This is a genomic window from Brevibacillus sp. DP1.3A, from assembly GCF_013284245.2.
GTDB lineage: Bacteria > Bacillota > Bacilli > Brevibacillales > Brevibacillaceae > Brevibacillus.
The window spans coordinates 82,672-140,342 of sequence record NZ_CP085876.1 but is presented as its reverse complement, the minus strand read 5'-3'; the positions used below and the strand labels follow the sequence as shown (position 1 = coordinate 140,342).

61 protein-coding genes and 1 other annotated feature (2 of these 62 only partly in view) are annotated in these 57,671 nt (G+C 48.3%); of the genes, 3 read left to right on the top strand and 58 right to left on the bottom strand.

Features of this window, described 5'->3' with window-relative positions:
- The 27 genes from HP399_RS00795 to glmU form a co-directional block, all read right to left on the bottom strand.
- On the bottom strand, positions 1-999 hold the start of the coding sequence (locus HP399_RS00795) for an AraC family transcriptional regulator (protein ID WP_173620733.1). Its footprint begins 1,077 nt before the window's first position; 999 of the gene's 2,076 nt are visible here — the first part of the coding sequence; the start codon lies at positions 997-999; the stop codon falls past the left edge of the window.
- A 4-nt stretch (positions 1,000-1,003) separates the two neighbouring features.
- Entirely contained in the window at positions 1,004-1,873 is an 870-nt protein-coding gene (locus tag HP399_RS00790) for an HAD family hydrolase (protein ID WP_173620734.1), read from the bottom strand.
- Positions 1,874-2,084: 211 nt separating this feature from the next.
- Entirely contained in the window at positions 2,085-4,055 is a 1,971-nt protein-coding gene (ftsH, locus tag HP399_RS00785) for an ATP-dependent zinc metalloprotease FtsH (protein ID WP_173620735.1), read from the bottom strand.
- A gap of 69 nt (positions 4,056-4,124) precedes the next feature.
- Positions 4,125-4,664: a hypoxanthine phosphoribosyltransferase gene (hpt, locus tag HP399_RS00780; protein ID WP_007729960.1), complete on the bottom strand. Its 540-nt coding sequence runs from the start codon at positions 4,662-4,664 to the stop codon at positions 4,125-4,127.
- Positions 4,661-6,088 (bottom strand): tRNA lysidine(34) synthetase TilS, encoded by a 1,428-nt coding sequence (gene tilS, locus HP399_RS00775; RefSeq protein ID WP_173620736.1) that lies wholly within the window; start codon positions 6,086-6,088, stop codon positions 4,661-4,663. The genes hpt and tilS overlap by 4 nt, the downstream gene beginning before the upstream one ends.
- On the bottom strand, positions 6,060-6,512 hold the full coding sequence (locus HP399_RS00770; protein ID WP_173620737.1) for a threonine/serine exporter family protein: 453 nt from the start codon (positions 6,510-6,512) through the stop codon (positions 6,060-6,062). Before HP399_RS00770 ends, tilS begins: the two co-directional genes overlap by 29 nt.
- Before the next feature lie 5 nt (positions 6,513-6,517).
- Positions 6,518-7,267 carry a threonine/serine exporter family protein gene (locus HP399_RS00765; RefSeq protein WP_173620738.1) on the bottom strand — a complete coding sequence of 250 codons (750 nt, stop codon included), beginning with the start codon at positions 7,265-7,267 and terminating at the stop codon, positions 6,518-6,520.
- A gap of 15 nt (positions 7,268-7,282) precedes the next feature.
- On the bottom strand, positions 7,283-8,218 hold the full coding sequence (locus HP399_RS00760; protein WP_228088428.1) for a serine/threonine protein kinase: 936 nt from the start codon (positions 8,216-8,218) through the stop codon (positions 7,283-7,285).
- Positions 8,208-8,969: a vWA domain-containing protein gene (locus HP399_RS00755; RefSeq protein ID WP_007726408.1), complete on the bottom strand. Its 762-nt coding sequence runs from the start codon at positions 8,967-8,969 to the stop codon at positions 8,208-8,210. Before HP399_RS00755 ends, HP399_RS00760 begins: the two co-directional genes overlap by 11 nt.
- Positions 8,970-9,090: 121 nt before the next feature.
- Complete coding sequence (gene spoIIE, locus HP399_RS00750; RefSeq protein ID WP_173620740.1) at positions 9,091-11,565, bottom strand: stage II sporulation protein E; 2,475 nt, start codon at positions 11,563-11,565, stop codon at positions 9,091-9,093.
- A 285-nt stretch (positions 11,566-11,850) separates the two neighbouring features.
- Positions 11,851-12,222, bottom strand: coding sequence for a S1 RNA-binding domain-containing protein (locus tag HP399_RS00745; protein ID WP_173620741.1), 372 nt, complete (start codon positions 12,220-12,222; stop codon positions 11,851-11,853).
- Positions 12,223-12,263: 41 nt separating this feature from the next.
- Complete coding sequence (locus HP399_RS00740; RefSeq protein ID WP_173620742.1) at positions 12,264-12,572, bottom strand: FtsB family cell division protein; 309 nt, start codon at positions 12,570-12,572, stop codon at positions 12,264-12,266.
- 18 nt (positions 12,573-12,590) lie between these two features.
- Positions 12,591-13,163, bottom strand: coding sequence for a spore cortex biosynthesis protein YabQ (gene yabQ / locus HP399_RS00735; protein ID WP_173620743.1), 573 nt, complete (start codon positions 13,161-13,163; stop codon positions 12,591-12,593).
- A complete protein-coding gene (yabP, locus tag HP399_RS00730) occupies positions 13,160-13,444 on the bottom strand; it encodes a sporulation protein YabP (RefSeq protein ID WP_007726414.1) in 285 nt (94 codons plus the stop codon). The genes yabQ and yabP overlap by 4 nt, the downstream gene beginning before the upstream one ends.
- Positions 13,445-13,628: 184 nt before the next feature.
- On the bottom strand, positions 13,629-15,662 hold the full coding sequence (locus HP399_RS00725) for a copper amine oxidase N-terminal domain-containing protein (protein ID WP_173620744.1): 2,034 nt from the start codon (positions 15,660-15,662) through the stop codon (positions 13,629-13,631).
- Between the two features lie 387 nt (positions 15,663-16,049).
- Positions 16,050-18,185, bottom strand: a complete 2,136-nt coding sequence (locus HP399_RS00720; RefSeq protein ID WP_173620745.1) for a GDYXXLXY domain-containing protein — start codon at positions 18,183-18,185, stop codon at positions 16,050-16,052.
- Between the two features lie 110 nt (positions 18,186-18,295).
- Positions 18,296-18,589 carry an RNA-binding S4 domain-containing protein gene (locus HP399_RS00715; protein ID WP_007726420.1) on the bottom strand — a complete coding sequence of 98 codons (294 nt, stop codon included), beginning with the start codon at positions 18,587-18,589 and terminating at the stop codon, positions 18,296-18,298.
- Positions 18,576-20,048, bottom strand: a complete 1,473-nt coding sequence (gene mazG, locus HP399_RS00710) for a bifunctional methyltransferase/pyrophosphohydrolase YabN (RefSeq protein ID WP_173620811.1) — start codon at positions 20,046-20,048, stop codon at positions 18,576-18,578. Before mazG ends, HP399_RS00715 begins: the two co-directional genes overlap by 14 nt.
- A gap of 9 nt (positions 20,049-20,057) precedes the next feature.
- Positions 20,058-21,722 carry a putative polysaccharide biosynthesis protein gene (locus HP399_RS00705; protein ID WP_173620746.1) on the bottom strand — a complete coding sequence of 555 codons (1,665 nt, stop codon included), beginning with the start codon at positions 21,720-21,722 and terminating at the stop codon, positions 20,058-20,060.
- 109 nt (positions 21,723-21,831) lie between these two features.
- The gene (gene spoVT / locus HP399_RS00700) at positions 21,832-22,374 is read right to left on the bottom strand and encodes a stage V sporulation protein T (protein WP_012683876.1); all 543 of its coding nucleotides are present in this window, start codon (positions 22,372-22,374) and stop codon (positions 21,832-21,834) included.
- A gap of 235 nt (positions 22,375-22,609) precedes the next feature.
- Positions 22,610-23,677: a peptidylprolyl isomerase gene (locus HP399_RS00695; RefSeq protein ID WP_173620747.1), complete on the bottom strand. Its 1,068-nt coding sequence runs from the start codon at positions 23,675-23,677 to the stop codon at positions 22,610-22,612.
- A gap of 40 nt (positions 23,678-23,717) precedes the next feature.
- Positions 23,718-27,266 carry a transcription-repair coupling factor gene (mfd, locus tag HP399_RS00690; protein WP_173620748.1) on the bottom strand — a complete coding sequence of 1,183 codons (3,549 nt, stop codon included), beginning with the start codon at positions 27,264-27,266 and terminating at the stop codon, positions 23,718-23,720.
- A 146-nt stretch (positions 27,267-27,412) separates the two neighbouring features.
- Positions 27,413-27,643: an anti-sigma-F factor Fin gene (locus tag HP399_RS00685; protein WP_007726431.1), complete on the bottom strand. Its 231-nt coding sequence runs from the start codon at positions 27,641-27,643 to the stop codon at positions 27,413-27,415.
- 61 nt (positions 27,644-27,704) lie between these two features.
- On the bottom strand, positions 27,705-28,274 hold the full coding sequence (gene pth / locus HP399_RS00680) for an aminoacyl-tRNA hydrolase (RefSeq protein ID WP_173620749.1): 570 nt from the start codon (positions 28,272-28,274) through the stop codon (positions 27,705-27,707).
- Positions 28,275-28,380: 106 nt separating this feature from the next.
- Positions 28,381-28,989 carry a 50S ribosomal protein L25 gene (locus HP399_RS00675; protein ID WP_173620750.1) on the bottom strand — a complete coding sequence of 203 codons (609 nt, stop codon included), beginning with the start codon at positions 28,987-28,989 and terminating at the stop codon, positions 28,381-28,383.
- 90 nt (positions 28,990-29,079) lie between these two features.
- Entirely contained in the window at positions 29,080-30,030 is a 951-nt protein-coding gene (locus tag HP399_RS00670) for a ribose-phosphate diphosphokinase (RefSeq protein ID WP_007726399.1), read from the bottom strand.
- Positions 30,031-30,052: 22 nt separating this feature from the next.
- Positions 30,053-31,438 (bottom strand): bifunctional UDP-N-acetylglucosamine diphosphorylase/glucosamine-1-phosphate N-acetyltransferase GlmU, encoded by a 1,386-nt coding sequence (gene glmU / locus HP399_RS00665; RefSeq protein ID WP_173620751.1) that lies wholly within the window; start codon positions 31,436-31,438, stop codon positions 30,053-30,055.
- Positions 31,439-31,633: 195 nt separating this feature from the next.
- Between glmU and HP399_RS00660 the strand changes: the two genes are divergently transcribed.
- Positions 31,634-32,650 (top strand): CobW family GTP-binding protein, encoded by a 1,017-nt coding sequence (locus HP399_RS00660; RefSeq protein ID WP_173620752.1) that lies wholly within the window; start codon positions 31,634-31,636, stop codon positions 32,648-32,650.
- A gap of 55 nt (positions 32,651-32,705) precedes the next feature.
- Here HP399_RS00660 and spoVG read toward each other — a convergent pair whose 3' ends face one another.
- The 11 genes from spoVG to metG form a co-directional block, all read right to left on the bottom strand.
- Entirely contained in the window at positions 32,706-32,993 is a 288-nt protein-coding gene (spoVG, locus tag HP399_RS00655) for a septation regulator SpoVG (RefSeq protein WP_007719936.1), read from the bottom strand.
- 190 nt (positions 32,994-33,183) lie between these two features.
- Positions 33,184-33,564 (bottom strand): RidA family protein, encoded by a 381-nt coding sequence (locus tag HP399_RS00650; protein WP_007719935.1) that lies wholly within the window; start codon positions 33,562-33,564, stop codon positions 33,184-33,186.
- Positions 33,565-33,570: 6 nt separating this feature from the next.
- A complete protein-coding gene (gene purR, locus HP399_RS00645) occupies positions 33,571-34,404 on the bottom strand; it encodes a pur operon repressor (RefSeq protein ID WP_007719934.1) in 834 nt (277 codons plus the stop codon).
- Between the two features lie 55 nt (positions 34,405-34,459).
- Entirely contained in the window at positions 34,460-35,338 is an 879-nt protein-coding gene (gene ispE / locus HP399_RS00640) for a 4-(cytidine 5'-diphospho)-2-C-methyl-D-erythritol kinase (RefSeq protein WP_048035565.1), read from the bottom strand.
- Between the two features lie 214 nt (positions 35,339-35,552).
- Positions 35,553-35,732 carry a small, acid-soluble spore protein, alpha/beta type gene (locus tag HP399_RS00635; RefSeq protein WP_173620753.1) on the bottom strand — a complete coding sequence of 60 codons (180 nt, stop codon included), beginning with the start codon at positions 35,730-35,732 and terminating at the stop codon, positions 35,553-35,555.
- Positions 35,733-35,849: 117 nt separating this feature from the next.
- A complete protein-coding gene (gene veg / locus HP399_RS00630) occupies positions 35,850-36,122 on the bottom strand; it encodes a biofilm formation stimulator Veg (RefSeq protein WP_005830485.1) in 273 nt (90 codons plus the stop codon).
- A 216-nt stretch (positions 36,123-36,338) separates the two neighbouring features.
- Positions 36,339-37,232, bottom strand: a complete 894-nt coding sequence (gene rsmA / locus HP399_RS00625) for a 16S rRNA (adenine(1518)-N(6)/adenine(1519)-N(6))-dimethyltransferase RsmA (RefSeq protein ID WP_173620754.1) — start codon at positions 37,230-37,232, stop codon at positions 36,339-36,341.
- A gap of 3 nt (positions 37,233-37,235) precedes the next feature.
- Positions 37,236-37,784: a ribonuclease M5 gene (gene rnmV / locus HP399_RS00620; protein WP_173620812.1), complete on the bottom strand. Its 549-nt coding sequence runs from the start codon at positions 37,782-37,784 to the stop codon at positions 37,236-37,238.
- Positions 37,785-37,955: 171 nt separating this feature from the next.
- Positions 37,956-39,053, bottom strand: coding sequence for a resuscitation-promoting factor (locus HP399_RS00615; RefSeq protein ID WP_173620755.1), 1,098 nt, complete (start codon positions 39,051-39,053; stop codon positions 37,956-37,958).
- A gap of 358 nt (positions 39,054-39,411) precedes the next feature.
- Positions 39,412-40,182 carry a TatD family hydrolase gene (locus HP399_RS00610; RefSeq protein ID WP_173620756.1) on the bottom strand — a complete coding sequence of 257 codons (771 nt, stop codon included), beginning with the start codon at positions 40,180-40,182 and terminating at the stop codon, positions 39,412-39,414.
- A 27-nt stretch (positions 40,183-40,209) separates the two neighbouring features.
- Positions 40,210-42,237 carry a methionine--tRNA ligase gene (metG, locus tag HP399_RS00605; RefSeq protein ID WP_173620757.1) on the bottom strand — a complete coding sequence of 676 codons (2,028 nt, stop codon included), beginning with the start codon at positions 42,235-42,237 and terminating at the stop codon, positions 40,210-40,212.
- A gap of 58 nt (positions 42,238-42,295) precedes the next feature.
- Positions 42,296-42,550, bottom strand: a binding site (T-box leader).
- A gap of 444 nt (positions 42,551-42,994) precedes the next feature.
- On the opposite strand from metG, the gene HP399_RS00600 reads away from it, so the two are divergent.
- Positions 42,995-43,243, top strand: coding sequence for an AbrB/MazE/SpoVT family DNA-binding domain-containing protein (locus HP399_RS00600; protein ID WP_007719913.1), 249 nt, complete (start codon positions 42,995-42,997; stop codon positions 43,241-43,243).
- A 60-nt stretch (positions 43,244-43,303) separates the two neighbouring features.
- Here HP399_RS00600 and HP399_RS00595 read toward each other — a convergent pair whose 3' ends face one another.
- From HP399_RS00595 to HP399_RS00535, 13 genes are all read right to left on the bottom strand, one after another.
- Positions 43,304-43,954 (bottom strand): class I SAM-dependent methyltransferase, encoded by a 651-nt coding sequence (locus HP399_RS00595; RefSeq protein ID WP_173620758.1) that lies wholly within the window; start codon positions 43,952-43,954, stop codon positions 43,304-43,306.
- A gap of 128 nt (positions 43,955-44,082) precedes the next feature.
- The gene (gene rsmI / locus HP399_RS00590; protein WP_173620759.1) at positions 44,083-44,955 is read right to left on the bottom strand and encodes a 16S rRNA (cytidine(1402)-2'-O)-methyltransferase; all 873 of its coding nucleotides are present in this window, start codon (positions 44,953-44,955) and stop codon (positions 44,083-44,085) included.
- On the bottom strand, positions 44,952-45,227 hold the full coding sequence (locus HP399_RS00585; protein ID WP_007719905.1) for a GIY-YIG nuclease family protein: 276 nt from the start codon (positions 45,225-45,227) through the stop codon (positions 44,952-44,954). The genes rsmI and HP399_RS00585 overlap by 4 nt, the downstream gene beginning before the upstream one ends.
- Positions 45,202-45,969 carry a tRNA1(Val) (adenine(37)-N6)-methyltransferase gene (locus HP399_RS00580; RefSeq protein ID WP_173620760.1) on the bottom strand — a complete coding sequence of 256 codons (768 nt, stop codon included), beginning with the start codon at positions 45,967-45,969 and terminating at the stop codon, positions 45,202-45,204. The genes HP399_RS00585 and HP399_RS00580 overlap by 26 nt, the downstream gene beginning before the upstream one ends.
- Positions 45,970-46,077: 108 nt before the next feature.
- Entirely contained in the window at positions 46,078-46,449 is a 372-nt protein-coding gene (gene yabA, locus HP399_RS00575; protein WP_007719903.1) for a DNA replication initiation control protein YabA, read from the bottom strand.
- Positions 46,450-46,477: 28 nt separating this feature from the next.
- Positions 46,478-47,293, bottom strand: a complete 816-nt coding sequence (locus HP399_RS00570; protein WP_012683857.1) for a PSP1 domain-containing protein — start codon at positions 47,291-47,293, stop codon at positions 46,478-46,480.
- Between the two features lie 3 nt (positions 47,294-47,296).
- Entirely contained in the window at positions 47,297-48,277 is a 981-nt protein-coding gene (gene holB / locus HP399_RS00565) for a DNA polymerase III subunit delta' (RefSeq protein WP_047074446.1), read from the bottom strand.
- A 16-nt stretch (positions 48,278-48,293) separates the two neighbouring features.
- Positions 48,294-48,740 carry a YaaR family protein gene (locus HP399_RS00560; protein ID WP_007719898.1) on the bottom strand — a complete coding sequence of 149 codons (447 nt, stop codon included), beginning with the start codon at positions 48,738-48,740 and terminating at the stop codon, positions 48,294-48,296.
- 92 nt (positions 48,741-48,832) lie between these two features.
- Positions 48,833-49,162 (bottom strand): cyclic-di-AMP receptor, encoded by a 330-nt coding sequence (locus HP399_RS00555; protein WP_007719896.1) that lies wholly within the window; start codon positions 49,160-49,162, stop codon positions 48,833-48,835.
- A gap of 133 nt (positions 49,163-49,295) precedes the next feature.
- Positions 49,296-49,937 (bottom strand): dTMP kinase, encoded by a 642-nt coding sequence (gene tmk / locus HP399_RS00550; RefSeq protein ID WP_017246923.1) that lies wholly within the window; start codon positions 49,935-49,937, stop codon positions 49,296-49,298.
- Between the two features lie 39 nt (positions 49,938-49,976).
- Positions 49,977-51,449 (bottom strand): aminotransferase class I/II-fold pyridoxal phosphate-dependent enzyme, encoded by a 1,473-nt coding sequence (locus HP399_RS00545; protein WP_173620761.1) that lies wholly within the window; start codon positions 51,447-51,449, stop codon positions 49,977-49,979.
- A gap of 104 nt (positions 51,450-51,553) precedes the next feature.
- Positions 51,554-51,736: a sigma factor G inhibitor Gin gene (locus tag HP399_RS00540; RefSeq protein ID WP_007719893.1), complete on the bottom strand. Its 183-nt coding sequence runs from the start codon at positions 51,734-51,736 to the stop codon at positions 51,554-51,556.
- Between the two features lie 60 nt (positions 51,737-51,796).
- Positions 51,797-52,786 (bottom strand): hypothetical protein, encoded by a 990-nt coding sequence (locus HP399_RS00535; protein WP_173620762.1) that lies wholly within the window; start codon positions 52,784-52,786, stop codon positions 51,797-51,799.
- Positions 52,787-52,994: 208 nt separating this feature from the next.
- Here HP399_RS00535 and HP399_RS00530 point away from each other — a divergent pair, with 208 nt between their 5' ends.
- The gene (locus tag HP399_RS00530) at positions 52,995-53,522 is read left to right on the top strand and encodes a hypothetical protein (RefSeq protein ID WP_173620763.1); all 528 of its coding nucleotides are present in this window, start codon (positions 52,995-52,997) and stop codon (positions 53,520-53,522) included.
- Between the two features lie 16 nt (positions 53,523-53,538).
- On the opposite strand, the gene HP399_RS00525 is transcribed toward HP399_RS00530, so the two are convergent.
- The 7 genes from HP399_RS00525 to dnaX form a co-directional block, all read right to left on the bottom strand.
- Complete coding sequence (locus HP399_RS00525) at positions 53,539-53,805, bottom strand: pro-sigmaK processing inhibitor BofA family protein (protein ID WP_007719887.1); 267 nt, start codon at positions 53,803-53,805, stop codon at positions 53,539-53,541.
- A gap of 12 nt (positions 53,806-53,817) precedes the next feature.
- Positions 53,818-54,048, bottom strand: a complete 231-nt coding sequence (locus HP399_RS00520) for a DUF2508 family protein (RefSeq protein WP_173620764.1) — start codon at positions 54,046-54,048, stop codon at positions 53,818-53,820.
- A gap of 15 nt (positions 54,049-54,063) precedes the next feature.
- Positions 54,064-55,041, bottom strand: coding sequence for a CPBP family intramembrane glutamic endopeptidase (locus HP399_RS00515; RefSeq protein WP_173620765.1), 978 nt, complete (start codon positions 55,039-55,041; stop codon positions 54,064-54,066).
- Positions 55,042-55,100: 59 nt separating this feature from the next.
- Positions 55,101-55,574 (bottom strand): SRPBCC family protein, encoded by a 474-nt coding sequence (locus HP399_RS00510; RefSeq protein ID WP_173620766.1) that lies wholly within the window; start codon positions 55,572-55,574, stop codon positions 55,101-55,103.
- Between the two features lie 169 nt (positions 55,575-55,743).
- Positions 55,744-56,340 carry a recombination mediator RecR gene (recR, locus tag HP399_RS00505; protein ID WP_012683846.1) on the bottom strand — a complete coding sequence of 199 codons (597 nt, stop codon included), beginning with the start codon at positions 56,338-56,340 and terminating at the stop codon, positions 55,744-55,746.
- A gap of 28 nt (positions 56,341-56,368) precedes the next feature.
- Positions 56,369-56,680, bottom strand: a complete 312-nt coding sequence (locus tag HP399_RS00500; RefSeq protein ID WP_041749751.1) for a YbaB/EbfC family nucleoid-associated protein — start codon at positions 56,678-56,680, stop codon at positions 56,369-56,371.
- A gap of 45 nt (positions 56,681-56,725) precedes the next feature.
- On the bottom strand, positions 56,726-57,671 hold the 3' portion of the coding sequence (dnaX, locus tag HP399_RS00495; protein ID WP_173620767.1) for a DNA polymerase III subunit gamma/tau. It continues 761 nt past the right edge of the window; only the last 946 of its 1,707 coding nucleotides appear in the window; the start codon falls outside the window, past its right edge; it ends in the stop codon at positions 56,726-56,728.

Here is a 57,671-nt window from a genome sequence, read left to right as displayed (position 1 = left end):
TCTTAGCCTTTTCATAGGATATTCTGAGCCTTCACCAACGTACAATGCTTGCTCCTTGAATTGTCCTGGGGTCAGACCCGTATGTTTTTTGAAGGCTCTGATGAAATAGGAGAAATCCGTATACCCGACACCTTCCGCCACTTCCTGAAGCGTGGCATCCGTACGAACCAACAAGTCCTTTGCCTTTTCGAGTCGCACACCAATCAAATAATCGATCGGACTATGACCCGTCTGACGCTTGAACTGCTTCGACAAGTATGGAATGCTGTAATTCAACGTCTGAGCGATTGCCTCCAGCGTGATCGGTTCCGCATAGTGTTTATGAATGTATTGCTTCGCAAGGAAAACGAGATCATGTTGGGTAATCCCCGCTTCTTGCTCATCCATCTGATCAAGTAGCTCGCAAACAAACAGATGGAACCATCCTTTGGCCCGCAATTGTCTCAAATCATCTTCATCCCCGTTGTTCCAAACAGACCGTAGATGATCCAGCTTGTCCAACAGAGTGATAGGCTGCTGCGGCACAATAGAATAGGGAGACAAAAACCAGTTGCGAGATTCCAGGAGATTCATGATTTCCTGACGATTTGGCAACGGTATCATTGCTTTATAGAAAATAATGTAGGATTCCCATTCGTTATCCGTAACGCTTACATTGAGAGTCAGCCCTTTGCCCCCATGTATCACATGAAAAGTATGGACCGGGTACATCACATCATTGAGCTGCACGACTGCTCGTCCTCGAACCGTAAACAAAAATACGCTGGCCGGGAGCTGATAAGCCGTTATTTTTTCTCCTGGCTGCACGATTTGATGACGTACATCCAATACTTTCACGGATGCATGGTTCCACAAAATCATGAGCTCTTTGCGCATCATCGTTGCCATCACTCCCCACTTGCCAATATGTATACGGTCATTATAATTGATAATAATTCTCAATAACAATGAGAAAAAAGCAGAAACCGGCTTGTACATACGCAGTTTCTGCTGTTTCATTCTCTTACTCGCCTTTTTCCCCGAGAACACGCTCCCGAATAAAGCGGGCTACGCCTTCCTCATTATGGTGCGGGGCGATATATTTAGCCACCTGCTTGATTTCGTCAGAAGCGTTTTCCATCGCGACGGAATATCCTGCGCCTGTTAATGCCTCACGATCATTTTCTGCATCGCCAAATGCCATTACTTTCTCTGGGGAGATTCCCCATTTCTCACGGAAGTATTGAAGCCCTTCCCATTTGGAAACCCCTTGAGGAATCACCTCGACGTTCTGCTTTCCGGATGAAGTGATGGTCACTTGCTCGCTCCATGGCTTCAACTGCTCTTTCACCCACTCCAGACGATCCGGGTCATGATGCCAGATGAAGAATTTGACGATTTCTACTTCCCCGGACTCCACTTTTTCCAACATCTCTGCCAATGGCACTACATGAGCGAGCCTGTAGTAAGGAAAATTCAAGATCGAGAACCCTTCCACTGATGCGTCCTCACTCAAGGTCGCTTCCAAACGTTCACGGTCTTCTTTGATCATCCAGCGATTGCTGTTAGTATCATGAAGCTCATAATAAATCGTTTCTTGCCTCAGTGCATGGATCGCACCAATTACCATCTCAGTAGGAAGGAGCGATCGACGGACCAGCGTACCATCCCCTTCGAAAACAGCGGCCCCATTGCTACAGACATACCCGTCAAAAGGAAAGGAATCGATCGGAATTTGAGCGGAGCCATACATCCTGCCCGTAGACAAAACGAGTTTGCAGCCTTCCTGTTGCAATTGGCGAAGTGCTTCTTTCGTTCCTTCTGTCAGCTTTGATTCGTGAGTCAGTAAGGTTCCATCCATGTCAAATGCAGCCATGCCTGGTGTAAGCAACATATCCAATCCCTCTCATTCGCTTTGGAGTTGAGTCACTATAGTGGAGGAGAAGAAAAAGCACAGTTTTCTTCGACTCTGACACGCCAGCAGGGGGATTCACTGGCCATCTCCGTGCTTTTTCTTCTCACTAGCTTTATTAGTTCATCGTTACCTTTTAAACACTTAACCTAATACTTTCCGATATTGCAAAAAAGGGCACCTGAGGCGCCCCTTATTGTTTCGGTTCTTCGTTTGTATCTTCTTGCTTTGGTTCTTCTTTTACTTCTTCTTTTACTTCTTCTTTTACTTCTTCTAGCTTCGGTTGAATGTTCACGACCACATCTTTATTTGCATCTGTATCGTTATCCATTTTACCTGTTTCGATCAATTGCTTGATCTGCTCAGCATCGAGAGTCTCTACACGGAGCAGCGTGTTCGCAATCAGATCGAGCTGATCACGGTGCGTCGTCAGCAATTCGGTACACTTCGAGTAGCACTCGTTGATAATATTTTGCATTTCCTGATCGATCTCGTACGCAATCTGATCGGAGTAGTTACGCTCATTGCCATAGTCGCGGCCCAGGAATACCTGTCCTTGACTCTTACCGAACTGCATAGGACCGAGCTTGCTCATTCCGTATTCGGTAATCATGCTGCGAGCGATAGCAGTCGCACGTTGGAAGTCATTATGTGCGCCGGTACTAATGTCCCCAAGCACTATTTCCTCCGCAACACGTCCACCCAACAGACCGACGATTTTGTCGAGCAAGTCTGTTTTGGTAGCAAAGAAACGGTCTTCTTTCGGCAGCATCACTGTGTATCCGCCAGCTTGGCCACGCGGAATGATTGTTACCTTATGTACCATTTCTGCATTTCTCAGGTGGTATCCGATGATCGTATGACCAGCTTCGTGGAAGGCAACCAGACGGCGTTCGTCTTCGCTCACTACGCGAGACTTCTTCGCTGGACCTGCAATCACGCGGTCAATCGCTTCATCTACTTCCGTCATGTTGATTTGCTTTTTGTTTCTGCGGGCAGTCAAGAGAGCCGCTTCGTTCAGCAAGTTCTCCAAATCTGCGCCAGTGAAGCCCGATGTACCACGAGCAATCACTTCCAGCTTCACGTCTTCACCAATCGGCTTGTTGCGGGCATGAACCTTGAGCACCGCTTCACGACCTTTGATATCAGGACGGTCAACTGTAATTTGACGGTCAAAACGTCCCGGACGCAAGAGAGCTGGGTCGAGAATGTCAGGTCGGTTGGTCGCAGCAATCATGATGATACCTTCGTTTCCACCAAAACCGTCCATCTCTACGAGTAACTGGTTGAGAGTTTGCTCGCGTTCGTCGTGGCCGCCGCCGAGTCCAGCTCCGCGTTGACGACCCACGGCGTCAATCTCGTCAATAAAGATAATGCAAGGAGCATTTTTCTTTGCATTTTCAAACAGGTCACGTACGCGGGATGCACCCACCCCAACGAACATTTCCACGAAGTCAGAACCGGAGATACTGAAGAACGGTACACCAGCTTCGCCTGCAACAGCGCGAGCGAGCAAGGTTTTACCTGTACCCGGAGGTCCTACGAGCAGTACCCCTTTTGGAATACGAGCGCCAACCGCATTGAACTTACGGTTGTCTTTCAGGAAATCAACGACTTCCTCCAGCTCCGCCTTTTCTTCGTCTGCTCCTGCTACATCGTCAAATGTAACGCGTTTCTTCTCTTCGTTGTAAAGCTTCGCGCGGCTTTTACCGAAGTTCATTACTCGGCTTCCGCCACCTTGCGCGTTGTTCAGAAGAAAGAAAAACAGGATGAAGATGATGACAAAAGGAATGATAGAGGTCAAGAACGTGAGCCAAATGCTATTGCCCTCCGCAGGATTGAACGCTACATTCTTCATCTTTTGCGCATCGATTTTCTCTTCGACTAGCTTAACAACATCTGAGTCATACAAAGGAACATTGGTAAAAAATTTGTTGCTTTCCTGTCCCGGAATAGCTTTTGCCAACGTACCCTCGACCCTGTAAGTACCATTCTCTGGTCGAAGCGCCAACTCAGTGACGTTGTCAGCTTTTAGCTGTACCCGGAATTCCTGATATGTAAGTTTCCCAACCTTATCAGTACCGGAGAGGATGAAATTCACGATCCCGACCGTGACAAGAAAAATCAGTAGGTAGAACCCGGTATTACGAAAAAAGCGATTCATTCCTTACCTCCTCTCACGAACAGACACTTTTCACATTTTATCATAGAAAGCACGGTCTCCACAACAAACCTACTTTGTGTAGACCTCAGGTTTCAATACGCCGATATAAGGTAAGTTACGATAATGCTCGGAGTAATCCAAGCCGTATCCCACAACGAATTCGTCTGGAACATCGTATCCCTTATAGTCCGGTGAAATATCCACCTTGCGACGCTCTGGTTTGTTCAAGAGAGTCACCACTTTTACGGAAGCAGCTTCCCGATGGCGCAACAGCTCTACCAAGCGGCTCAGCGTCAGACCGCTGTCCATGATGTCTTCTACAACCAGCACGTGTCTGTTTTGCACAGATGTATCGAGATCCTTCAAGATTTTCACCATGCCAGAGGACTCTGTTCCACTTCCGTAGCTGGAAACAGCCATGAAATCCATTTCGCACGGAATATCCATGTGACGGATCAGATCAGCCATGAAAACGACTGCGCCTTTCAGCACGCAGATGACCAACGGATTTTTATCCTTGTATTCTGCAGCCAGCGTCTTGCCTAATTCTTGAACTTTTACCGCAATATCCTCTTCTGATAGCAAAATCTTCTCGATGTCTTGATTCATGAAAAAACCTCCCGCCAATCTTCTCCAAACTCTACCCGCACGTGTAGAAAACGCCTGGTCTGTCCATTGACAGGCGCTACGGCGGAACGGCGCACACCTGGTACCAAAATCACCTCATCGCCCGCCGTCAAAAGCGGAAGTTTGTCACGCCATGCTCGCGGAAATTTGGCATCAATCAATAAATCCTTCAGCTTCTTTCCATCTCCTGAGCCAAACAGGGTGATGCGGTCTCCAGGTTTTCGGTTACGCAAATACAGCGATCCTAGCAACTGATCGGCATCAAAAACCGCTTCATTCGCCGGGAGTCGCTCCCAATCCATGGGACCTTCCAGGTAAGTAATATGTACCGTGGCCTTGCTCTCGTCGATCCAGGTTACACCAGGAACGGCGAGCTCGTAACTATACGTATGTATGCGATCCTGTCGCTTCCTACGACGAAAATTGATTCGCTCGTACACCCGGTCGACTACCAGGTCATTCGGCAAATGCAATTCCGCAGAAGGGCGACTTCCCCCTAGCATGTGCAAAACGGTCTCCACATGTTGCGAAGACCATTCGGTATGTTTTGAGAGATAACTTAATATTAGAGTAATCATTCTCCTTTGTAAAGCAACGTCACAAGTTTGAAACTTGTCATTGTCCATCAAAAATGCTTCTGTTTTTTTCTCAATGGTTACCTCTTTCAACTGCTCCCGTGCCAACCTCATTAAAAGCGCTTCGTCCTGACGGATTGCCTCCGCAGTAGCCAAGATATGCTCTCGATACTTGTCATTCACTTTTTCCAATAAGGGTATGACATCCAGACGCAGCAAATTGCGCGTATACTTGCGCGATTGGTTGCTGCTATCCTCACGGGGGACGAGTTGATGTTCCCGACAGTAGCCTTCCAGTTCTTGACGCGTTTTATGCAAGAGCGGACGCACGAGCTCAATCGGGCAATCCGCAAGCATTCTTCGCTTCGGCATCCCTGTCAATCCATGCAACCTGCTACCTCGCACAAAACGAAAGAGAATCGTTTCTACCTGATCGTCAGCATGATGGGCCAATGCCAGCTTGGTCGCGCCTTTCGCCAGACCTACCTCTCGATACAGCCGATAGCGAATGTCGCGACTTGCTTCTTGCCCGCCCAGTCCCGTTTTCTCCATATAAGCGGGAACGTCATACTCAAACAGGTGGAAAGCCACGCCGAGTTCACGACACAGCTCTTCTGCATAGAGCGCGTCCTGCCTTGCTTCTTCCCCACGAAAGCCGTGGTTCAGATGGACAGCATGCAGCTTCCAATTATACTGGTATTGTTTATTGAGAGAAGCCAATATATGCAACAGTGCGGTAGAATCGTTGCCGCCGGAAATTCCGACAACAATGGTCTCACCTGGAAGCAAAAGCCCCTCGGACTCAATCTCGTTGCGCACGATTGCCAGCATAGCGGGCTCCTTTCCAAATCGTCAGAACCGAAATTCCAAATATAAGTCCAGAAGCAATCGCGCCGGCTACCATCAATGTTTTGGTCGCCTGAGTAATCCCTCCGACATAATCATTATTCACGAAGGCAAGCATGGCTTTGTAAGCCAACGATCCCGGTACCAGTGGAATAATGCCCGCGACGCTAAAATTCGTAGAAGGAACTCGCAGTATAATAGATAAGAGCTGACTGAGCAAAGAGACAGCAGCAGCTGAAACAAACGTCGACAACAATACCTCAGCACCGTAGATAGGAAGAATCGAGTAAACGAGAAAACCGACCATTCCAGCGAAACCACCCGCTACGATTGTTCGAACCGGCACATTGAACAGCACACACCACGCTACTGAAGAGGCGAAGCTAAGCGCCAATCCTTGTAACAACATCGTACTCACCTCGTAAACGAAAGAATAATGGCTGTGGCTACCGCTACGGAGACAGCCGTCAGCATGGCTTCTACTCCGCGTGAAACACCTGCAACCAAATCACCAGCCATCAAATCCCGAAGCGAGTTGGTGATGGCGATCCCCGGGAACAACGGAAGCATCGCACCAATAATGATGATGCTCAAATGCAGCTGCGGAAATATCGTCACGCTCAACAAGGCGAAAAGCCCCCCTAGTAAAGCGGCGGAGAACTCCGTAAAAAACTTCATCCGGACAAACTGTTCTAAATATTCCTGGCTCAGGTTCACAATCAATCCGGCCATCGCAGAAGGAATCAGACTGCCCCAATCTCCCCCTGCAAGCATAGAAAAGGAGCCACTGGCTGTAGCCGCTGCTAAATGCTGCAACCATTTCGGATAGATCTGCTTTTTCTGATCGATCTCACGCAGCGTCCGATAGGCTTGCTCCAAATTAATTTTCCCACTGACAAACTGTCGGGAAACATCATTCACGAGCGTAATTTTATTGAGGTTGGTCGTACGTTTGGGGGTACGAACCATTCTTGTATGATCCAGTCCACTACAACGAAAGGACAGGATGATGCTCGTAGGCGTAGCCGAGCTGTTGACGTCATCCATCCCCGCAGCCTTCGCAATCAATGCCATTGTCTCTTCCGTCCGGTATGTCTCTCCACCGTTTTTCAATATTATCGAGCCTGCCAACAAGCAAGTATCCATCACCAAATCTGAGGACACGAACCGTCACATCCTTCACATAAACCATGCGTAATACAAAGTGCCAGCCAATAAGAGTAACGAGGCGACAAAAAGACCGCTAATGCCCGCCCCTGCGTTCCCTTTCGTCCGTGGTTTCTTTTGCGGCTTTTGCGGTTTGGCAACCATGCTATCTCGCAAGACTGCCAACAGCTCCGCTCGCATTTCTTTCGCGGTCGCAAACTTACCGTGAAACGCCTTCAATAAAGGCTCCCGGTAAGGATACAGGCTGTCACTTTTTCGTATTATATCACAGAGTAATATCGTGTGACGTGGGTCACCAAGGCTGTTTTTCCACGTTTCCGGTCCAACCGTCAGACGCACCATCATCACGGCTGTCGAGAACAGGTCATAACTTACTTCAGCCCGTCTATCACCTGCGTGCCAAAAAGCTCGATCGTACTCTTCTGTAAACTGCCGAACGGCGTTGCCCAGCTTGGTCACTCCACCGAAATCAATCAAGCGTACCTGCTTGTCCGTTTGAGTAACCATCACATTCTGCGGTTTCAAATCCCCAAAAATATAGCCATGCTGGTGCAAAACATCGAGACGAGCCAGTAATTGAACCATCATCACGGCCACCCAGTCTATACCCTCTTGCTTAATATATTCATCCAATTGCAAGCCTTGAAGATACTCCATGGCATAAAACGTACAGGCCTTCCCGTTTACAACGAGATCGTCCACGTCGCACAGGAGCGGTCCCACTTTGGAATCCCGCCCCTGCTGTGTGCTTTTCAACACATTCACTTCCATTAAAATGTCTATGCCTTCCACACCAACCTTAACCGCGCGCTGTACGCCACCCTGGGATACCAAGTACACGGTCCCGTTTGCACCACGCCCCAACTCCCGTAAGACGTGGTACGATTTTTTGTTCCATTTGCCTGTAAATTGCTTGGGCAGGTCGGGGGTGGCTGCCTTAAAAGACATGGTCACGCAGCATTCCGTTCGAGTCGTCCTCTTCGTCTTGGTCGATGTAACGCTCTTGCAGCGTGCGTGGGAGCTTGTCCTGCTCAAACAGGGCAATTGCCTCTACGATGGCGGGTCCTGTAGGAGTAATTCCGCTCATCGCCAAATCACTCGTAATTTGATGGGCCTGCTCGACCTTTTCTGTCCACGGAATGCGGATATCGAGATGCTTTTGTTTCCCCGGAAATGAACCGACCGCCATTCTGCTTTGTCCACTCCGCGAATGCAGACTAATACTGAAATCGTGTATCGCTTGCTGAACAGCCGACAGCTTTGGCTTCATACTTCCCGAGGTATCGACCAGCATCACGACGTTCAAGCTGCTTTTTTCACCTAACTCGTCAACCATTCCGGCAACCTGCACTCTTTTATCGGGTGCCAGCTCCTCTATTCCGGAATCGCCCAAAATCTCTTTTAATTCTTTATTAACCACTTGATGAATGGTGCGTGTCATTGCTTTTCGCGTCAGCATTTGTACCGTTTGCGCAAGCTGTTGGGGGTACACGATGTCGCAGAGTCCACCACCTGCTTCCGCAATATCCCTAATTTCCTTCTCCCCTTTCTCACCCAGCTCACTCTTGTCGATTACACCAATCACATTGACCGTAATTCCTTGCTCCCGTGCCAGTGCCGCCGCAGCAACGGGGCTCATCCCAGAGTTGGAGCAACCGTCTGTCACTACCAGTATTTGACGAAGTGTCGCTTCTTTCACAATAATCTCCCCATTCGATCTGTTTTGTCAGTCCCAGCTCCGTGTAAGCGATCGTTCATCCACTTCACTTCGCAGGGTATTTTTAGCAACAGTATCGACGGGTAATAGAGAAAACATACTTCTAACTCACAATCCGTGGACGCTCGAGCTTCTCCATCCCATGCACCGCGATGGCAGCCCACTGTGGTACAAAGCGGTCAATTCGCGCCACCAACACAGTCATGTCATCAACAATTTGTCCGGAATGCTGGCGAATGACTTTTTCCAACAGTAAATCAGCGACCTCCTGTGGATCATTCGTCTCCAGTTCACTGATGATTCGCTTCATCCACGCTTGCCTATTCTCAATATGGCGCGGCGCCTCATAGATGCCATCGGACATCATGACGAGCAAATCACCTGGCTTGAGCATACGAGATACGACATCCACCTCGATTTCTTCCAAAATCCCCACTGGCAGGTTGTTGGCGGTGATCGTGATGACATCTTTATTTCTTTTGACAAAGCTCGGGGTGGAGCCGATTTTTACAAAACGCGTATGAGCTGTTTGTAAATCGATCAGAGCCAAGTCCACCGTCGCGAACATTTCCTCCTTGGAGCGCAGGGCGAGCACGGAGTTAACGGTTTTGATCGAAATTTTTTCGTCCATACCAGAACGCAGAAGCTGCTGGAGCATATCGAGGGCGGACTGACTCTCTATGGATGCCCGCTCGCCATTTCCCATTCCATCGCTGATCGCCAGCGCCATTTTTCCATTACCCAAATCCATCGTGCGGAAGCTGTCACCAGATAATAGCTTGCCGTCCTTGGCTGCACCTGCGACCCCGATATCGATCTCATATGTTTTGGCGGAAGCAAGGCACATCGTGCATGAACCGTCTTTTTGCGCTTCACAATGCCGCTCGCGAACCACAATGTTTTCTCCCAAAATCTCCGTGAGCATGGGAGCCACGATCTTCGCGCATTCATCGCGGCCATAGCAAGTCGGCTGACTGATTTCGATATCGACCTTCCCTTCTTCCAAGCTGTGTATTTCTACGCGGCGTACCGACAGACCCAAGCCCTCCAATGCTTGTGAGACCTGCTTTTCCTGAAAGCTCAGCTCCATGCCCTCCCGTTGTATTTCCCGGGCAAAATCACTCATGACACGCGAGACTCCCGATAGCTGGTCAGCTACGAGCATTCGGCTTTCCTTTACCTGCTTTTTCAGTTGGTCAAACGATTGCTGGCGATCGTATTCCTGCTCCATTACAGTCATGACCTTTTCAGTTTTGACGCACTTGCGCTCCCAATCACGCGGCGGTGTAACGCCAGCCAAGGTACCGTGCTCGTACACTTTTTCCATTAAGAAGCGCATTCCCTCATAGGTCGATTGCGTATCTTTTTCCCAGCATTGTTCTTTTTTCCAGCATTTCTGGCAGGTGAATTCAGATACGCGGCTAAGAAAGGCATCGGCCTGTTCTTCTATTTCTTCAGGATCGGCTGTCTGGGCAAAGCTATGGGAGAGTTGCGTAAACAAATCGGAGAATTGCTGGATCTTGCCCGCTGTCACATCGCGGACTCTGCGCATGTATTCTTGATGGGATTGTAGATTCTCGGGAGTCCCGGGGATAAATCGCGCTACTTTTTTCCAAAGAGCAGCAGGGGTCAGAATGAAGAGCACAATGGCCAGAGAGGTTTCAATCAAGGAGTAGTAGAGTGTCTCTTCTGCTCCACCGTAAATCGCAAGAATAGCCGTACCGATCAACAAGCCTGCGGATACGCCCACTTTGCCGCCTTCCTTCAGCAAGCCTGCCAGAAGACCGGAAAAAGCGAGCAGATTGATTTGTAAAAGAGCACTCACATTAGCCAGACTGAGGATGAGACCTGTGACCACACCAACAGCCGCACCGATCGTGCCACCACCGACAAAAGCAAAGACGAGCAGCAAATAGCGTGTAAGTACATGCTCCATTGAAATGCCTTCGACCATCCAATCCACAGTACCCGTCATCAGGGAAGCCAGCAAAATGACTAACGAAACGATCTCTTCATTTTTGAGAGGTTCGTAAGGCTTCGCCAAATGAATGATCGATAAAGACTGGATGAAGATGAGAGTCAGTACAAAGCCAAGAATCGCTTCCACTGCTACCATCACAAGCTCATAGGTCGTTACCTGATTGGTCAGAACCGCATACAACAGACGGCTGATGAAAATCGTCCCGACGACCAGCAAAGGCGTCCGTGAAAAATCTTTGTTGCGCATTTTATTCATCAGTTTGCAGGCAAACAAGGCAAGTATCACGCTCAAGGCGGTTTCCAGTCCTACAGGCACTGACTGGGTAAAAGCGCCGATAATAAGAGCCATCCCCGTGACAAGCAAACAATCTCGACGAATATAAAACATGACAATGAAATACGGTATAGCAAAGGGGGTTAGCTCTTCCACGATTAGAGCTCGTCCTAATAAGAAGCCCATGAGGATGGGGAGAACATTCCACTTCTCTATGAAATCTGCTACTTTTTCTCCCCACGTCTGCGCAGTGGTACCCATTCGATCGGACACTTGCCGCGTCCAAGCCTGTCCGGCTTGTGTTACGTTTTTGTTCGCAATCATTTCGCTCCACCCCGTTCTTGGTCAATGTGTTTCTCCATTATACGGAGGGGGGATTGTAAAATTTGTCAAAAATCCAATGAATATTCACAGAATCGTGCGACAAATTCATTAACGCAAACGGACAAAAAAAACCGACGTTATGGCGGATAACGTCGGCTGACAGGTGATTCGCGCTTTGCGAAACGGGCTTAGGATACTCTATTCGTCAAGACTTTGAAATGACCTTCCTATTTTTACAGTCAAAATGCGCTTTTCACAAAGAAAGAAAAGTCATAATTTTCCGAATTAAAAAGACCGACCGCGGCCCTTCTTCTCTACGCTTTTCTTCAAGGAGGACTGCCTGTCTTCACTTTCTTTCAAAAAGCGATTCAGCTTTTCTTCAAAGCCTTCACTTCGCTCCCGCTGATAGCGGGGTGGCCGTTCCTTTACCATTGTTTTTTTGATAGAAAGCCCGATCTTGCCCTCACGGAGGCTGAGGACTTTTACCTTTACCGTGTCTCCTATTTTTAAAAATTGATGGATGTCCCGGACGTAGACGTCAGCAATTTCACTAATATGCACCAGTCCGGTCACATCGCCCGGCAGTTGAACAAACGCTCCGAATTTGGTGATACCCGTGACTTTCCCTTCCAGTATGCTCCCGACCTCGATCTCCATGACGTGGAATGCCTCCCTCTCGTTGAAGATCAGCTGTATACTCAATCCGGAATGATATAAATGCTTTCGCCCTGCTTGGTAAATAAAATTCGCTTACGTACCAGCTCCGCCAAGTACTCCTGATCGTTTAGCCGGCTTGCTTCATAGGTCAGATCCTCTTGTTTGTGCTGCAAGACCGCTGATTCTTGCTTCAGGACTTCCAGCTCTGTCTCTTTCTTGGACAACTCGCCACTTTGCAAAAACAAGGTATAGCTAGTCCAGACGAAAAAGCACAGGATCACAAAGAAAAAGAGACGCATTCTCCTTCTTTGTCCTTTTCGGTTAATGGAAGAGGTTCTTGCTTCCTTCATCAGTACGCCACCTCGAATCTACTCCCGCTTTCTCTTTGATTGAAACCAATTCTTCCAATTGGTCCAAAATCCTGTTGTTTTTCCGTACATTTTTTTCCCCAAATGTTGACCCCATCTGGCAAAAGGAGAGGTGACAAAACGCGTCACTTTCCACAAAAAGCCGAGGATCGCGAGCAACACGGAATACAAAAATGTCAGCACCATGATGATCACGCGGAAAAGAAAGAGCACAGGACGTACAAGCAGGATGTCTATAATTTTTACGACCGTACGGTAAAACCACTGACAGAATTTTATCACGCGGTGCAAGAAAAGGATATACTTCTTACTACCTAATAAGAAGTACAGCCACGCGCCAAATAGCATTCCAAAAAATATCGGAAACCGAATAATCCCGTCGTTCACTTTCACCAAAATCAAGAAGACAGCGCCCATACTGCCCACCCAAAACAGGATGTCAAAGAAAAAGACCAACCAGAGTGGCAGTCTGGCCTTGCCTTTAAATACATGGTACGTATCGAATCCCATACCCATCAGTGCACCACACGTCGACATGGCCAATACCGTCTGTAACTGGATGGCGATGTTCACTTGAATAACTTGCCGAAGAATCCTCTCGACCGATCCCCGGCCTGCCCTTGCTCCAGATAGGCCATCTCGTGAACGAGCCCCTCGATCGCTACTTCTCCGGTTTCCAGACTCAAATTTTTCATATGCAGGTTTTGGCCTCGTATGGTTAAAAAGCCGCCGTCCGTCTCCAAGAGGAATTCTTCGCTGTCAAAGCTTTCGACGTTTTTTACTCCCGATATCGCTAAGCTGCGACGATTAATCATCACGACTTCATGACGTGGCCGTCTCGTGTGATCGTTCATGATTACTCCCTCCTCACGTACCCTTCTTGTACTATCGTATGGGGAGGGATGTCCTTCTAGAACAAAAACGGTCAACAGCGTTTTTGTTGACCGCAAGCGGTCGCATTACCTCTAATGAAAAACATCGAGATGATTTTCACAAAAGAAAACCCCGTATAAATACGGGGTTTTCGTCTAATTGTCCTTACTTGTATACGGTGTAGTTCCCGTTCACATAGATGATTTTGTAACCGGTACGCTCCGTGATGGTTTTAAGAGGCAGGGTAGGAACGTTGTTTTTCAGCTGAACCGCTGCAGGCAGCGTTACATTTTGGCCATTGATGGTCGCTACGTTTGAACCGACCTTGAATTGCATAACCGTGTTGCCGCTCACTACTTTGGCAGTCGTTTTGGTGTAGCTGATCGAAAACCCGAGGGCATCACGGAAAAACGTAGTTGGCATCAGCGTGTTGCCATTTACAGTATACGGTGCCACTGCGAGTCCGGTTGTTTTACCAGCCTTCGTAAAAGAAGCAACGCTCTGCTTGAAGCTCACACCATTCAGAGTCACGATGGTCGCCGGACGAGAGAAGAGCAAGCCTCTCTCCTCAGAGTTGTAGACTCCGATGCTGTACACACCTGGCGTAGCAGGATTCACAATGCCAGCCGTCTCGGCGATATTGACCTGAGCTGCTGTTTTTGCCGGAATATCCTGGGCAGGAATAATAATCAGATTTTGTCCGCGCACACCAACAAAGCTAGCGGCCACACCGTTCACCGTTACTGTGTTCGCTGGCAGGTAGGCTGGAACACGGAAGCCAACTGGGAGTACGACTTCAATGAAGCCTTGATTGCGAACAATCGGAGCACCCATCGCCTTGATGCCGATTGAAATACCAGCAGGAGTAGAGGCAGTCGCTCTCGTCAGCCCAACCGTTGCCAATGTGTTATCCACCGCGACTGGTGGAGTCACTCCAGTAACTTGAAACTCCTTCGACTTATAGGTCTTGTTGTCGATTTTAGCCGTCACGGTATATGTTCCCGCTGTTCTCGGAGTGGTCAAGTAGCCTTCGAATGCAAACTTGATGGTCGCGCGATTCGTGCTAGTGAATCCGTAAGGCGTGCGGAAATAAACCTTATTCCCCAACACACTTACATTCGTCACTTGAGCATTATTGACGGTGACGCTGTTGCTGGTAAGAATCGGTGGAATGGTTACCCCACTTGGGAATTCGACCTCGATTTCTGCGTTCGATCCCAGCTTGGTGGAGAGATCCACATCAAACGTATAGCTCGTACGCGCTCCCGCTGAACTGTCCGACAAAGAAACGGTGAATGGCGTATTGCTTGTGTTTGTAATCTCTACATCTTTTGACTTGTATTCCTTGCTGTCATATTCCACTTCATACGAATAGTACTTGTCTGGTTTGGATGGGTTTACAATCCCTGCTGAAGAGGTAAACTCCAGCTTTATGTAGCTATCTCCGTCTGCACCACTCGGAATCTCAATTCGAATCGAGTCGTTATCGAGAATCGAGACGTAATCCGGTTTGTACCCGTTTACCTTCACATCAGATTTGTTGATGCTCTTTGGCAGCATGTCCTTGGAGGGGAAATTCACATAAATGTATTTGCCCTCTTTCAGCTTGCTTTTCGAGGTGAGATTAAATTTTCCGAGCGTTAAAGAGATGGTGTCCTCGGCATTCTTACTGCTGTGGGAAGCCTCGAAGTCGCCCTTGCTGCTGCTACTGCTGCTGCTTGAAGACTTGGTGATCGTAATCTTATCTCCCTTGTAGCTGGTCTCCGCGCTTGTTTTTACTTCAATTTCGTAGCTGCCCTTGTCTTCTGGGTTGGTGATATTATCAATAGTCAGTATGAGTACAGTACCTTTTTTGATCTTTTCATCAACTTCGACCTCAACCACATTTTTGCTTACGTATACGTTGTCGATTGAAATCTTGTTTTTATCGTCATCTTTTAGCGTGACATCCGATGTTTTCAATTTTTTATCCACCGAATATTCGGATGGGAATCTAACGAAAATACTGTCACCCGATGATAGGTCCTTATTGATTTCAAACTCAATCGTATATTCTGTTTCCTCATCCACACCTGTATCGTCTGCAGAGACATCCTCAATAGAGAGAGCATAAGCCGCCTTTGGCTCGAGCATCAGTGGACTTGCCAATACCGCGGTGGCCAGCAGCACCGAGATCCCTTTGTTTACGCTTTTGTTCATCGGTAACGCCTCCTTCTCTATAATTCCCTACTATGATAGGTAATCTTCGGCAGGAAAGGGTTACAGACTGGTAACGAATGATTTTACCCACAGCTTGGAAAAGTCGACCCATCCAAACGAATCGACCGCAATTCCTTGCAAGGCGGGATGGTAGTGATCGAATCGCTTCGCATGGTACAGGAAAAGCCTGTCCCTACAATTGCAGACTCCGAAAACAGCACATCATACGGCAAGATCGACATCCCAATGCAAGATACCAAATGCAAGAAAAAACCGTTTGGCTTCCGTAGATGAAAAGTAATGGCTCCGTTGAATTCCAAAGAACGTATACTTCCTCACGCAAAAGAAGCTGCCCGATGACACAGGCAGCTTCTTCTTTTGGAATATCTACTGGTTCGATAGGCTCTCCAGGATGGCATCGCCTCTCTCACCAATTTTCACGATAGCGTACTTGGCATTCCGCTCCACTTCAAGTCCAGTTCCTTCTGGGACAAAATAGCTTTCTATGCCGTATTCCACCCGATTGATACCGATCGTGCTCCCATTAATCACCACATCCGATGCCTGAGGCTCGTAGGTACGATTCCATTGACCATCAATCTCATAATAGCCACTGTAGCTGTGCAAGCCATTTGCTTGTTGACGCAGTACGACTCGAATCTTATCCCCTGAGTCAACCTGTTCCTGATCCAGTGTAGATATGGTGTAGTCAAGCCTGACGTAATCACCTTGCAGTAACGAACGCGGATCGATTGGAACCAGCTCTAGCTTCACTGTTTTTCCGTTGGCCAGGATTGTCTCACTGCTCCATACTTGATAGCCAACCAAAACAAATTGCAGCAAAATGACAGGAAGCAACATAAGCGCTTTTCTCACAAAAAGGGAAGGCTCGTTTTTCGGCCACTCGATTTTCGACCTTCGATCCCACCACAAGGTAGCGATGAAAAACACCAGGCTGAGCAGAAGCAGGCTCAATGACTTGTGCAGCAAGCTCCATAGCATGTCGTAGTACTTCATGAGGAGAAAGGCAAACCAGAAACCGAGTACGATTCCGAATCTCACCTTATTTTGCTGATGCAATGTCCGGTACAACAAATACGTGCTGACTGCGAAAAAAGCCAAATTCACTACCACATTCATGGATCCCGATTGAAACCTTTCCTCAGTCAGGATCAAAAGCGAGAGTAAGGCGTACACCAACGAGCTGTTTTGCAAAACGACAGGCAATTGCTTTACGTAATGCATCGCCAATTGCGTAGCAAATATGATTAAGAGCACATATTCAAAGGAAGGCAGATACTCATCCAGCTTCGTAGCCAGGACGACTAAAAAGGTCAGCTGTGTCAAAAGCCGCGCCGGAATGGCAGAGACAGCTTTCCAAATGTATAACAGTACCAACAGGAAAACGATCCAGTAAGCTCCTTCTAAAAACAGAACAGAACCGACACCCAATATATACCCCATTGTGAGCAGCGTATATCGTACCGTTGCATTCATCCTGCTCATAAACACCACAGGGCCAATAAAGCCAATTAATGAAAGGAAAAACAGTAAATCAATAACGGTTTCCTCTTCAATGATCAGAAAAAGCAGACCTGCTATCGAAATAGCTCCAATGGATGCGGCGATAGTCGTGACGAGAACCGTGAATGCCTCTTGAAAAAACACAACCCATTTGCTTTTTTGATACGCTGATTCCTTGCGCAGCCAATTAATCCCTGCAACTGCTCCCCAAACAATGAGTGCGGTCAGCAGCAGCATCAAAACAAAGAAGCCTTCTGAGAAATACTTCACCATGTAGGATATGAATTTAACGAGCACAAACAGCGAGAGCAGCGAAGCCGTCACAATCAGAAACCCGCGACTCGGCACCCATTTTAAAAACGTGACAAACAGGATCCCGCCCGTCAGGACATATAAAAGCTCAGGGAGCGGACCATACACTTCGGTGAAGGATGAACCGAAAAGACTGACAGAAAACGTCAGAAACGATAAGTAGTAAATCGGCTTGGAACGCAATTTCCCCGTAGAGGTTAGCCAGAACAAGATGATATTTCCCAAGGCAATCAACCAAAACATCATGAACCACCACTCGTCTTCACGCGCTACACGAATGACGGATGGATGGAGAAAGAAATAAATCGCCAAATGAGCAAGGACATAGCTGATGACATAGAATGGCTGATACCGCGTCAAAATCGCGAACAGCAAATTCGGAATGAGCCATACGACGAACAGCATATAGCTATCGGCATGACTATTGTATATTTGCCCCAACAAAGCCACACTGATGCCAAAAGCCAAGCCTCCAGCCACCAGAAGCCAATTGCTCAAAAACGTATGTCGTTTGATGAAACGCAGTCCATAGGACAATAAATAAAAAAGAACGAGGATTGCTACACTGACGCCGATCTTTTGCTCCCTGACCATAAGCGGCCAGTTTGAGGCAAAAAAGTACAGGATAGATGATAGCAGAAGCGAAATGGACAAAAAGTAGCCTGTTCGAACTCCGTTTTGTTGCATACAGCACACATCCCTTCGGAAATGCCTTCAGGTACTCTCATTATATCCTTTGATTGGGAAAAAAGCCTAAAAAAAGACTGCCCTCTCGGCAGTCTCTTTTTGCGCGCACATTACCCTTTGAGGTAGGCGTCTTCTTCTTTTTCATCACGCGGAACGGGAACTTCGCCAATGACGGAATACAGCGAAGCCGCTTCTTCCTTGCGCGGGTTTTCCTTGATGTCCTCTACTTTTACCGACACGATTTTTTGTCCGAAACGGATCGCCAGCTTGTCGCCGATTTTCACGTTACTGGACGCCTTTGCAGGGCGATCGTTGATTTCTACACGCTGTTTGTCGCACACTTCTTTAGCGAGCGTGCGCCGCTTGATCAATCGAGACACTTTCAAATATTTATCGAGTCTCATACTTGGCTTCCTCCCACCATTTGTCCATCTCTTGCAGGTCTGTCTGCTCAAAGGTACGACCTGCCTTTTGCAGCTTGCCTTCAATATAGGAAAAGCGCTTCTTGAACTTGTTGTTGGTCAAGGCGAGGGCTTCCTCCGGATCGAGCTTCAGGAAGCGCGCCAGATTGACCACCGCGAAAAACAAATCACCCAATTCGCCAGCGCGTTCTTCCTCTGATGCTTCTTGCAGCTCGCGGTACTCCTCTTCTACCTTTTTGTACACGTCTGCAATATCGTCCCAGTCAAAGCCGACTTGGGCTGCTTTTTTCTGTAGCTTGTACGCATACATCAATGCTGGCAAGTCACGCGGTATTCCCGCCAACTGTGATTGAACCGTTACATCGATGCCTTTTGCTGCTTTTTCCTGTGCTTTGATCTCCTGCCAATTCGCCAGCGCTTCCTCGGAATCATTCGCGCTCTTTTCCCCGAATACATGCGGGTGGCGGCGAACCAGCTTTTCATTCAACGTCGCGACAACATCATCTACCGAAAAATATCCATCTTCGGCTGCCATCTGCGAATGCAGCATGATTTGCATTAACAAATCACCCAGTTCCTCACACATCGCATCTGGATCATCGTCGTCGATCGTCTCCAAAACCTCGTACGTCTCTTCAATCAAGTTTTTGCGGATGCTTTGATGTGTTTGCTCGCGATCCCACGGGCATCCATCCGGACTTCGCAGGATCGCCACGATCTCCTTCAAGTAGGAGAATTGGCGGTACGATACCTTCTCGTCCTTCGTTGGCGGTACATACACCAGGGACAAATTCCCGAAATGATCGAGTCTGTCCAGTTCATACAACGGCACTGTCTCAATGATTTCTTGCCCGGCTACCCCTACAGCTGTCGCTACCGTCACCTCGTAATCGTCCGGCAGCACTTCCATCAAGGTCAGCTTTACATCAGAAGCCACAAAGGCATCGTACACTTGCGCGATAATCGTATGCAGACCCGGTGATACTTGATGAGCAGCGAGCGCCGTCCCATCCAGCAAAGAGAATCCCTCGATCGGGTCGATATGTAGGCGGGCAAACAACGGATCGATAAAGCTCTGTCCACCGCCAATTTCGATCTTTACTCCACGTTTTGGTCCCTCTGCCAACAACAGCTGCACGGTACGTTCTGCTACCAAAGGATGACCTGGCACGGCATAGACAAGACTGCCTGCTTCGTTTACCCGTGAAAAAAGCCGCTCCACGATATCGGTGTACACATCGGAAAACGTATCGTGCTGCTCATATACATCATCAAAGGACTCAATCGCGATGCCTTCTGCGATCAACTCGGCTACGACCGGATGCTCTTTCGTGCGCAAATACAGCTGTTTAGCAGCTTTAAGCGTACGATAGATGCCATAAGGGAGCTGGTCCAAATCTCCGGCACCAAGACCGACTACGGTAATGTTCTTATTCTTCATTTCCACTCGTCACGCCTCCTTTTCGTTCATTCTTGCTTTCTCCGCTGGGAGGAGCTTATATTTCGTTAACAGCGAAGCAATTCGCTTTCCTTTTGGCAAAAATTGAATATCGTTTCTCGTAAGTCCACCCGTTTTCAAAAGCGCCAGCAAATAGACCAATGCTCCTGAACCGACAGCCATCAAGCCTACCAGCGTATAGAACAAGCGATTTGAAAGTCCGGCACCACCGAGCACTGTATTAGCGAGCCACTCCACAATCAGCACGACAATCGACATCACCACGACGGACACAAATGGCTTTTTCACCGTTTGGCGGAATCCAATATTTGCTCCCGTGTATTTGATTACCGCAAGAACGTTCAGTCCCATGGCGACCAAATAAGCTAAAACAGTGGCCACTGCTGCACCAGAAATACCCCAGAACGGAACGAGCGCCAGATTGAGGATGAGCTTCACCAATACACCAATAAACAGGTTACGGGCGGGTCGCATTACGCGTCCCAAGCCTTGCAAAATCCCCGCGCTGGCAATACTCACTGTGGCGAAAATAATCGTGAAGGACTGTACGGCGAGGGCCTCGGTACCGTTGCTGTCTCCGTAGAGCATAACGTTGATCGGCTCCGCCAACAGAGCAAGTCCAAAGGAAGCAGGCAATCCCAACAGGAAGGTGAGTCGAATCGCGATTTCGGAACGATGAGAGATCAATTGATGCTGACGCTGGGCAACAGCTTCACTGATTGCAGGCACTAATGCTAGCGACAAGGACGTGGCGAAAAACGTACCAAACTGAATGAGTGGCTGACCACGGTCAAATGCACCCTTCAATAGCTTGGCCATGTCCTCCGGGGTCCCGCTCCATTGCAGCATATTGACGACGGTCATCGAGTCTACAAGTGGTACAAGCGGCAGAACCAGTGCGCCCATACAAATCGGAACGGCGTAGGTCAAGAGATGACGTAATATTTGACGATTGGTCCACGATTGCGCTGCCGATTGCTGTACGTGACTGATGGACATCTGCCCCATCTTCTTGTCCGCTCTCCAATACCAAAGCAAGACGAGAATAGCAGCAATGGCACCTGGAAAAGCAGCAAAAACGGCACCTGTACCAGCCAGGTAAGGGTCCTGATACACGTTCATCGCCCAGAATGCAGCAACCAGAATGAAAATCACGCGAATGAACTGCTCAGCAACCTGAGAGACACCGGTCGGCATCATATTTTGATGCCCTTGAAAATAGCCGCGCAAGATCGCAACCATCGGCACCAATGGCAGTGACCAAGCTACTGCTCGGAGCGGGGTAATCAAATGCTCATCACCCATCATACGGGCAATCATAGGTGCCCCTCCATATAACAGTAAGAAGAAAAAGATCCCGAGAACGACCAGCGATATACTGGCTACTCGAAACGCCCTGCGCGCCCCGATCGCATCCCCGACAGCGATGCGCTCTGAGACGATCTTGGAGATGGCAATGGGGAAACCCGCCGTCGCTAGAATCAACAACGCGGTGTACAGCGGGTATACTTGCATATATACGTACAAGCCGATATCTCCGGCAATGTTTTGGTATGGGATGCGGTATACAGCGCCTAACAGCTTGGAGACAAGACCGGCAATTCCAAGTATCGCCGCGCCTTTCACAAATTGAACGGAAGCCTTTTCTTGAGCCATGTGCGTGAAATTTCTCCTCTCCAACCTAAAACTTCGTTCATTATACCACAAGGCCATAGGCACAAGAAAAACAGCCCCGGGGTACGAGGCTGTTTTTGAAAATCCTATGCTATTGCTCCATCTGCTTTGCCAGGAAACCGGCCGCTGTTTCCGACATTTTGATCTCCAAATCACTCATCTTCGTTGACTCGTTTTTGTTGAGGAGGATCACGGACCCGATTGGATCTCCTCCTGCAACAATCGGTGCGATGACGAACGAGCCCATCGTCTCGTTCAAATCACGACAAATTTCATAAGAGCCTGCGTTTTTCTCCAGTCGGGTCTTTCTTTCCTCCAAGCATTTCTCAACAATACTACCAATTGGTTTCTCCAAGTATTCCTTTTTGGAGGCCCCCGCCACAGCAATGACAGTATCCCTGTCTGAAATCAGTACGGTATGATTCATGCTTTCATACAAAGAGTCCGCGTACTCTTTTGCAAAATCACCCAATTCTCCAATCGGTGAATACTTTTTGAGAATGACTTCTCCGTCACGATCCACAAAAATCTCAAGCGGGTCGCCCTCACGAATGCGCAGTGTACGACGAATCTCCTTAGGAATCACGACCCTACCGAGGTCGTCAATTCGACGAACGATACCAGTTGCTTTCATGTCTTGTTGCCTCGCTTTCCCTGAGAAGTGGGTAGTGAATAGATGGTGGTTGGTTAGTTGTATTTTTTCCTCAAATTCTAATTTTAACTATAGGTGATGGTATCAATTTTTACCAGTTACCTCAATTACTCTCCCCCGGGCGGTAGCGAGTGATAATAGTATTTGCCCATGCTTGAAGAATATGCGAGAAAACGAAAAAACAGGGAAACGAATTCCCTGTTTTTCTTCTGACTTCTTATTTCTTCGCCGGAGCGTCATTTTTGGACTGCGGGATGTTGAATTTCGTAATGAGCTTGTCCAGCTCGTTCTTGGCGAAAGCATCGTAGGCTTTCTCCAAAGAACTCGCGCGGAGCTGTTCCTTCATCTCATCAAAGGTCTTTTCTTTGCGATTCTCGACCTTAATAATATGGTAACCAAAATCAGTTTTTACTGGCGGGCCAACTTCACCGACTTTTTGCGTCAGGGATGCTTCTTTAAATTCTGGTACCCATTGCGTTACATCCGCATTTTCGTACAAGCCGCCAGACTGCTTGCTACCTGGGTCATCTGTGAATTCTGTTGCCAGCTTCGCGAAGTCTTCACCCTTTTTCAAGCGCGCTACCAAGTCATTGGAGATTTTCAACGCCTCTTCTGGTTTGCGCTTTTCGGTAGAGATCAGGATGTGGCGAACAGAAGCAACGGTACGGGAAGCTTTGTCCATTTGATCATAGGTTTGCTTCAGCGTAGCATCGTCGATATTCTTTTTCATCACATTGATGGACTGGTTGATCAGGTCCATCTGATTTACGATCATGTCCTTGGTTACGCCTTGGCCTTCCATGAGCTTGTTGAATTGAGCTTCATCCTTGCCCAAAAAGCCCATGTACTGCGTTTTGATTTTCTCGAAGGTTTTCTCAGCGAGTTCTTTGGACTCTTTTTTCATAGCATCGTCAGAACGGCTAGCCAAAACCTTGGTAGCTGTATACTCACGCGCAAAAGCTTTCAGTGAGTTGCTATCAGCCATTTCAATCATAGTGCCTTGTTGTGGGTTCATGAAGTTAATGACACGCAGGAACTCTTCGAACTCATTTCCTGTTACAGTTCCTCCTTGATACTCCACAATGACCGCTTTCTGGTCTGCTGCGTAAGGCAGAGTGAGTTTAGGGAATTGTACCAAAGGATCATTAGCAGCTTGATTGCCGCCATCTGTCTGATTCGCTGGAGTTTTTGAATCTTGTTTCGCTTCTTCTGCTTTTCCGCCGCAACCAGTCATGAGTGCCACGACCAGAACAGCCGAAGATAGAATCGCTACAGAACGTTTCATAAATAAGGTTCTCCCTTCCCGGGCAAGCCCATTTTGTCAGTTAGGACACAGGGCTCTCCGTACCGGTGTCTCTTCGCACCTGGTGAAATTGACGCAGCAGCTTTTCAACCAACTGCACGCCCTCATCTTCTTTTAACCCCTTTACTTTAACAGCAATCGTGATCTGTTGTCCACCCGACAGCCCAACCCTCTTGCTCCAGTTGCTGGTAAGCGCAAACAAGGCTCCACCATCGATGTTGTTGTTCTGACTAGGGTGCAGGAACAATTTAATCTCGTCTGGATTCTTTTGGCTAATTTCGGTGATGTGGTGCTCCAAGGCATACACACGCATACGGGAAATGGTCAACAGATTATCAACTGGCTTCGGAACTGGTCCAAAACGGTCCAGCAGCTCCTCTGCCAAATCGTCGACGTCTTCCAAGGTAGACACCGCGACAAACTTTTTGTACATCTCGATTTTTTGTCGGCTGTCCGTAATGTACATCGACGGAATATAAGCATCCAGTTGCAGATTGATCTCCACAGGTGTGACAATTTCGTGTTTGACTTCGCCCTTCAGCTCATCAATGGCCTCTTTCAGCATTTGGCTGTACAAGTCGAATCCGACCGTATTAATAAAACCATGCTGCTCGGCGCCCAGCAAATTACCCGCTCCACGAATAGACAAGTCTCGCATCGCGATCTTGAAACCAGAGCCGAGCTCGGTAAATTCCTTGATGGCTTGCAGACGTTTTTCCGCTACCTCTGTCAGCACCTTGTCCCGTTGATACGTAAAGTAAGCGTACGCAATTCGATTGGAACGACCTACACGTCCACGCAGCTGATACAGCTGGGACAAGCCCATTTTATCTGCATTGTAAATAATCAGCGTATTGACGTTCGGGATGTCCACCCCGGTCTCAATGATCGTCGTGCTGACCAATACGTCAAAATTCCCTTCCAAAAAGTCGAGAATGACGCCTTCCAGCTCGCTCTCGTTCATCTGCCCATGCGCTACAGCGATACGCGCATCTGGAACGAGCATAGAAATCTGCTCCGCCATCTGTTCGATTCCTTGTACTTGGTTGTAGAGGAAGAACACTTGCCCATCACGAGCCATCTCACGCTCAATCGCTTCGCGAACGAGGGCAGGGCTGTAATCCATCACATACGTCTGCACCGGAAAACGATTTTCTGGTGGTGTTTCGATAACAGACAAATCACGCACACCGAGCATCGACATGTGCAGGGTACGTGGAATCGGCGTAGCGGTCAGCGTCATGACATCCACATTCGTTTTGATCTGCTTCAGCTTTTCCTTGTGGCTCACACCGAAGCGCTGCTCCTCGTCTACGATTAACAGACCGAGCTCGCGGAATGTCAGGTCTTTGGAAAGCAGACGGTGCGTACCGATGACGACATCGACTGTGCCTTCCTTCAGTCCTTTTAGTGTGGCATTCTGCTCTTTGCGCGAACGGAATCGACTCAATACCTCCACGCGGATTGGATATTCCGCAAAACGCTCACGGAACGTCTCGTAATGCTGCTGTGCCAGAATCGTAGTTGGAACCAAAACGGCTACCTGTTTTCCATCCATGACAGCCTTGAAGGCAGCACGAATCGCAACCTCTGTCTTCCCGTAACCCACGTCCCCACAAACGAGGCGATCCATCGGACGTTTGCGCTCCATGTCCGCTTTCACTTCAGAAATCGCGCGGAGCTGGTCTTGTGTTTCCTGATACGGGAACATCGACTCAAATTCACGCTGCTCTGTCGTGTCGGGAGAGAATATATGACCGACAGCCGATTCGCGGGCTGCGTACAGCTTGATCAAATCTTCGGCGATATCCTTTACAGACGACTGGACTTTGTTTTTGACGCGTTTCCACTCGCTGCCACCCAAGCTGTATATCTTCGGCTGTGCCTCTTCGCTCGCCACGTACTTCTGCACATGGTCGATTTGATCAATCGGAACAAACAGACTGTCTCCTGCGGCGTATTGAATATGAAGGTAATCTTTATGAATTCCGAGAATTTCCTTGGTTTCAATTCCAAGGTATTTTCCAATCCCGTGATTGACGTGGACGACGAAATCACCAGGCTTGAGCTCAAGGTAGTTTTTGATACGCTCCGCGTTGTTCATCGTCTGTTGAACTTTGCGTGCCTTGCGCTGTTTCGCGGTAAATACTTCACCTTCCGTAATAACAACCAGCTTGTTTAGCGGCAGCTCAAAGCCTGTCTGGAGGTTTCCTAAAATGATCGTAGGACGCCCCGGAGGCACCGTCTCCACTGCATCTGTTAAAACGTCCACTTCCATTTCGTAGTCATGCAGGACACGCTCCAGTCGCTTCGCACGCTCCAAATCAGCTGCGACAAAGACGATCTGATCCTGGGACTTCTTCCAACGGGCCAGTTCTGTTTTCAGTACGTTCATCTGTCCGTGGAAGTTTTGCATGGTGCGGCAAGTCAGATTCACGATGTTTTGCGGCTGGGTCTTCGGTGATTGTCTCAAAAATAGGGAGAGGTAAACGATCTGGCGCTTTTTCGTCGACACGATATCGTCGTACGTGCGCGACAGGCTGAGATTGGACATATATTCGCCCTGGATGATACGTCCTGTCAGCCATTCCCCTTCTTCTTTTTGCAATTGCGCTGCCGTATCCAACACACGGGAAGGCTCATCAACGATCAGCAAGGTATCGGAAGGCATATAGGACAATAATGTATCACCCGTCGGGTAAATGACAGAGATGTACGAATACAGCTGTGCAAAACGCTGTCCTTGCTTCATTCTCTCTGCATCAGAGCCGATTCGCTCCATGACCTTTTCCTTGGCAGCCCCATCCTTCAAATTGGCGATGGTTTCTCCCAGCTTTTGTTCTAAACGAACAGCCGATTCCTGCAATAACGGAGTCGAAGCGATCATTTCTTTTGCCGGACCGAGAATGTAAGTCTGGACGGATTCCAATGACCGTTGGGAGAGCATGTCAAATGTACGGATCGAGTCGATCTCCACATCAAAAAGCTCAATCCGCACCGGCCACTCCGAATCGATCGGATACAAGTCGATGATTCCGCCGCGAATACTCATTTCTCCCTTGCGCTCGACCATGTCCACTCGCTCATAGCCAAGCTCAATACATCGGAGTAAAAAGGACTCGATATCGAGCTCATCACCGACGGATAACTGAATTTGTGCTTCCTTCCAGACTTGCGGGGGAACGACCAAGCGACGCAAGCCAGCAAAAGGTGCAACCAAAAAACCCGTAAAGCCTTGGGCCAGACGGTTGAATACATGAATTCGCTGCGCCAGCATTTCAGGGCTGGCAATGGCAAGCTCAGAGCCAATCAGCTCATTACCGGGATAAAGCAACACCTGATCAGAGGGAACCAACTCGATCAAATCTTCGTATACTTTTTGTGCTTGGTACATGTTATGCGTCACTACGCAGACCGGACGATCTGACATTTGTTGCAATGACGCCATCAATACTTGCCGTGCGGAACCAGCTAAGCCAGAGACAAGCTGCTCATGTAGCCCCTTCTCCAAGCCAGCCACGATTGTCCCGACGTTCGTGTCCTGTTTCATCGGGTTAATGATGACTTGCATTCACTAATCCCCTCTCTAATTCTTCTGTGAACTAAAATCAGACCCTCGCTTACGTTCACAACAACCGCAGGTCAGCCATGCGAAAAGAAGCCTTAGCTCCCCAAGCTAAGGCCTTGTCAGTGCAAGCCTTCCTAATGCGTATCCACTTATTGAAGTGGGTTTCCGACTAGCGAAAGCTCTGGATGCTGAATCAGCGCTTCACGGCAATAGTCGCACGTGATGCTGACGACCGTATCTCCACTTTGTTCTCTCGATATTATAAGAGCACGTTCCTCCGGGGTCAAGGAATCAAACCCGAGCTGCGCTTCTGTTACTTGCGATTCGTCAAATTCTGCAATCTTCATGCCGCAGCAACGACATGTATAGCGTATGCTCATGCACATACCACCCCCATACTGTTCCTATCGGTTAGTATGGACGATTGGGTGGGAAATCATACTACTTCTTCAAGCTGTTGTAATGGTTCATGACCTTTAAAAACGACTCTCTTGTCCACATGGCGCATGCATCAGCAGCCAAGCTCACCGCTTCTTGAATGTCGGCTCTTTCCGCCACTGGAAACGTATTCAAAACATAGTCGCTGACGCTCCGCCCTGGTTCAGGACGACTGATTCCGACCTTGATTCGTTTAAACTCCTGTGTGCCCAAATGCTGAATCATCGACTTGATGCCGTTGTGCCCACCAGCGCTGCCTTTTTCTCGCAGACGAAGATGTCCAGTCGGCAAATCAAGATCGTCGTAGATGACAACGAGATCGTCCGGAATCAGCTTGTAAAACTTGAGGACTTCCGCTACCGACTCACCGGAGAGATTCATGTATGTCTGTGGCTTCACCAGCAGCACCTTGTCGCCTTCGATTCGGCCTTCGCCCACGAGGGCACGAAACTTGTTTTGCGTAACAGGAATTCCCCATTTGTCGCTAATCTTATCTATGGCCATAAAGCCAGCATTATGTCTGGTGTCTTCATATTTTTTGCCGGGATTGCCCAATCCAATTATGACTTTCACGCTTATTCCCTCCTACTCTCTTCCCATTGTACTCGAATGGTCACGTGAACAAAAGGAAAAGGGCAGAGATGAAATCACCTCGCCCTTCTTTATTTATGCCACGATTTTATTCGTTAGCGGTTCCTGCTTTTTCGGCCACTGCTTCTGCTTCTTGCTCTGCATCAATCGATTCTTCGGACTTAACCTTAACTGGCAGGACACTGATCAGCACTTCCGTGGAATCAAGCCCTAGCTCCACTCCTGGTGGGACAGTCAGATCCGCTACCAAAACGACATCCCCGATATTGAACCCGTCGACATCGACCAGGAACGATTCTGGTATATTACCTGGCAAGCAAGTCACTTCCACACTGTGGCGGACAAGGGTAGCCACACCCAACTCCGGATCTCCCGTCATGAGGACAGGAACGGACGTGTGTATTTTTTCATTCATATTGATCTTCTTAAAATCTGCATGCAAAATGTTCCCCTGCAAAGGATGCCGTTGCAGCTCATAAACCATGACATCGTGCGTGTCCCCGTCTACACTCAACCGGAATGGCTTGTTCGTCGCCTGGTGACGCAGGGCAGCATCCAGCTCTCTTCCTTTGAGCTGAATCGGCTTATTGCCCACTTCGCTGCCGTACATAATACCAGGAATCCAACCTTCCTTGCGCAGTACCTTTACAGCATTGCCTGTCTTTTTTTCGCGAGACTGTGCCTGTAATTGTTCCACAAAAAAACCTCCTTCGGACCGCTAGTAAAAGTTTCCTCACTAGCTTGTCCATCGGAGGTTTAGTTCAATCCCCAAACAGGGGATTGTATATTAATCGAACAATTTACTTACGGAAAGCTCTTCGTGAACACGAATGATTGCTTCACCAATGATTGGCGCTACGGAAAGAACGGTAATCTTATCGATAATTTGTTCTTCTGTCAGCGGGATCGAGTTGGTTACAATCAGTTCCTTGATCTTCGAGTTTGCAATACGCTCGATAGCAGGACCAGACAGAACTGGGTGCGTGCAGCATGCATATACTTCACGTGCGCCTGCTTCTACAAGTGCACTAGCAGCCAATGTGATCGTTCCAGCGGTATCGATAATATCGTCGATGATGATCGCTGTTTTGCCTTCGATGTTACCTACGATGTTCATTACTTCGGCTACGTTTGGTTCTGGGCGACGTTTGTCAATAATGGCAATAGGCGCTTCCAGACGTTCTGCCAATTTACGAGCACGGGTCACTCCACCGTGGTCTGGAGATACGACAACGATATCTTTCAAACCTTTTTCAGAGAAGTGTTTACCCAAGATAGGCACACCCAGCAGATGATCAACTGGAATATCGAAGAAGCCTTGGATTTGTGTTGCGTGCAGATCCATCGTAATCACACGTTGTGCACCTGCTGTCTCGATCAGGTTCGCAACCAGCTTGGCCGTGATTGGATCGCGTGCACGTGCTTTACGATCTTGACGAGCATAACCGTAGTAAGGAATTACCACGTTAATACTCTTAGCCGAAGCGCGCTTCAATGCATCGACCATGACCAACAGCTCCATCAGATGCTCATTAACGGGAGCAGATGTTGGCTGAATGACAAATACGTCACAACCGCGAACGCTTTCATTGAGTTTGAGTTGGCATTCGCCATCACTAAAGCGCACTACTTGTGCGTTTCCGAGTGGTACACCGATGTGTTCGGCGATTTCTTTTGCCAGTTCCGGGTTTGCGTTGCACGTAAATACCTTCAGTTTTGGGTCGCGGTAGTTAGCCATGATCTTCTCAAGAACCTCCCGTTTATGATTGCTTTTTGCCCTTGCGAGGCATTTTGTTCGCGTAATCGATTTTATTTACTTGACGCTCACGTGCGATCGCAAGCGCATTATCTGGCACATCTTCATTAATGGTCGATCCTGCAGCTACATAAGCATTTTGTCCAACTGTAACGGGCGCAACCAGATTGCTGTTGCATCCGATGAATGCTCCATCTTTTACTGTTGTTTTATGCTTCACTGCCCCATCATAGTTGACGGTAATCGTTCCACAGCCAATATTGACTCGGTCTCCGATCTCCGCATCTCCTACATAGCTGAGATGAGGAACCTTCGTACCGTCACCAATTTTCGCATTTTTCAATTCCACGAAATCACCGATTTTGGCATTGCTTCCAATCTGTGATCCTGGTCGAACATAAGCAAATGGCCCTACAGATGAGTCGCTTTCCACACTCGAATCAACCATCACCGAGTAAGAAATGTTCACGCCACTCGCTACTTCCACATTCGTCAGATCCGCTTGGGGTCCGATTACACAATCAGCTCCAACGGTTGTTTGTCCACGCAGGAAAGAACCTGGGTGGATCACGGTATCTGCCTCAATCTTCACATCAGTTTCGATGTACGTAGACGCTGGATCAATGATTGTCACACCATTTCGCATGTGACCAGTCATAATACGTTTTTTCATGTAGGCTTCTGCTTCCGATAGCTGTACACGATCGTTAACACCCATTGTTTCCTCTGGGTCAATCGCTTCGTATCCAACTACCTTTTCACCTGCATCACGCAAAATACCGACAACGTCTGTTACATAGTATTCGCCTTGTGCGTTGTCATTTTTCACTTCCGCCAAGGCTTTCCATAATTTTCGGTTGTCATAGCAGTATATGCCCGTATTAATTTCACTGATCGCCCGTTCCGCTTCAGTAGCGTCCTTATGTTCCACGATTCGCAATACTTCGCCCGCCTCATTGCGTACGATACGCCCATAACCTGTTGCATCAGGTAATACGGCGGTTAGTACAGTTGCAGCCGCTTGCTGCTCCTCGTGATAGGTCAGCAAGGCCGACAACGTAGTCGCTGACAAGAGGGGAACGTCTCCATATAAAAGAAACGTAGTTCCTTCTTTATCCTGTAAAAACGGTGCTGCCTGCGAAACGGCATGTGCCGTTCCCAACTGTTCTTCTTGCAGTGCATAAGTGATGTCATCGCCTAGTTTGGCGCGGACAGCGTCAGCACCATGACCTACGACGACAACGATATCCTGAACCTGCATGGACGCCATCGTATCGACTACATGCTGAACCATAGGCTTTCCGCACACAGGGTGCAGGACTTTGTACAGCTTCGATTTCATCCGTGTACCCTGACCAGCAGCCAGAACCACGGCATGGATCTTAGACATGTCAACCCTCCATCGTAGAAGTTCCACAATGACTATATCCTAATTCATATGTGAATTTCAAGACAATCGATACAGGATTATACTTGATTCCTTGCATTGCCAGTAGTTAGACACATGCCAGACAACATTTAATTTTCTGACAGAAATGTGATATATTGTTGGGCGAAAGGGGTTATTTGAAGGAGGTAGGATTAGATGAGCGCAGAGGTATACTTGCTGACTGGGTATTTAGGAAGCGGAAAAACCACCCTTTTGCAAAAATGGCTGACTCATTTGCGCATCACAGACCAGAAAGTAGTCGTCTTGATGAATGAAATGGGGGAGGAAGATATTGACGGGGAACAATTGCAAGGCTTCGGCTTTCCTGTCAAAAAAATGCTCGATGGTTGCATATGCTGCTCGATCAAGGGCGAGCTGACGGAGGGCTTGAAAGATATTATGAACACCATTGCGCCAGACCGAATCCTCATCGAGACTACTGGCGTAGCCGATCCACTTGATGTCATCGATACGATTACCCATCCAGAGCTGTATGATCGACTGGAATTAAAAGGGACCATTAGTGTTGTCGACGCCTCTCGCTTTCTCGACCTCAACTCTCGATTCTCCTCGACTGCCACTCTGGTCAAAACGATTCGAAACCAAGTGCGTTACGCAGACCTGCTTCTTTTGAACAAAACCGATTTGACCAGCCCTGATGTCATAGAGCGGGTCCGTCAAAAGCTCAGTGAAATCAATCCGACTGCACCCATACACGCTACTGTTCAGGCAGAAATAGAAGTCTCCCGGCTTTTGTCTGTCAAACGCACCGCTCATGAGCGGCCGCTCGACAACGAGACAAACCGCCCCATTGCCGTACAGAAAAGCATCGGCCGAATGTCCACGATGGACAGGCTCAAGCAATCCCTTGGTCTAAAAACAAGCCAACCCTCTCTCTACAATAGTATCGAAACGTTTTCCTATGTATTCACCGGACCCGTAGACGCGAAAAAATTCGAGGACTTTCTATACGATCTCCCCAAAAACGTCTATCGGGCAAAAGGCTACGTCCAGTTCCACGGAAAGCCCGAGCTGATCTCGTTTCAACATACTGATAATCAGGTGCTCCTGTTCCCTTTTGAAAATTTCGGACCGAAAATGGTAGCTGTCTTCATCGGGGAAGGAATGGACCGAGAAATTATTTTGAACGATCTAAAAAAGTGTTATGGTTAACGGACGCCGAAGCACCCTGCCGTAAGTGACAGGGTGCTTTGAGTATAAGGACTTTTTAAGCACCAGCTTCGATAGTGCTTTCTTCCTCTTGACCTACGCGGTCGTATTCTGTGAGAACTGCTGCCTGAATCTTTTCACGGGTAGTCGAAGAAATCGGATGTGCAATATCACGGAATTCTCCATCTGGTGTACGCTTGCTCGGCATAGCTACAAACATACCATTGTTTCCGTCAATGACACGGATATCATGAACCACAAATTCATGGTCAATTGTAATGGATGCAATCGCTTTCATCCTACCATCCGTATTCACTCGACGAAGTCTTACGTCTGTTACTTCCATCTAGTTCACTCCCTTTATCTATGTAACGCGTTTAGGATTATTTCCACCCGCTGGGTAAATATTCCTGCTTATCATTATGCAATATTTGAAAAAATATATAAATATGTTTATATGTAATTTTTTGGAAACATTTTCTACAAGTACAAAAACAGCCCAATGCGCGTGGCATCAGGCTGTTTTCCATTTTTTTCTATTCGATATATGCTACGATTTCGATTTCGACTTTTACATCACGCGGCAGACGTGCCACTTCTACAGTGGAACGAGCTGGCTTGTGATCGCCAAAATATTGGCCGTACACTTCGTTCAGTTGACCAAAATCATTCATGTCCTTGATGAATACAGTCGCTTTCACTACATTCGTCAGGTTGCCACCGGCTTCTGCCAGTACCGCTTGAATGTTGGAAAAAACCTGATGGGTTTGCTCCACGACGTCACCTTCTACCAAAGTGCCGTCTGCACGCAGCGGAATTTGACCCGATGCAAAAAGAAATGGACCTACCTTTGCAGCTTGGCTGTAAGGACCAATAGCGGCAGGAGCCTTGTCAGTTGAAACAAAAGAGATTGCCATACCTATCTACTCCCCTCTATTTTCAAAAAAACTGCCCAGCTCTATTTCAATTTGCTTGCCCTTGAAGTCTACATCCTGCAGTTTTGCAAGCGATACATATTCATCTACCAAACGCTCAGAAACATCCGCTGTCGTTTCTACCAGTACGCCGCATCCTACTACGGTTGCACGGAATTCCTGCAACAGATCAATCATGCCCCGCAATGTCCCGCCAGCTTTCATAAAGTCGTCTACAATGAGGACGCGAGACTGCTCAGCCAAACCGCGGCGAGCGAGTGACATGGTTTGAATTCGTTTACTGGAACCCGATACATAGTTAATGCTCACTACTGAACCTTCCGTCACCTTGTTGTCACGGCGCACAATCACAACAGGCACATTCAAAAACATAGCCGTCGCATACGCAAGTGGAATCCCCTTTGTTTCCACTGTCATGACGACATCCACATTTTTATCCGCATAAGCGGTTGCAAAGAGCTTTCCGATCTTCGCCATCGTTTGTGGATTTCCGAGAATGTCGGACATGTACAAGTATCCACCTGGCAAAAGTCTCTCTGGATTAGCAAGTTGACCGATCAGTTCGCGCATGAAGTGAAGGGCCTCTTCCGTTTTGACCTGTGGAATATACTTCACTCCGCCTGCCGCTCCCGCCACCGTTTTCAACAAGCCTACCCCTTGGACTTCAAAAGCCTCTTTGATGATAGACAAGTCTTCACTGATGGATGATTTCGCTGCGCCGTATTGTTCCGCGAACAGAGTGAGAGGAGTCAGCGTATGGGGATGGGCGAGCAAGTGCTGCGTCATGTCAACCAGACGTGCACTTCTGCGCAATTTCTTCATGGCTCTTCCTCCAAAACCGAATATTATGCTGTTAATGTATCATTTCCATACGGGTTTATGCAAGTATTTCCCCATCTTGAGCGCCTAACATTCGGACAACAAACACATCTTTGACAAAACCTCGCAACGCGTTGTAAATCCGATGTACTTTCGCTTCCTTTTGCACAAGAGCAAACACAGTAGGGCCGCTGCCAGACATCAGGACACCATCTGCCCCCGAAGCGATCATGAGATCCTTGATCTGTTTTACTTGTGGATGGAGCGAGAGCGTGACGTTCTCCAACACATTCCCAAGAGATTGGCACATGAGTGAAAAGTCTTGGGTCGCGATGGCTTGCAGCATTTGTTTGGTATCGGGATGATTATCGATCTGGGCCACACGCAGGTTTCCGTATACATCCGGGGTAGATACTCCGATAGGCGGCTTGGCTAGAATGACCCAGCACGGCGCAGGCGCTCCCAGATGCGCAATCTGTTCACCACGCCCCGTCGCCAGCGCTGTTCCTCCATAAACGCAAAATGGCACATCAGAGCCAATTTCCGCGCCGATTTTAGCCAGCTCATCTCTGGTCAGCCCGAGATTCCACAATTGGTTCAAGCCGCGCAGTGTTGCTGCTGCATCACTGCTGCCACCTGCCAGTCCAGCCGCAACCGGAATTTGCTTGTCGATATACAAGTGTACGCCCTGGCGTACTTGAAATTTTTCTTTCATGAGCGTTGCCGCTTTATATGCGTGGTTACGGATATCATCCGGTACGAAGCTGGCAGAACAGTCCAGCGTTATCTCACCATCCTCGCGTAGAGTCATGTCCACACGATCTGCCAAGTCTACGGTTGTCATCACCATTTCTACTTCGTGATAACCGTCCGGCCGTTTGGCAAGCACGTCGAGAGTCAAATTTATTTTGGCCGGAGCTTTGACCGAGATACGCACGTAATTCACCTCTGCCTACTTTCTAAATTTCCTAGTCTCTTATTGTAGCATAGGCAAACTCTCCCATGCCACTTGATCAATTAAAAAGAATAGGATCGAGATCATTATGGGTATTTCGAAAATTCAGCTCTCTTTATAGAAAAAAGCCGGGATGCCCCGGCCTTGTCAACGAGTGTTTATATGGTGAGAAACGTCAGTACGATCAAACCAAACGCTACAATCGCTTAGCGGCTAATGCTTCCTCAGCAAGCTGAACAGCGCGCTTGACCATGTTACCCGCGTCCCGTGTCGTGATGCCTCCCCAACCCTCGGCTTTTACCGTATCGTAAAACCCAAGCTCTTTGGCCAGCTCCATCTTAAACTGCTCTGACATCATTCCTCGTCTGCGACCCATAGCACCCTCCTTCTCGTTGACAGGCTTAGTGTGCTCCATGCCGCTCTTTTTATTGCCTCAACCAAATGTTCAGAGCTTTTCGATATAAAAAACAAAACAGTAGAACCCAAAAGGGCTCTACTGTTGTACAAATGTGATGCGGATGTGCTCGTTTTCGCGGCACACCGTCAATTCTACTGTTTCCGTCAAGATGTCAGCATAGCTGTAAGATACCCGCTCAAAGAGTTGGTCGTCATCCAGCTTTACCACAAACACAGATGGGTAAGTTTCTTCGAGGATGCCACTACGTTCAACGGTTTTGCGGCGACCGCCATTAGCCTTCAGCAGGATGCGCTCACCAATGTGTCCGTCTAAACTACGTTTAATGTCAAGTAACGCGTTTCTTGCCATTGTTCCATCCACCTCGCTTACATCTATTATAACAGCTCACTTATATTTTGTCAAAGAAATAAAAAATTATAGCAACCCGGCAGATATTTTGTCAACGGGGTTTTTTTCATAAAAAACGTAGATATTTGTCAAAAGATATGCATAAAGGGCATAAATACACAAAAACCCCCATTCTTGGGTGATCTCGCCCAAAAATAAGGGGGTTGTCTACACGATTTACGTAATCAGTCCGCGGCGCATACCTTCGTTCGCTAGGCGGGCAAATTCGTCCAAACTGAGTGTTTCACCACGCCGAGTCGGATCGATCCCGATGTCAGTGAGCATCTGTATTACTTCATCCTTTTGGGTTTTAGGAAACAGTCCGTTCATTAGGTTGTTCAACAACGTCTTACGGCGCTGTGCAAACGAGCTGCGTACCACCCGGAAAAACACATCCTGGTCGTCTACATCCACTGGCGGACGATCTCTTACCTTTAAGCGAATCACTGCCGAGTCGACATTCGGACGCGGAATGAACACACTTGCAGGCACAATCATCGCTACTTCTGTGTCTGCATAGAATTGAGCTGCGACTGAAAGAGAGCCATAGTCTTTCGTTCCTGGTTTGGCTGCAATTCTCTCTGCCACTTCCTTTTGAATCATGACCACGATGTTTTCGAGAGGCAATCTCTCTTCTAGCAGCTTCATCAGGATTGGTGTCGTCACATAGTAAGGCAGATTCGCCACTACGCTCAGCTTTTCCACTCCTGTCATCTTTTCTTCTATTAACTTCTTCAAATCCAGCTCCAGTACGTCCCCATGAACAACTTCAATATTTTCATAGGGTGACAGCGTGTCCTGCAAAATAGGTAAAAGACGCTGGTCGATTTCGATCGCCATCACTTTTTTGGCTGCTCGTCCCAATTGCTCCGTCAGCGCACCGATACCGGGCCCAATTTCAATCGCTCCCTTGTCCTTGGTAAGGTCTGCCTCTGAAACAATGTTATGTAAAATATTGGTGTCTATTAGGAAGTTCTGGCCCAGACTCTTCTTAAAAGAAAAGCCGTACTTCTCCAATATTTCTTTTGTGCGCGTAGGTGTGGCAATATCCTTGCCCGCTATTTGGGTCATGGCTTACTCCCTCTCTTTGTTGATGGCCGTAATGGCCGCTTCGAATTCTTCTCGACTAATTTGGAAGGCATTGAGCCGCTGCAGCATTTGCTTGGCGTTGGCGTATCCGATCCCCAATGCTTCTCCCAGCTTAATTCTGCGTTCTTTGGCATCTACTCCGGACGTCAGGCCATTTTCCAACAGATCGTCAGAGGTAATCTCTCCAGCCGTTTCCGCCATTTCGGTACGTACTTCTGAGAGCGCACGAATAATCACATCAGGTGTCGCATTCTCGACGCCGATGTCGCCCTTTTTGGTCCCGTCCTCTTGGGTAATAAATGCATGCTTGCAGCCTGGAACTGACTTGCTGATAATTTTTCGGATGCGCTCCCCTTGATAATCGGGGTCTGTAAAAATAATAACACCGCGTTTTTGTTGCGCCAGCCTGATTTTTTCAATCGTTCTTTTATGAATGGCAGAACCGCCAGTTTCAATCGTATCGGCATTAACCGCACGCTTGATTGTTGCGGTATCGTCTCGACCTTCCACCACGATGACTTCCTTGATCTTCATCATGTGCTCCCACTTTCGTACAAAGTCGGTACGATACTAGTGTTCCAAAAAAAACCGTACCTCAAGCAAAAAATACATGAAACATTTGGTAAAACAGGATCGTCTAACTAACAAACAGCTTATCACAATAACCTTGGAGGAAACAGAAGAACAGGAGCAATCGCTCCTGTCCTAAGGCTTCTGTGGTCCAATGATATATACAGTTTTGTTTCGCTTGCGACCGAATTTCCTCGCCTCGGACTCCGTGCCTACGAATACGTCGATTTTGCCACCTTTCATGGCTCCACCCGTATCTTCAGCTCGACGATACCCAATACCTTCAATGTACACCCACCATCCATACGGAATGACTTTAGGATCTACAGCGATGGTGTGACCTGCCTTGGCTTTTACCCCTGTCGATGTGCGTCCATATCCCGGAGAGCTTGGGTGTTTGCCACCTCCCGAAGGAGTATATGCAGTCAGGGTAACCCCGTTCAGTACTTTTTTCGGCCTAAACACTTTTCCACCACGCGAGACCGGACCCGCTGCAGAAGCAACCAGGACCCGATCTGGTTGACCCTTTTTCTGCAACATTGGGATTGCGGTACCCATGGCTACGACATTATCTTTCTTCGGTACAAGTACATCTCTTTTGACCAGATCACGGGAGACTTCTTTTCCATCTTCCATGACTAGCTTATAGTGTGCAATTGCCTTACCTTCTTGCCCGCTCTGTAATACGCGGGTCTTACCTTTTTCCAGCGCTGGATCATTTTTGCGTATTTCTTGAAAGGTGACTCGCTCATCGACTTTTACCATTTTCTCAACAACCCGCTTTACGCTGATCGAGGAGTCCTTGGTAAGTGTAGCGGTCAATGCCGGTTCTACCCGGTCCTTCTCACCTAGCACGATGCCGCCGTCCTTCAACGCACCAGCAACATCACGACTAAGTGTCTCTATCGTTTTTTTCTGCCCGTCAACCTGGACTGGTATGGACCAGGTCGTATATAAAGTAATGAGTGCTCCGTCTGATAGCTTCGTCTCAGGTGTCGGTTGAAGGGAATCCTTTTCCGTTACCGTAATGTTCCTCTCGGTTAAGAACTGCTCAACGGTCTTGGCTTTTGTAGCGACCGTCTTGCTTTCTCCGTCCAACGAAAAAGTGACCTGTTTTGGCTGAGTAGCCTGGGCAGAGAAATAGCCAATCATGGGAACGAGCACAAGAGCAAGGCAGCCAAACATGACTAGCCCACGATTCTTATACCTTTCCCATATCGCGCGTAACTCCATTTCCCACACTCCTTTTCCTAGAAAAGCACAAGGCTCTTCTTGTCTAGCCAGGTAAGGGTCGATGTAATTGCACTAATATTCTGGAAGTGGCCGGTACTTCACAAGGTCGGCTTTGATTGTATTTCACTTTCCCGGCTTTGTCAAATTTACCCTCCCTTTTGGCTGAAGCGATAATGGTACCAGACTAGCAAAATATGCATGGCGAATGGTAGCAGAAACCTGTCGAGAAACCATGTCGGATGGACAATAATCGTTCGACACATTGTTCATCGTATGCGTCGACAAAATGGAGTAGAACCCGGTTAACTGACACAAAAAAACGGGAAATCACGTGATGAATCGTGATTTCCCGTTTTTATTAACCGTTCATGCGAAAAAGACGTCTAGCGTTGTCTGCGGTAATTTGTGCCATTTCCTCGTAAGACAAACCATGAATGTTCGCCATTTCCTCACAGACATAACGCACATATCCACTCTCATTTCGCTTTCCACGGAAAGGATGCGGAGTGAGATACGGGCAATCTGTCTCTATCAACAGCTTGTCTAGCGGTACCTTCGCTGCTACTTCTTTTGGCTGCTTGGCATTTTTGAATGTTAGCGGACCACCGAACGAAATATAAAAATTCATATCGAGTGCCTGCTTCGCTGTTTCCCAGCTGCCAGAGAAGCAGTGCATGATGCCGCCAACATCTGCTGCCTTCTCTTCCTTCAGGATCGTCAAAACGTCTTGGTGCGCATCGCGATTGTGGATGATGATCGGCATGTCGAGCTTGCGAGCCAGACGAATCTGCTTGCGGAATACCTCTGCCTGCACATCACGCGGCGACGTATCCCAGTAGTAGTCCAAGCCCATTTCACCCAATCCCACTACTTTCGGATCACGACTGAGTTCCTCGATCCATTCTAGGTGTTCGTCTGTCATGTCCTTGGCGTCTTGTGGATGCCAACCGATGACAGCGTAAATAAAGTCATACGCATGAGCCAAATCCATGCAGCTTGGAATTGTTTCAGCGTTGAATCCAATGTTCACAATCGTACTGACGCCATTTTCTTGCGCACGAGCAATGACCTCTGCACGATCTTCATCGAATTCCTTCGCATTTAGATGAGCATGGGTTTCAAATAACAAGATGGGTCCTTCCTTTCCTTGCCCTCGTTACTTCACGATTGCTCCGTTTGGCATACTTGGGTCAACAGTCGCAAGTGTCAACTGATCTCCTGCCGATGCTGCCAAGATCATCCCTTGAGACAGCTCACCGCGAAGCTTCACTGGCTTCAGGTTGGCTACGAGGATCACTTTTTTGCCGACCATATCTTCTGGGGAGTAGTATTTCGCGATACCAGAAACAACCTGGCGCTTCTCGTAGCCGAGATCCAATTGCAGAACCAACAGTTTGTCAGCATTTGGGTGCTTGGCACATTCCACTACCTGTGCGACGCGCAGCTCTACTTTCCCAAAATCGTCGATGCTGATTTCTTCTTTTGCATCAGCTGGTTTGTCCGTTGCTGCTTCTGTTTGGTTAGTGTTTGTTTCACTCACAGGTGCTTCCCCTTTCAAAGCTGCTTGCTTTTTCTTGTTTTCCTCCGCTTGGCGACGTGCCTCTGCTGTCGATTCGTCGATGAAAGCCAGTTCGGCTTGGACATCCAGACGAGGGAAGAGCAGTTCCTTGCGGCTAACGGTACTTCCAGCAGGCAATCCACCCCATACACTTGCAGATTCCCAGTTGGTTGCTTCTTCATTGCCCAAAATACCCAGTTGATCCCAAATTTTCGCTGGTGCTTTGGTCATGAACGGTTGGATCAGCACGGAGCTAATGCGGATGCTTTCCACCAAATTGTACATAACGGTTGCCAGACGACCTTTGGTTTCTTCGGTTTTTGCCAAATTCCAAGGCATGGTCTCGTCGATGTATTTGTTTGTGCGTCCCACCAGTTCCCAGATGTGAGCCAGTGCATTGGAGAAGCGCATTTCTTCCACGTGCTCTTCCACCAGCGCCTTCGTTTTCATCGCGAGGCCGATCAAGCTGTCATCCGGCTCTCCTGCATCTTGTGGAGCTGGAACGATACCATCGAAATATTTCTCAATCATCGTAGCGGAACGGCTCAGCAGGTTTCCAATATCATTAGCCAAGTCGTAGTTCAGACGCTGTACGAACGATTCTGGCGTGAAGATGCCATCCTGACCGAAGTTGATTTCACGAAGCAGGAAGTAGCGAACGCCGTCAGAACCGTAACGGTCGATCAAAACCTTCGGGTCAATGACATTGCCCTTGGATTTTGACATTTTTCCATCCGGCATCAGAAGCCAGCCATGACCAAAAATTTGTTTTGGCAACGGGATATCCAGTGCCATCAACAGGATTGGCCAGTAGATCGTATGGAAGCGCAAAATGTCTTTTCCAACCATATGAACATTGGCTGGCCAGAAGTTACGGTATTTGCTGTCGTCCTCGGACAAATAGCCGAGAGCAGAAATATAGTTCGTCAATGCATCGATCCATACGTAAATAACGTGCTCTGGATCGCTTGGCACCTTGATTCCCCAGTCAAATGTACTGCGGGATACGGACAAATCCTGGAGACCTGGCTTCAGGAAGTTGTTGATCATTTCGTTGCGGCGGCTCTCCGGTTGAATAAATTCAGGGTTTGCTTCGATGTGCGCAAGCAGTCTGTCCTGATACTTGGACATGCGGAAGAAGTAGTTTTTCTCCTTCACTTTTTTCACTTCGCGACCACAGTCTGGGCAAGCATACCCGTTGTCCGTTTTCGCTTGGGTTTCTGTCCAGAAAGCCTCGCAAGGTACACAATAGAAGCCCTCGTACTCGCCCAAATAAATATCACCTTGGTCGAGCAGGCGTTGGAACACTTTTTGTACGACCTCTTTATGACGAGGCTCTGTGGTACGGATGAAATCGTCATAAGAGATGTCCAGCTTTTGCCACAGATCCTTTACCCAATCGACAATCGGGTCAATGAATTCGAGCGGTTGTTTGCCTTCTTCGGCTGCACGCTCTTGGAGCTTTTGTCCATGCTCATCTGTCCCTGTCAGATAATACACATCATAGCCGCGCAAACGCTTATAACGAGCTAATGCATCACACGCGATTGTGGTGTAGGCGTTACCGATATGGAGTTTGTTACTTGGATAGTAGATCGGTGTTGTGATGTAATAAGTAGGTTTCATTGCAACTATTCCCCTCCTGTTTACGTTTATTAAAATAAGGAAAAGCCCACCCCAAAAAAATTGGGGCGAGCTCTATCTCGCGGTACCACCCAAACACTCCGTCCCCTCACGGAAAACGGACTTGGTGAGTCAAAACATGACTCTACCCGTAACGTGGGCTTACGTCACAAACTACTTGGTACGGTCTATGCCGTCACTGTTCATCTGCAAGACTCAGGGTCCATGTTCAGCTTGCTCACTTATACCGGTTCTCAGCTACCCCGGCTCTCTGAAATAAGAATGATCGGCTTACTCTTCCCATCATGGTCGTTTGCTATCATTTGCTTTATTTATCCTCTATTGTACACGACCAACCTGTTTTGTAAACATCCTCGGCAAGCCCATTTTCCTGAGGAATTTTATCGCTCGCTTCACACCAACTTTACAAAATACAAGAAGAAAAGAGAAAACTTGGAGTTTTTGTCGAATCGACATGTTGGGATTCGACATTCGTCGACTTATTCGACACCCAATTCTTCCAGTAAATTTTATCCATAAAAACTTCCATATCGCTTCCAACACTTTGAGAAACACCGATATAACAGCGTTTTCGATTTGAAAAAACATTTTACTTTTCAAGGAATTGTCAAAATCATGTTGACACCTTTGGGAATGGCTGGTATGATTATTCCAACAGAAAATGTCGAATATTGACGATAAATGATGAGCGTATAACAATAGCATCGACATATACAGATTTTGGGAGGAGATTTTAACTATGATGAAATCAACCGGTATCGTTCGCAAAGTAGATGAATTGGGTCGTGTTGTTATTCCAATCGAATTGCGCCGCACTCTGGGTATCGCTGAGAAAGATGCTTTGGAAATCTACGTTGACGGAGAGCGCATCATCCTGAAAAAGTATGAGCCTGCATGTATCTTCTGTGGAAACGCTGACAAAGTATCTCACTTTAAAGGTAAAATTGTGTGCCAAGATTGCCTGACAGAAATGCCTGTTAAACGCTAATATCATTTGATTACATAAACATGCCTTTGTGGGACGAGCCTCACAAAGGCTATTTGTTTGCTATTTTTTCTTCAACAGCGCTCGGAAGAAGAACAGCCTAGGCGCATACAAATCAGAATAGACCACATCTGCTGGCATTTCAAAGGATACATCGCCAGAAAACTGTAGCCCAACCTCTGTCAAAACTTGTTGCAGTCGAGCTAAATTGATCAGTGGGTAATCAAAAGTGAGTACGAGCTGCCCATCGTCTTTTAACACTCTGTGAAATTCGCGAAATGCTTGCATCATAATCGGGTCTTCGAGATGCTCGAGAACAGAGATGCAAAATACAGTATCAAACTTTTGATTCGAGTATGGCAAGTAGGTCAAATTGGCTCGACAATAATGAATACCGTCAAAATAATGCGCAGGCAAGCTGTCTGCTACCCTTTTCCCAAATACGTCCACAATATCTTGATAGATCGCTTCCTTAGATAGTATCCGATTATCGAGATCACAAGCGTGTACTTCTCGACAATGATCAGCCAAATAAAATTTGAATGGGTGGCATATCCCGCTTGCCGAATCAAGCACAACGTCATTCGGATTGGCAAACTGTTTGGCCCATGCATATTCGTACGGTCTACTGTTCCATGTAACCGGCAGCGTAAATATGAAGTGATCGTCTTTTTCGTCTGTATTCACAATAAAACGAGAATCACGAATACTCACTGCTGATCCCCCTTCCATTCCTTCCGAAAGCACCGGCAGCGCCCCTTACCATCGTATTCACGTACCCGTCGAGATGACGAAAAGAAAAAAGCCGACCGTATCGGCCAGCTTCGCTCATTCCTTACCTTCTATTCACGATGATATTCGTTGTAAACATCTCGTTTGGATACGTTTCGATCATCGGCTGCTTGCTTGATGGCTTCCTTTTTCCCCATGCCTTGTGCACAGTAATGATCCACGTGCTCCACGATACTCAGCGATTGCCACCATGTATCATCGACTTCCGCTTCCAACGGCCCTGTGTTCCCTTCGACAATGACACAAAACTCACCGCGCACCTCGCCGCTTCTGAGCCATTCCAGCAGCTCATCCAATGTCCCGCGCGCAAATTCTTCGTAGCGCTTTGTCAGCTCTCTCGCCAGGACAGCTCGCCGATTCCCCCACGCTTCCCGCATGGCAGCAAGCGTCTTTTCCACTCGATGGGGAGCTTCATAAAAAATCAGCGTTTCTGGATATCGCTTCAGTCGTTCCAGCTCTTCGCGTCTTTCTTTGTTTTCGCGTCCCATAAATCCGCAAAATAGGAAGCGATCTGTAGGAAGACCAGAAGCAATCAAAGCTGTCAATGCCGCATTGGCACCTGGAACGGGGATGACAGAAAATCCCGCTGCGGTCGCATCTCGTACTAGCTCAGCACCCGGGTCGGAAATTGCTGGCAAGCCAGCGTCGCTTACCAAGGCAATTTTCTTGCCCTCGGCAAGCCACTGCAACAGCCCATTTCCACTTGCTTCTTTATTATGCTCGTGATAGCTGACCGTACGTTTTTCGATTTGAAAATGATTCAGCAGCTTTCTCGTCTGGCGCGTATCTTCACACGCGATGACATCGACTTCACGCAACGTATTTAGACACCGCACCGTGATATCATCGAGATTGCCAATGGGTGTAGCCACCAAATAAAGGACTCCTGCTTCTTCTGACGCAAAACTGCGTTGCACATTCATTCGGAGGCCCCTCCAATCAATTCTTCTTTTTTCTTGCGCGTTAATCGTTTGATGCTCTCTTCACGCTTGAGACCCCAGGAACGATCTGCTCCTTCTTCCCAATAGAGCAACTCCACTGGCCCGCGTCCTCTCGTGTACTTGGCACCTTTTCCTTCATTATGAGCAGCCAAGCGACGGATCAGCTCTGTCGTATATCCGGTGTAGAGTGTCCCATCCGCACAGGAGAGGATGTAGACATAGTGACTCTTACTCGAGGGAATCTCGTCTGCCATAATAGATTTCCTGTAGTTCTTCACAGTATTGCTCTCCATTTTCATACACAATCAGCGGCGGCTGAATTCTCAGCTCCGGCTTTCCACCCCTTATTCCCTCGATCAGAACCATATTCGGCTCTGCTTCCCTACGCGGATAAACCAGACGCATCCGTTTCGGCTCGATGCCATATTGGCGCATAAGCGAAACGATGTCAATCAAACGTGTGGATCGATGCACGAGCGCCAGCTTCCCGCCGTTTTTTAGCAACTGGCTCCCCACGCGAATGACATCCTCCAAGGACAGCATAATCTCATGACGGGCGATCGCAAAGTGCTCGCTGATGTTTTTCTCCCCACTGGTCGCAGGCATATACGGCGGATTGCACGTGATCAAATCGAAATTCCCGTGCCCAAACAACGACACCGCATCCTTCACATCGCCATGATGCATCGTAATTCGTTCGTTCAAACCATTCAATGTCACATTGCGGCTTGCCATACTGAACAAACGATCTTGAATTTCGATCCCATCAAAACTGGCTTCTGGCGTACGCGTGGTCATAATGAGCGGTATAGCTCCATTGCCCGTGCACATATCCAATACTTTTCCGCGCTTTGGCACCGATGCGAATCGCGCCAAAAGAACCGCGTCCATCGAGAAGCAAAAAACTTCGTGGCTTTGGATTATTTTCATTTCATGTGTCAATAAATCATCGATGCGCTCGGTTTCGTAAAGCGGCACGTTGGTGACAGGTTCCATCTACGGCTCGTACTCCCTTTTGTTCTTGTCTTATTATTCCTATCCGGAAAAAAGCGACCTGACACGTGGCCCAGGTCGCTTTTTCATGTGGTGCTGGTTACTCACCGCTTATTTTTGAGGGCCGCCGCTCAGGAATGAGAGACAGAACAGGCAATCCCCTTCTTTTCGCAGGCTGCCGAAATGCACATTGCAGATATGAAATCCTTCCGCGTACAAACGAGCGAGATTGTCATATCCTTCTCCAACCACTGCCTTTTTGGCTTTTTCCTTCGCGACAGGGCTTGTTCCCTTTTGTTTTGCTTGGGAGCCGGTCTTTTTCCTGTCTAGTCGGGTGCGAAGGTGCTGGTTTTCAACGAGTAATTGGGCGTTTTCCTCCATCAAAACAACGATGACGTCTTTCAGTTCACCAATTTCTTTATAAAGGTCACCAATACGTTCTTCAATACTCGCCATCTTGACGAAGATTTCCCGTTTGTCCACTAGCTCACCTCTCCCCTACCCCCACGCTTTATTCAAAGGTGGGGAGACCTATCGCAATCTCATCCAATCCGAATTCGGTGACACGTTTGTCGATTGAAAGCTCTACTTGGACAGATTGATCAAGTACGTTTACGGAAACGACTCGTCCATTCCCCATCGGGGTGGTGACCAATTTGCCGACGTCCGGCATCTCATCCTTCGAGCTTTCATAGTTGTCGTTCTCGTATTTTAAACAGCACATCAACCGGCCACACAGACCAGAGATTTTAGCTGGATTCAACGAAAGATTTTGGTCCTTGGCCATTTTGATCGAGACAGGCTCGAAATCGCCGAGGAACGTCGAACAGCAAAGCAACCTGCCACAAGGCCCGATCCCGCCGAGCATTTTGGCTTCGTCACGCACACCGATCTGGCGAAGCTCAATTCGGGTACGGAATACGGAGGCGAGGTCTTTTACCAGCTCACGGAAATCAACCCTACCGTCAGCGGTAAAATAAAAGATAATCTTGTTGCGGTCAAACGTGTATTCCACATCGACCAGCTTCATATCGAGCTTGTGCTCTTTGATCTTCGTCTGACATACAGCAAAAGCATTCTTGGCGGCTTGCTTGTTTTCATCCACCTGTTTTGCATCTCGCTCGTCTGCCATCCGAATGACCTTTTTCAGCGGCAATACGACATCAGACTCAGCCACTTCTTTTTTGCCAATGACGACCTTGCCAAATTCGACCCCTCGCGCCGTTTCAACGATGACGGTGCAGTCTTGCTCAATCGGCAGTCGGTCAGGGTCGAAGTAATATATTTTGCCCGCTTTCTTAAAGCGGACCCCAACAACCTCGTACAAGGGTTATCCCTCCTGGAATTGAAGAACCAACCGCTCAAGAGCCAACTGTGCGTTGGCATTTCGCTCTATCCGATTTTTCGTCTCCATGACCAAATCTATCCCACGCAAGAGCTCAGCTTTTGTCCATACCAGTGCTTGTCCTTGCAGCACATCCTGTTGGTCGCTGTTAATGAGATGGGCATGCCTGCCTACTTGCAAATACAGGATATCGCGCAGCCAAAGGATGAGCAAATCTAAAAAGAGGGGTAGTTCCTCTTTACTTTTGTCGCTCTTTTGCAACATATCATGGATCGTTAAGAGTGCAGATGAATTGCGCTGTTTGCACTCCTGCACCAATTGTATCACTAGATTTCTTAGCTGTGCAAACGATTCTGATTGGCTGAGTGTCATGGCTTCTTCCACATTTGTCGTAATGTGGGAAGCAACCTGCGCCATTCCCGCCAAAACGCCCTCTGCACGCAACTTTTCCGCAATCGATTCTGCAGAAAGTGGTGAAAATTGAACGATTTGGCATCGAGATAAAATCGTAGGAAGAATCGCATGGCTATGCTCTGTTAAAAGCAGGGCCAGTACACCAGCGGGCGGTTCCTCCAGAAACTTGAGCAGACTGTTGGCAGCCTGTGTCGTCATTTTATCGACGTGCTCGATGATATATACCTTGCGTGATGACTCGACGGCGCGCATCGCCATTTCTTTTTGCAGCGAACGGATCTGGTCGATTTTAATCGAAGCCCCATCAGGCGTAATAAACAACACATCCGGGTGATTACCACCCTCTATGCGCCTGCATGTAACACAGGCCCCGCAGGCGTCTGCCTCCCTTTCCGAACAAAAAAGGGACTTCGCCAGATGCAGGGCCATCTGCTTTTTACCTGAACCTTTGGGACCCGCCAGCAAGTAGGCGTGTGCCAGTCGTTCGTTGCGCAAACTATGATACAGCAGTTCCTGTGCTCGTGGCTGCTGAGAAAAACGGGTCCATGTCATGATGGTTTCACACCCACTAAAAATACAAATTGATCAACATGCCGCGGATTTCGCCAATCCTAGCTAACAAATCAATCGTTGGTGCCTGCTCGCTCAAGAGCTCATCTGTCAGTTTGAGCAGCTCTGCATCCACCTCTTTGACGATTTTGTACAGCCTACTGCGACCACGTCGATTCATTCCTCGTCTATCGTCTAAGGCAATACCGAACTTCACAGCCTCTTCCATGAACTGCTTGACGAGATTTTTATAAGCATAGAAGTCACGAACGGCGCGGGAACGAGCAAGAATCTGTCCCTGCCTGTCTATGTCTGTCAGTAGCCGGGTAAGCTTCTCCTGAGACATACGTTCGTCTTCTCCTTGAATCATCGTGCCAAAATTCAGCTTTTCCAGTTGAGGATTCTTGCGTGAATCCGTCGTTTTAATCAAGTCCAGTTTAGGCCGTAACCCATCACTGATTTTCATATCGCCACCTCCGTCGCCCGATCCAATACAGGGTTTATCCCCGTGAGATCAAGTATATACGAAAGTTACGAAAAAAGAGAGAAGGAACCACGTTAAAATGAGTGGAACTCTCCGACATCCAATACGAATACTGCCGCACCACCCACCTGTACTTCCAGCGGATATGGCATGAATGAGTCTACAGCATTACTGAGTGGAGAGACGGGAGTGACCATTTGTTTGCGGGATTTGCAATTATGCGCAATGATGTCGATTACTTCCGGCACGCTTTCGTCAGACGTACCGATCAAAAAAGTTGTGTTACCGGCGCGTAAAAAGCTACCCGTACTAGCCAGCTTCGTAGCACGAAAACCTTTTTTCACCAGTTGTTGAGACAGACGACCACTATCTTTATCTTGGACGACCGCAACTACCATTTTCATCGGCTATCACCCTTTCTCCCATGATCAATTCCCAATTTGACTTCTTCATTGTATGAAAAACACGTAGGCTTGGTACGTTATTTCGCTTAAACATATTATACAGCATGTACATCATTCTGCGGTACAGGGAACCTTATAATCTGTCTAGCAGTGCCTGTAGAGCAGATTGATATACATGTTCCATCGGCTGCTCGGCATCAATGACGACAAAGCGCTCTGGGTCGCGTTCCATAACCAGCTGATACCCTTCCCGAACAAGCTCATGGAAACGCATCCCTTCCAGATCGAGACGATTCACTTCGCGCCCACGGGAGGCATTAATCCGCGCCAATCCGATTTCGGGCTGTACATCAAAGAACAAGGTCAATTCCGGCATGCAGTCACCGACAGCAAATCGGTTAATCTGGTAGACAGCATCAATGCCCAATCCCCGCGCATGTCCTTGATAGGCGAGACTACTGTCGATAAAACGGTCGCATAGTACCAGCTTGCCCTCTGCCAAAGCAGGTAACACCTTTTCCGCCAAATGCTGGCCACGTGCTGCCGCATACAAGAGAGCCTCCGTTCTTTCATCCATCTGCGTGTGGGCCGGATTCAAAATAATTTCCCGGATTTTTTCAGCAATATCAATTCCACCGGGCTCACGAGTCAAAAGTACATCGACTCCCCGCGCCTTCAGCTCTTCGTACAGCTTGGCGATGACGGTAGATTTCCCGGCCCCTTCTCCGCCTTCTATCGTAATAAATCGGCCTTTCTTTCCTGTTGCCACTTCCATACTCCTTCCACCCCTGTTGTAGCAGGCCAGTTGCTTAGATTATCGTAAAACCTGTATCGTTTGTAGCTGGTCGTCCTGTACGCCATGGAATCGCGTTTGTCCTCTCGCCAATTCCTTCAACATCGCCAGACTTTCATCATCGATCCGCTCGCCTGGCACCAGCACCGGAATCCCTGGCGGATATGGAATCACCATCTCTGCCACAATTCGTCCCAGAGCCTGCTCCAAAAGAATCGACTCCCTCGGGCAGTCAACGGCTTCATGCATCGGCAATGCCTGCTCGCGCAAATAATGGGAAGATACGACTCCCGTCAAAAGTATGCGTTCCTCCCCCGGTTCTACTTGTGGCGCCATCGATTCAAGCAGTTTCCACAAGGCGTCCAGGTCACGGGAGGATGTTCCTGTGGAGGCTGCGAGGAGTACATGAGAGTCATCCGCCAGCTCCGAGAAAATCCCGTGCTTTTCCATCCATTTCTGCAACTCAAACCCACTGAATTGGGCCGTTCGCAAATGGAAAAACAGCTTCAACGGGTCAAGCGTAGCGTATACGCTGTTCGTGGACAGTCGCGGCCAATTCAGCCACTCCAGTCGATCGAGTCGCTCCCGAAACTTGTCCAAAAGCGGCAACAACCTGTTCCACTCTTCGGTCGCCGCAAGCGCCAGATGACGCCTGGCTACATCGAGTGAGGCCATTAGCACATACGATGGACTGGAAGACTGAAGCATGGCGAGATGACGGAACAACCGTTCACGATCAATCCGCTCTCCCTGAATATGCAGCATCGAGGACATCGTCATCGCCGTTCCCATTTTGTGTGTCGATTGGACCGAAGCATCCGCACCTTCCTGCATAGCAGAACGCGGAAAGGCAGGATGGAACCCGTAGTGGGCACCGTGAGCTTCGTCTATCAAAAGCGGTACGTCAAACCGATGGACAGTAGCCGCCATTTTCGCCATATCGATACCCATTCCATAATAGGTCGGATTCGTCAAAAAAACTGCCTTGGCATCGGGGTGTGCAAGCAGCGCACGCTCTACATCTTCGCGCCTTACACCCGCAGCGACTCCTGTTGCCAAATCGACGGCAGGTACTAAAAAGATCGGGGTTGCTCTCGCCATCATAATGCCGTTGAATACAGACTTATGGCAATTACGTTGTACGAGAATCTTATCGCCCGGTCTGCATACCGTCATGATGAGGGCGATATTTCCTACTGTACTGCCTCCGATCAAAAACTTGGTCTGTTCCGCATGGAAGGCTTGCGCCGCCAAAGCCTGTGCTTCTGCAATGACACCTTGTGGCTGATGCAGGTCATCTGTCCCGCTAATTTCCGTTACGTCCAACTCCAAGATGTCTTGAAAGCGATTTTTGGCATGGTTGTCAAAGCTGTGGCCCATTTTATGTCCTGGCACATGAAACGGATGCGGCCGATGCTTGGCGTGCCGTTCAAGCTGTTCATAAAGGGGCGCACGCTTTTGTCGCTCCCGAAATTCAACATCTCTCTCCAACACGCGCGACTCACGTCCTTTATTTTTATTCCCCTATTTTAGCATGATTTGGACATGCATGAGTCCAGCAAAAAAAAGACACCGGAATGCACCGATGCCTTCTTTCTTCACGCATCTTTTCGCAACCAAATGCGTCTCATCTGATGAATAAAAAATGGATACTTTTCATCCTGTACATCGGTATTGACCATTTCCTGTTCGCACCGCTGACAGATAAACTGCTCACAAATGGCGATTCCGTCATTCTGCTCTTGTTCACAGACGATACATCGCTGAGCAACTTTTTCCATAGTGAAAACGCCTGCCCTTTTCCTCAATATATCAACCATTATACCCCATTATAATCAGCATCATTCCCAAACGTTCGTGTTTTCGCCGATAGCTCGGTAGGCTTGGAAATAGGACTGGGCTTCCTGCACAGGGAAACAAGCTGCCGCATCAATGACGTAGGACTGCCTCATAACGTTAACCAGCTCGGGTACCGGCAGTTCAGCAATGGTCGTACCCGCAGCATTTCCGATCACGAGCAAATCTGCATCCTTTACAGCATCTTGCCACGAATCGTACAGCATCCAACCCGTCATCCTTTTGTTCGGAATTGCCTTGTCCTCCCCCGTGTACACCGCAACGTCTTTTTCAGCCAACCAGTCAGAAGACATATGCTCCCATAACGAGTCCTTTCCCCAAAGTACGATCCGCTGTATATTCGCTTTTTGTAGAACGAGCCTACATTCTTTTTCGAGCCATCGAACAATGAGGGAAGAGTCTTGGCGGGAAGGGTAGAGCCAGCCCTGACCGACTCGTTTATCCATACCGAGCGCGCGACTAACTTGCAGCAAAGAAATCCCTTTCTCATCGCAGCTGGCACCAAGTTCAATGTAAAACTGCTCCTTCCACGCCAAATAGCGCGGTAATTGCCGAAGCGCTTCATCCACTTCGCGCATCCCGCAAACCATCGTCACCAGTGAATAGCGAGCGAGCTGCTTACAGAGGAACCGCATCCACCTCCCATTGGATTCCCCTCCAAGCAAAGCACGATCGTGCGTAAATAACGCCATGCGAATGACCTCATGCTCTCCGTTGTGCTTGTATTGGGTATGTAAAGTATTCGCCCAGTCGTATGGCACGTCACTACCATAGACAAGTGTGAGCCATGGCTCCGTTCCCAGCTGTTGCATCCTTTCCTGCAAAAGCTTGCCATCACTCTCTTTTGTCAGCAGAAATCCATTAGCGACTTCATCTGAGAAATCTGTTTGGTAAACAGTCAGCTCAATCCCACACGCTCCAAGCTCATTGCCGCATCTGGCTACGACCTCCTCTGAAATGACCCATAGCCTCACGCTTCCCTTCCCTCCTCATCACGCCCTACCGAATCGGTTTCCATATCATTCCTTTTATCCTACCCATAACAAAAAGCCGTCAGTCCAGTCATGCTAGACAAACGGCTTGTATCATTCGTTGTATAAGCTTTCTCAAGATTTGCGACTGTGCGATAATGGAAACGCAGACTTTCATTCATCCAGACGCTGTAAAAGGAAGTGACTTCTCATGAAGGAAACCGCCGCCCATACGATCTATAGCTACAAGCTGCTCTATCGTTTTCGCTGGCGATTTGTCGGCTACCTTTTTCAACTGTTGTTAATAGGCTTGTCCCTTATTTCGCACTCATTCATGCTACAAGTTCCCGCTTATACGCTGATTGTGACGTTAGCGATTCTACCCGTGATACCAATCTGTCATTTGGTCTTATTTCGACTGTATGCCCTTCTACGCAGCCATAAGCCAAAGACAACTGCTGATATGCTCGTTTCTCCGTGGTGGGGTGCAGGCTATCCACTTCCCATCCCGCTATCTGTCTATCGGGGCGGTGAGCTCACGGTAATCGTGGGAAGTATGGCGATAGCAGCAGGGACTTATGTGTGGCTTTCGGAAGGATACGCGCTCACCTTGATTACCGGAACGCTGATCGTTGCGCTGCCACGCCTCCTCGCCCTCCTTGCTTCCTTTCGTCAGCCAAGTCGTAGCCGGGTGAAATACGAGGATCGCGGCGTTGCTTTTTTGCTTACCGATGGATAACCGAATCGATACACCTCTACATAACCCATAGCTTGATGACAATCAACGCTGCCAATCCAGGCAAACGGAGAAGTCCGACGAGCAGAGCCGTCACTGGGTTGATCGGGATGTGGAAGTTAGCCAACTCTCCAACCAGATTGGTGAAAAACAGCAATAGTGCGCCAATCACGACTTGCATGATCCCAAATCCAATCCACCTGATCGGGCCCGTGACAGATTTGCTGGCGGCAATCACCAGCAAAATTCCAACTACAATCAGTGCTATAACCCACCCTGTAGTCATCGGCTTTTCCTCCTATGCCTGTTGGCGATTCCTCTCGCGCTTTGCTTGCGCGAGTAAATACATATACCGCTTTTCGGTCACATGCAAATAATAAATGACATCATCCAAGCCGCCATCCGGTTCACTGATCTCCGCAAGATGGCGGGCATGCTGCCAGTCTATTCGGGCCTGATTGACTGCTGCATCCAAGCTCGCATCATTCCATTCCACCACGAACCGCGCTTTTTTTCTCCACCTACTCACCTACAAGCTTCCCCCTCAGTGAAAGTAGTAAAGTACTCCTGTCATGTTGTTCACTGCATGCAACAAAACTGCTCCCCAGATCGATTGGTATCGATGTCGAACGAATCCGAGTAAAAGTCCAATGACAAAAAGTGGAGCGAACAAAGCGAGATCCATATGCAGGAGCCCAAACCAGAGACTGCTCAGGAAGATACCCATAATGGGCCCGATTCTCTGAACCAGATAGGTCTGAATCACGCCGCGAAACAAAATCTCCTCTGCAATCGGAACCAATATGCCAATGACCAGAAGTGAGGTGAGCGCCGCCAAAATATCCGTTTCTTTCGCCTGCACAATCTCTTTTTCGATCTGTTGCTCTCGCTCTGATGACAGAGACAGTCCAAACCAGTCCGCAATCGGGTTAGTCACCACCGCATCCAGCACCAGTGCAATCAAAAGAAACAGAGCAGCGAGCATCAACAGCATCCGGCCTAGTCGTACAGGTCGGCGAACACCGATTTCCCCCAGTCGTCCACGAAACCACAACGGAATCAAAATCAACAGGAACAGTTGGAAAATAGCTGATTCCAATATCCCTCCGATCGTACCGGTGGAAAAGAAGGTACCTTCCAGTAAAAACCCATACAACAACAGTACGCCCGTTTGAAACACATGCAGCCAAGCTACAATATGCAGCACATCATTCCCTGAAAGCTCGTCATATTGCCATAGCCATGACGTCTTCTGCCGTCTTTCTCTTAGCAAGCACACAATGAAACCAACGGTCGCAATGAAGCTAAATACCGTCACTGCAAATGCAAGTAATCCTAGCCATACCTCCGGTTGCCCGATAGTGGTAGCGACCCACTTCCCGTCTTCACCCTTGTGAAAACGAATCATGGATAACTCCGCAGCAAACATGAGCCAATACCCAATAAACAGCATGATCGCCCATGGAGTGGACTTTTGTCGCCGTATCCCACTCGCAAGCGACAGTCCTGGTCCTGTCAGCATCTCCTCACGCTCCTATTTCACTGTATGTCTCGTCCATTCAAAAAAGTCCGGCATTTCTATCAGGATGGCAAAGCTTTTATCTGTGCTTCTGCTACTTGCTTGAGATATTCATTGCGCGTCCGCAAAAAACGCGTCATATATGCCTCCAAGAACAACCAATCCGCGAGCTTCCCCAAAATACCCAGCGGAGATGTGTAGTCAAAAATATCGATCATCCTCGTCTGATTGTCCGTTATCGGAATGAACTCATGCGTGTGATGAAACCGTTTGAATGCGCCAGAAACCATCTCATCCACGAAATAGCGCGGTACCTCCATCTCTGTGATTTTCACCGTCAAATTCTGCTTGATACCGAAGTGAATGGCTTCCCAGGTAACAGTCTCCCCCAGATTTATCAGTCCGCTCGTTACTCCTCCAATCGCTCTCTCCTTCGTGCTGGCGGTCGATTCCATATGCAAATCAATGCTTCTGGCAGCATCGAAGCAGACCTGTTGCGGAGCATCTATCAAAAACTCCATACGAATAACCGGCATACTGCATCCTCCTTTCGAAACGAAAAAAAGACAGGCAGCCCCCGTCTTCTTTCTTTAACCTATATCGTTCGTACGTATCGAATTCCCTAGGATGATATTTAAAAAGTCGTCCTTTCAGCACCGAGAAAGTGGCGAGAACCTGAAGAAGGAGGAGCGGAGTGTAGGGGACCTACAGGTCGCGTCTGCCTTCCAATGCTTTGGTCAGCGTCACTTCATCCGCATACTCCAAATCTCCACCGACTGGCAAGCCGTGCGCGATACGCGTCACGCGAATACCAAAAGGTTTAATCAGCCGGGAAATGTACATCGCTGTTGCTTCCCCTTCGATATTCGGATTGGTCGCCAAAATGACTTCCTTCACCTGCTCGTCACCGAGGCGCTTCAACAGGTCAGGAATGCGAATATCCTCTGGACCGATCCCATCCATAGGAGAAATCGCCCCGTGCAAAACGTGGTAATACCCTTCAAACTCTCTCGTCTTCTCCATCGCTACCACGTCTCGCGGCTCTTGCACCACACAGATGATCGAGCCGTCGCGACGTTTGTCCCGACAAATATGACATGGATCGAGATCGGTAATATTGTTGCAGACCGAGCAGTAATGAAGCTGACGCTTGGCATTGACCAATGCTTTTGCCAGATCAAGCACGTCGTCCTCTTTCATATTGAGCACAAAAAAGGCAAGCCGCCCAGCCGTTTTGGGACCGATGCCGGGCAATTTCATAAAACCATCAATGAGCTTTGAGACCGGTTCTGGATAAAACATCGCCTACTCCTCTTTTCCTGCCCAATTTTTAGAACAGGCCTGGGATGTTCATGCCTCCAGTAAATTTGCCCATTTCCTTGCCTACCATTTCATCTGCTTTGCGAAGTGCATCGTTCACAGCAGTGAGCACCAGGTCTTGCAGCATTTCTACATCTTCAGGGTCTACTACTTCTGGCTTGATCACGATGTCTTTGATTTGCTTATGTCCATCGATTTTCACAGTGATAGCACCGCCACCAGCAGAGCCTTCCACGATTCTATCTTTCAAGCCTTCTTGCGCTTTTTGCATTTCTTCCTGCATTTTTTTCACTTGCTTCATCATTTGTTGCATTTGCTGCATGTTTTTCATTGAGGTATCCTCCCTAAATGGTTATGAGTGTATGATTTAGTCTTTGACTTCAACAAGACCTTCTCCGACGAGCTTGATGGCTTCCGCCAAAAACGGGTCCTCTTCTGGCTCATCAGAAGCGTCTTTTTGACCAACCTGCTGGTCTACACTTTGCCACTCTTCCTCCATGACAGACAAGAGCTGCAGGGGCTTGCCCAGCACCGTAGACATAACGCGCTCGATCACGCTCCGAAGCTCTGCCTCCATCGTCTTATCGCAATGGATGGCACTGTTGAAGGTTACGACAACAGCTTCATTGCCGGCAGCTACCGGTTGACCATTGACTAGCCAAGCCTGGTACTGAATCTTGATCTTTTTCAGTTCGGTCAAAATTTGACTCCACTGCCCGCGCACCTGTCTCGTCAAATTCTCATCCATGGCCTTCGCGACTTCCCTGACTCTATTCATCGGGGTTCGTGAACCACCAGAAGCCGCAGCTATGCGCCTTGGCTCGTTCTTGCGCGTTTCTTCGGCCTTTTGTTGGCCTGGAATACTCACCTGACCTTGCATCACTTGAACCAAACGCTCTTCCAAAACGCGGATGCGATTGGACATCGCGGTCAGTTCCTCGCTGTTAACGGGTGATGCTGCACCCATAGATTCCGTCGCATTTGCATTTGCATTAGGCTGGCACATTTTGGCAAGGGTCAGTTCAACCAACACCCTTGCATAGGTCGACCATTTTAATTGCGACAAAGCCTGATTGCAGGTCTCAATCGCTGCGTAAAGCACCGGAAATGAGTACAGCTTTGCAACCTCTGCAAACTGATCATCAATCATGGTCCGCTCGACAATCTCTTCTAGCTGCGGCGCTGTCTTCAATAACAGCATATCGCGGTAATAGTAAAGGAAATCGTGCAGGAACTGCTCCGGGTCCTTCCCTTGCACCATGACTGTATCAAATTGCTCCATGACCTGCGCAACATCATTTTCGGCAATATGC

Bases quoted from the DNA above. Each gene is read 5' to 3' on its own strand.
- tilS (WP_173620736.1), bottom strand. From the start codon at position 6,088: ATGCTGGCAATCGTGCGCAACGAGATTGAGTCCGAGGGGCTTTTGCTT.
- HP399_RS00635 (WP_173620753.1), bottom strand. From the start codon at position 35,732: ATGGGTCGCAGACGAGGAATGATGTCAGAGCAGTTTAAGATGGAGCTG.
- recR (WP_012683846.1), bottom strand. From the start codon at position 56,340: ATGTTTTATCCAGAACCGGTCTCAAAGCTCATTGATGGTTTTATGAAA.
- HP399_RS00560 (WP_007719898.1), bottom strand. From the start codon at position 48,740: ATGAAAATCAGTGATGGGTTACGGCCTAAACTGGACTTGATTAAAACG.
- HP399_RS00530 (WP_173620763.1), top strand. From the start codon at position 52,995: ATGAAGGAAACCGCCGCCCATACGATCTATAGCTACAAGCTGCTCTAT.
- HP399_RS00580 (WP_173620760.1), bottom strand. From the start codon at position 45,969: ATGGAACCTGTCACCAACGTGCCGCTTTACGAAACCGAGCGCATCGAT.
- HP399_RS00790 (WP_173620734.1), bottom strand. From the start codon at position 1,873: ATGTTGCTTACACCAGGCATGGCTGCATTTGACATGGATGGAACCTTA.
- hpt (WP_007729960.1), bottom strand. From the start codon at position 4,664: ATGAATCAAGACATCGAGAAGATTTTGCTATCAGAAGAGGATATTGCG.
- HP399_RS00540 (WP_007719893.1), bottom strand. From the start codon at position 51,736: ATGGAAAAAGTTGCTCAGCGATGTATCGTCTGTGAACAAGAGCAGAAT.
- HP399_RS00725 (WP_173620744.1), bottom strand. From the start codon at position 15,662: ATGAACAAAAGCGTAAACAAAGGGATCTCGGTGCTGCTGGCCACCGCG.
- HP399_RS00650 (WP_007719935.1), bottom strand. From the start codon at position 33,564: ATGGCAATCTCTTTTGTTTCAACTGACAAGGCTCCTGCCGCTATTGGT.
- HP399_RS00600 (WP_007719913.1), top strand. From the start codon at position 42,995: ATGATGAAATCAACCGGTATCGTTCGCAAAGTAGATGAATTGGGTCGT.
- HP399_RS00525 (WP_007719887.1), bottom strand. From the start codon at position 53,805: ATGACTACAGGGTGGGTTATAGCACTGATTGTAGTTGGAATTTTGCTG.
- mfd (WP_173620748.1), bottom strand. From the start codon at position 27,266: ATGCAAGTCATCATTAACCCGATGAAACAGGACACGAACGTCGGGACA.
- HP399_RS00705 (WP_173620746.1), bottom strand. From the start codon at position 21,722: ATGGCTCAAGAAAAGGCTTCCGTTCAATTTGTGAAAGGCGCGGCGATA.
- tmk (WP_017246923.1), bottom strand. From the start codon at position 49,937: ATGGAAGTGGCAACAGGAAAGAAAGGCCGATTTATTACGATAGAAGGC.
- metG (WP_173620757.1), bottom strand. From the start codon at position 42,237: ATGAAACCTACTTATTACATCACAACACCGATCTACTATCCAAGTAAC.
- purR (WP_007719934.1), bottom strand. From the start codon at position 34,404: ATGAAGAAATTGCGCAGAAGTGCACGTCTGGTTGACATGACGCAGCAC.
- glmU (WP_173620751.1), bottom strand. From the start codon at position 31,438: ATGTCTAAGATCCATGCCGTGGTTCTGGCTGCTGGTCAGGGTACACGG.
- HP399_RS00685 (WP_007726431.1), bottom strand. From the start codon at position 27,643: ATGAGCATACGCTATACATGTCGTTGCTGCGGCATGAAGATTGCAGAA.
- HP399_RS00615 (WP_173620755.1), bottom strand. From the start codon at position 39,053: ATGGAGTTACGCGCGATATGGGAAAGGTATAAGAATCGTGGGCTAGTC.
- HP399_RS00770 (WP_173620737.1), bottom strand. From the start codon at position 6,512: ATGTTGTTACAAGGATTGGCGCTTAGCTTCGCCTCTTCAGTAGCGTGG.
- ftsH (WP_173620735.1), bottom strand. From the start codon at position 4,055: ATGAATCGCTTTTTTCGTAATACCGGGTTCTACCTACTGATTTTTCTT.
- HP399_RS00715 (WP_007726420.1), bottom strand. From the start codon at position 18,589: ATGAGACTCGATAAATATTTGAAAGTGTCTCGATTGATCAAGCGGCGC.
- HP399_RS00555 (WP_007719896.1), bottom strand. From the start codon at position 49,162: ATGAAAATGGTAGTTGCGGTCGTCCAAGATAAAGATAGTGGTCGTCTG.
- spoIIE (WP_173620740.1), bottom strand. From the start codon at position 11,565: ATGATTGCGAACAAAAACGTAACACAAGCCGGACAGGCTTGGACGCGG.
- rsmA (WP_173620754.1), bottom strand. From the start codon at position 37,232: ATGACCCAAATAGCGGGCAAGGATATTGCCACACCTACGCGCACAAAA.
- HP399_RS00670 (WP_007726399.1), bottom strand. From the start codon at position 30,030: ATGGCTAACTACCGCGACCCAAAACTGAAGGTATTTACGTGCAACGCA.
- HP399_RS00695 (WP_173620747.1), bottom strand. From the start codon at position 23,677: ATGAAACGTTCTGTAGCGATTCTATCTTCGGCTGTTCTGGTCGTGGCA.
- yabP (WP_007726414.1), bottom strand. From the start codon at position 13,444: ATGAACGATCACACGAGACGGCCACGTCATGAAGTCGTGATGATTAAT.
- HP399_RS00510 (WP_173620766.1), bottom strand. From the start codon at position 55,574: ATGCCGGTTATTCGTATGGAGTTTTTGATAGATGCTCCGCAACAGGTC.
- spoVG (WP_007719936.1), bottom strand. From the start codon at position 32,993: ATGGAAGTAACAGACGTAAGACTTCGTCGAGTGAATACGGATGGTAGG.
- rsmI (WP_173620759.1), bottom strand. From the start codon at position 44,955: ATGAATGTGCAACGCAGTTTTGCGTCAGAAGAAGCAGGAGTCCTTTAT.
- HP399_RS00720 (WP_173620745.1), bottom strand. From the start codon at position 18,185: ATGCAACAAAACGGAGTTCGAACAGGCTACTTTTTGTCCATTTCGCTT.
- HP399_RS00760 (WP_228088428.1), bottom strand. From the start codon at position 8,218: ATGTCTTTTAAGGCAGCCACCCCCGACCTGCCCAAGCAATTTACAGGC.
- spoVT (WP_012683876.1), bottom strand. From the start codon at position 22,374: ATGAAAGCAACTGGTATCGTTCGTCGAATTGACGACCTCGGTAGGGTC.
- HP399_RS00585 (WP_007719905.1), bottom strand. From the start codon at position 45,227: ATGGCAGACGAGATTCCCTCGAGTAAGAGTCACTATGTCTACATCCTC.
- HP399_RS00740 (WP_173620742.1), bottom strand. From the start codon at position 12,572: ATGAAGGAAGCAAGAACCTCTTCCATTAACCGAAAAGGACAAAGAAGG.
- rnmV (WP_173620812.1), bottom strand. From the start codon at position 37,784: ATGAAGATCAAGGAAGTCATCGTGGTGGAAGGTCGAGACGATACCGCA.
- HP399_RS00500 (WP_041749751.1), bottom strand. From the start codon at position 56,680: ATGCAGCAAATGCAACAAATGATGAAGCAAGTGAAAAAAATGCAGGAA.
- veg (WP_005830485.1), bottom strand. From the start codon at position 36,122: ATGGCAAGAAACGCGTTACTTGACATTAAACGTAGTTTAGACGGACAC.
- HP399_RS00515 (WP_173620765.1), bottom strand. From the start codon at position 55,041: ATGCTGACAGGACCAGGACTGTCGCTTGCGAGTGGGATACGGCGACAA.
- HP399_RS00745 (WP_173620741.1), bottom strand. From the start codon at position 12,222: ATGGAGATCGAGGTCGGGAGCATACTGGAAGGGAAAGTCACGGGTATC.
- holB (WP_047074446.1), bottom strand. From the start codon at position 48,277: ATGACATGGACCCGTTTTTCTCAGCAGCCACGAGCACAGGAACTGCTG.
- HP399_RS00660 (WP_173620752.1), top strand. From the start codon at position 31,634: ATGAGCGCAGAGGTATACTTGCTGACTGGGTATTTAGGAAGCGGAAAA.
- mazG (WP_173620811.1), bottom strand. From the start codon at position 20,048: ATGAAGAATAAGAACATTACCGTAGTCGGTCTTGGTGCCGGAGATTTG.